This window comes from Streptomyces sp. NPDC091387, assembly GCF_044756945.1.
Lineage (GTDB): Bacteria > Actinomycetota > Actinomycetes > Streptomycetales > Streptomycetaceae > Streptomyces.
This window is the reverse complement of sequence record NZ_JBIVTZ010000002.1, coordinates 422,216-479,886: the sequence shown is the minus strand read 5'-3', so window position 1 is coordinate 479,886 and position 57,671 is coordinate 422,216. Positions and strand designations below refer to the sequence as shown.

At 71.0% G+C, this 57,671-nt stretch carries 46 protein-coding genes and 1 tRNA gene (1 of these 47 cut by a window edge); 2 read left to right on the top strand and 45 right to left on the bottom strand.

Features of this window, described 5'->3' with window-relative positions; all coding sequences use genetic code 11:
- From ACIQM0_RS06420 to ACIQM0_RS06305, 24 genes are all read right to left on the bottom strand, one after another.
- Positions 1-179: the 5' end (the start) of a F0F1 ATP synthase subunit epsilon gene (locus tag ACIQM0_RS06420; protein WP_024490839.1), read on the bottom strand. The gene continues 196 nt to the left of window position 1, outside the view; the window shows 179 of its 375 coding nt (coding positions 1-179); the start codon lies at positions 177-179; the stop codon falls past the left edge of the window.
- A gap of 109 nt (positions 180-288) precedes the next feature.
- Positions 289-1,731 carry a F0F1 ATP synthase subunit beta gene (gene atpD, locus ACIQM0_RS06415; RefSeq protein WP_401284001.1) on the bottom strand — a complete coding sequence of 481 codons (1,443 nt, stop codon included), beginning with the start codon at positions 1,729-1,731 and terminating at the stop codon, positions 289-291.
- Positions 1,731-2,645, bottom strand: coding sequence for a F0F1 ATP synthase subunit gamma (locus ACIQM0_RS06410; RefSeq protein WP_385035223.1), 915 nt, complete (start codon positions 2,643-2,645; stop codon positions 1,731-1,733). The genes atpD and ACIQM0_RS06410 overlap by 1 nt, the downstream gene beginning before the upstream one ends.
- 3 nt (positions 2,646-2,648) lie before the next feature.
- On the bottom strand, positions 2,649-4,220 hold the full coding sequence (atpA, locus tag ACIQM0_RS06405) for a F0F1 ATP synthase subunit alpha (RefSeq protein WP_363028761.1): 1,572 nt from the start codon (positions 4,218-4,220) through the stop codon (positions 2,649-2,651).
- Between the two features lie 140 nt (positions 4,221-4,360).
- Positions 4,361-5,176, bottom strand: a complete 816-nt coding sequence (locus tag ACIQM0_RS06400; protein WP_401283999.1) for a F0F1 ATP synthase subunit delta — start codon at positions 5,174-5,176, stop codon at positions 4,361-4,363.
- A complete protein-coding gene (locus tag ACIQM0_RS06395; protein WP_123523513.1) occupies positions 5,173-5,718 on the bottom strand; it encodes a F0F1 ATP synthase subunit B in 546 nt (181 codons plus the stop codon). Before ACIQM0_RS06395 ends, ACIQM0_RS06400 begins: the two co-directional genes overlap by 4 nt.
- Positions 5,719-5,755: 37 nt before the next feature.
- Positions 5,756-6,007 (bottom strand): ATP synthase subunit C, encoded by a 252-nt coding sequence (locus ACIQM0_RS06390; RefSeq protein ID WP_037689279.1) that lies wholly within the window; start codon positions 6,005-6,007, stop codon positions 5,756-5,758.
- Positions 6,008-6,074: 67 nt separating this feature from the next.
- Entirely contained in the window at positions 6,075-6,902 is an 828-nt protein-coding gene (gene atpB / locus ACIQM0_RS06385) for a F0F1 ATP synthase subunit A (RefSeq protein WP_363028757.1), read from the bottom strand.
- A gap of 225 nt (positions 6,903-7,127) precedes the next feature.
- Entirely contained in the window at positions 7,128-7,571 is a 444-nt protein-coding gene (locus ACIQM0_RS06380) for a hypothetical protein (RefSeq protein ID WP_363028755.1), read from the bottom strand.
- Between the two features lie 259 nt (positions 7,572-7,830).
- Positions 7,831-9,216: an MraY family glycosyltransferase gene (locus ACIQM0_RS06375; protein WP_401283996.1), complete on the bottom strand. Its 1,386-nt coding sequence runs from the start codon at positions 9,214-9,216 to the stop codon at positions 7,831-7,833.
- A 146-nt stretch (positions 9,217-9,362) separates the two neighbouring features.
- Positions 9,363-10,616, bottom strand: coding sequence for a serine hydroxymethyltransferase (gene glyA, locus ACIQM0_RS06370; RefSeq protein WP_401283994.1), 1,254 nt, complete (start codon positions 10,614-10,616; stop codon positions 9,363-9,365).
- 113 nt (positions 10,617-10,729) lie between these two features.
- Positions 10,730-11,371 (bottom strand): protein-tyrosine-phosphatase, encoded by a 642-nt coding sequence (locus ACIQM0_RS06365; protein WP_073736886.1) that lies wholly within the window; start codon positions 11,369-11,371, stop codon positions 10,730-10,732.
- Positions 11,368-12,015 carry an L-threonylcarbamoyladenylate synthase gene (locus ACIQM0_RS06360; RefSeq protein WP_123461670.1) on the bottom strand — a complete coding sequence of 216 codons (648 nt, stop codon included), beginning with the start codon at positions 12,013-12,015 and terminating at the stop codon, positions 11,368-11,370. Before ACIQM0_RS06360 ends, ACIQM0_RS06365 begins: the two co-directional genes overlap by 4 nt.
- 64 nt (positions 12,016-12,079) lie before the next feature.
- The gene (gene prmC / locus ACIQM0_RS06355; protein ID WP_073736887.1) at positions 12,080-12,925 is read right to left on the bottom strand and encodes a peptide chain release factor N(5)-glutamine methyltransferase; all 846 of its coding nucleotides are present in this window, start codon (positions 12,923-12,925) and stop codon (positions 12,080-12,082) included.
- 44 nt (positions 12,926-12,969) lie between these two features.
- Positions 12,970-14,046: a peptide chain release factor 1 gene (gene prfA / locus ACIQM0_RS06350; RefSeq protein WP_363028747.1), complete on the bottom strand. Its 1,077-nt coding sequence runs from the start codon at positions 14,044-14,046 to the stop codon at positions 12,970-12,972.
- A gap of 149 nt (positions 14,047-14,195) precedes the next feature.
- Positions 14,196-14,420, bottom strand: a complete 225-nt coding sequence (rpmE, locus tag ACIQM0_RS06345) for a 50S ribosomal protein L31 (RefSeq protein WP_123461667.1) — start codon at positions 14,418-14,420, stop codon at positions 14,196-14,198.
- Between the two features lie 143 nt (positions 14,421-14,563).
- Positions 14,564-15,664, bottom strand: coding sequence for an LCP family protein (locus tag ACIQM0_RS06340; protein WP_401283991.1), 1,101 nt, complete (start codon positions 15,662-15,664; stop codon positions 14,564-14,566).
- A gap of 373 nt (positions 15,665-16,037) precedes the next feature.
- Positions 16,038-18,119, bottom strand: a complete 2,082-nt coding sequence (gene rho, locus ACIQM0_RS06335; RefSeq protein WP_401283989.1) for a transcription termination factor Rho — start codon at positions 18,117-18,119, stop codon at positions 16,038-16,040.
- 389 nt (positions 18,120-18,508) lie between these two features.
- Entirely contained in the window at positions 18,509-19,426 is a 918-nt protein-coding gene (gene thrB, locus ACIQM0_RS06330) for a homoserine kinase (RefSeq protein WP_363028741.1), read from the bottom strand.
- A 395-nt stretch (positions 19,427-19,821) separates the two neighbouring features.
- Complete coding sequence (gene thrC, locus ACIQM0_RS06325; RefSeq protein WP_363028739.1) at positions 19,822-20,892, bottom strand: threonine synthase; 1,071 nt, start codon at positions 20,890-20,892, stop codon at positions 19,822-19,824.
- Between the two features lie 6 nt (positions 20,893-20,898).
- Positions 20,899-22,254, bottom strand: coding sequence for a homoserine dehydrogenase (locus tag ACIQM0_RS06320; RefSeq protein WP_401283987.1), 1,356 nt, complete (start codon positions 22,252-22,254; stop codon positions 20,899-20,901).
- Between the two features lie 126 nt (positions 22,255-22,380).
- Positions 22,381-23,772, bottom strand: coding sequence for a diaminopimelate decarboxylase (lysA, locus tag ACIQM0_RS06315; RefSeq protein WP_401283985.1), 1,392 nt, complete (start codon positions 23,770-23,772; stop codon positions 22,381-22,383).
- A 26-nt stretch (positions 23,773-23,798) separates the two neighbouring features.
- The gene (gene nrtL / locus ACIQM0_RS06310; RefSeq protein ID WP_401283983.1) at positions 23,799-24,884 is read right to left on the bottom strand and encodes an ArgS-related anticodon-binding protein NrtL; all 1,086 of its coding nucleotides are present in this window, start codon (positions 24,882-24,884) and stop codon (positions 23,799-23,801) included.
- Between the two features lie 55 nt (positions 24,885-24,939).
- Positions 24,940-25,374, bottom strand: a complete 435-nt coding sequence (locus ACIQM0_RS06305) for a response regulator (RefSeq protein ID WP_401283981.1) — start codon at positions 25,372-25,374, stop codon at positions 24,940-24,942.
- 206 nt (positions 25,375-25,580) lie between these two features.
- Here ACIQM0_RS06305 and ACIQM0_RS06300 point away from each other — a divergent pair.
- Positions 25,581-25,652: transfer RNA gene (locus tag ACIQM0_RS06300), tRNA-Arg, on the top strand.
- 146 nt (positions 25,653-25,798) lie between these two features.
- Here the strand turns inward: ACIQM0_RS06300 and ACIQM0_RS06295 are convergent.
- Both ACIQM0_RS06295 and ACIQM0_RS06290 read right to left on the bottom strand, forming a co-directional pair.
- A complete protein-coding gene (locus tag ACIQM0_RS06295; protein WP_401283979.1) occupies positions 25,799-26,704 on the bottom strand; it encodes a LysR family transcriptional regulator in 906 nt (301 codons plus the stop codon).
- 109 nt (positions 26,705-26,813) lie between these two features.
- Complete coding sequence (locus ACIQM0_RS06290; protein WP_401283975.1) at positions 26,814-27,827, bottom strand: LuxR C-terminal-related transcriptional regulator; 1,014 nt, start codon at positions 27,825-27,827, stop codon at positions 26,814-26,816.
- Positions 27,828-28,014: 187 nt separating this feature from the next.
- Here ACIQM0_RS06290 and ACIQM0_RS06285 point away from each other — a divergent pair, with 187 nt between their 5' ends.
- The gene (locus ACIQM0_RS06285) at positions 28,015-28,209 is read left to right on the top strand and encodes a hypothetical protein (RefSeq protein ID WP_401283973.1); all 195 of its coding nucleotides are present in this window, start codon (positions 28,015-28,017) and stop codon (positions 28,207-28,209) included.
- Between the two features lie 136 nt (positions 28,210-28,345).
- Here the strand turns inward: ACIQM0_RS06285 and ACIQM0_RS06280 are convergent, their stop codons facing one another.
- From ACIQM0_RS06280 to ACIQM0_RS06190, 19 genes are all read right to left on the bottom strand, one after another.
- Entirely contained in the window at positions 28,346-29,377 is a 1,032-nt protein-coding gene (locus tag ACIQM0_RS06280; RefSeq protein ID WP_401283971.1) for an oxygenase, read from the bottom strand.
- Positions 29,378-29,381: 4 nt separating this feature from the next.
- Entirely contained in the window at positions 29,382-30,506 is a 1,125-nt protein-coding gene (locus ACIQM0_RS06275) for an aspartate kinase (RefSeq protein ID WP_385033054.1), read from the bottom strand.
- On the bottom strand, positions 30,503-31,561 hold the full coding sequence (locus tag ACIQM0_RS06270; protein ID WP_401283969.1) for an aspartate-semialdehyde dehydrogenase: 1,059 nt from the start codon (positions 31,559-31,561) through the stop codon (positions 30,503-30,505). The genes ACIQM0_RS06275 and ACIQM0_RS06270 overlap by 4 nt, the downstream gene beginning before the upstream one ends.
- A gap of 254 nt (positions 31,562-31,815) precedes the next feature.
- The gene (locus tag ACIQM0_RS06265; protein WP_401283967.1) at positions 31,816-32,748 is read right to left on the bottom strand and encodes a transporter substrate-binding domain-containing protein; all 933 of its coding nucleotides are present in this window, start codon (positions 32,746-32,748) and stop codon (positions 31,816-31,818) included.
- A 284-nt stretch (positions 32,749-33,032) separates the two neighbouring features.
- Positions 33,033-34,022: a hypothetical protein gene (locus tag ACIQM0_RS06260; protein ID WP_401283965.1), complete on the bottom strand. Its 990-nt coding sequence runs from the start codon at positions 34,020-34,022 to the stop codon at positions 33,033-33,035.
- Positions 34,023-34,048: 26 nt separating this feature from the next.
- Positions 34,049-35,413 carry an acetyl-CoA carboxylase biotin carboxylase subunit gene (gene accC / locus ACIQM0_RS06255; RefSeq protein WP_401283963.1) on the bottom strand — a complete coding sequence of 455 codons (1,365 nt, stop codon included), beginning with the start codon at positions 35,411-35,413 and terminating at the stop codon, positions 34,049-34,051.
- 38 nt (positions 35,414-35,451) lie between these two features.
- Positions 35,452-35,955 (bottom strand): acetyl-CoA carboxylase biotin carboxyl carrier protein, encoded by a 504-nt coding sequence (locus ACIQM0_RS06250; protein ID WP_401283961.1) that lies wholly within the window; start codon positions 35,953-35,955, stop codon positions 35,452-35,454.
- A complete protein-coding gene (locus ACIQM0_RS06245; protein ID WP_401283959.1) occupies positions 35,945-37,651 on the bottom strand; it encodes an acetyl-CoA carboxylase carboxyltransferase subunit alpha in 1,707 nt (568 codons plus the stop codon). The genes ACIQM0_RS06250 and ACIQM0_RS06245 overlap by 11 nt, the downstream gene beginning before the upstream one ends.
- A 16-nt stretch (positions 37,652-37,667) precedes the next feature.
- A complete protein-coding gene (locus ACIQM0_RS06240; protein ID WP_401283957.1) occupies positions 37,668-38,132 on the bottom strand; it encodes a DUF4188 domain-containing protein in 465 nt (154 codons plus the stop codon).
- Positions 38,133-38,146: 14 nt separating this feature from the next.
- A complete protein-coding gene (locus tag ACIQM0_RS06235) occupies positions 38,147-39,559 on the bottom strand; it encodes an aldehyde dehydrogenase family protein (RefSeq protein ID WP_401283955.1) in 1,413 nt (470 codons plus the stop codon).
- The gene (locus ACIQM0_RS06230; RefSeq protein WP_401283953.1) at positions 39,556-39,987 is read right to left on the bottom strand and encodes a hypothetical protein; all 432 of its coding nucleotides are present in this window, start codon (positions 39,985-39,987) and stop codon (positions 39,556-39,558) included. The genes ACIQM0_RS06235 and ACIQM0_RS06230 overlap by 4 nt, the downstream gene beginning before the upstream one ends.
- Positions 39,980-40,390 carry a phosphopantetheine-binding protein gene (locus ACIQM0_RS06225; protein WP_385033087.1) on the bottom strand — a complete coding sequence of 137 codons (411 nt, stop codon included), beginning with the start codon at positions 40,388-40,390 and terminating at the stop codon, positions 39,980-39,982. The genes ACIQM0_RS06230 and ACIQM0_RS06225 overlap by 8 nt, the downstream gene beginning before the upstream one ends.
- A gap of 5 nt (positions 40,391-40,395) precedes the next feature.
- Complete coding sequence (locus tag ACIQM0_RS06220; RefSeq protein WP_401283951.1) at positions 40,396-41,076, bottom strand: RNA polymerase sigma factor; 681 nt, start codon at positions 41,074-41,076, stop codon at positions 40,396-40,398.
- A 162-nt stretch (positions 41,077-41,238) separates the two neighbouring features.
- Positions 41,239-42,009 carry a 4'-phosphopantetheinyl transferase family protein gene (locus tag ACIQM0_RS06215; protein ID WP_385033093.1) on the bottom strand — a complete coding sequence of 257 codons (771 nt, stop codon included), beginning with the start codon at positions 42,007-42,009 and terminating at the stop codon, positions 41,239-41,241.
- A gap of 22 nt (positions 42,010-42,031) precedes the next feature.
- Positions 42,032-43,789: an acyl-CoA dehydrogenase gene (locus ACIQM0_RS06210; protein WP_401283949.1), complete on the bottom strand. Its 1,758-nt coding sequence runs from the start codon at positions 43,787-43,789 to the stop codon at positions 42,032-42,034.
- Complete coding sequence (locus tag ACIQM0_RS06205) at positions 43,786-45,687, bottom strand: acyl-CoA dehydrogenase family protein (RefSeq protein WP_401283947.1); 1,902 nt, start codon at positions 45,685-45,687, stop codon at positions 43,786-43,788. The genes ACIQM0_RS06210 and ACIQM0_RS06205 overlap by 4 nt, the downstream gene beginning before the upstream one ends.
- Entirely contained in the window at positions 45,684-47,306 is a 1,623-nt protein-coding gene (locus tag ACIQM0_RS06200) for a PfaD family polyunsaturated fatty acid/polyketide biosynthesis protein (RefSeq protein WP_401283945.1), read from the bottom strand. Before ACIQM0_RS06200 ends, ACIQM0_RS06205 begins: the two co-directional genes overlap by 4 nt.
- 118 nt (positions 47,307-47,424) lie before the next feature.
- Positions 47,425-54,801, bottom strand: coding sequence for a beta-ketoacyl synthase N-terminal-like domain-containing protein (locus ACIQM0_RS06195; RefSeq protein ID WP_401283943.1), 7,377 nt, complete (start codon positions 54,799-54,801; stop codon positions 47,425-47,427).
- A gap of 110 nt (positions 54,802-54,911) precedes the next feature.
- The coding region (locus ACIQM0_RS06190) for an SDR family NAD(P)-dependent oxidoreductase (RefSeq protein ID WP_401283941.1) at positions 54,912-57,671 on the bottom strand (2,760 nt) is incomplete at its 5' end.

Genomic DNA, 57,671 nt, shown 5'->3' with positions numbered 1-57,671 from the left:
GTGGAGCCATCGCTCGTACGGATCGTCACCGGGCCCGATTCCAGCACACCCAGAAGCGGCTGGTGACCGGGCATGACGCCGATGTCGCCGGACGTGGTGCGCGCGACGACCAGGGTGGCCTCGCCGGACCAGACACTACGGTCCGCCGCGACCAGCTCGACGTGCAGCTCAGCAGCCAAGGGTGGCTCCTCGGGTCACCACCCGGCGGTCATGCCGGGTGTTGGGTCAATTCTACGGGGCGTGGTGAGGGGGACGGGACACACCCGCCCCCCTCGGTGAGCCGGAGGCTCAGGAGACGCCGAGCTCCTTGGCGTTGGCCTTGAGGTCCTCAATGCCACCGCACATGAAGAACGCCTGCTCGGGGAAGTGGTCGTACTCACCGTCGGCGATCGAGTTGAACGCGGCGATCGACTCGTCGAGCGGAACGTCCGAACCGTCCACGCCGGTGAACTGCTTGGCGACGTGGGTGTTCTGCGACAGGAAGCGCTCGATGCGACGGGCGCGGAAGACGGTGAGCTTGTCCTCCTCGCCGAGCTCGTCCATTCCGAGAATGGCGATGATGTCCTGGAGGTCCTTGTACTTCTGAAGGATTCCCTTGACCCGCATGGCGGTGTCGTAGTGGTCCTTCGCGATGTAACGCGGGTCCAGGATCCGGGACGTGGAGTCCAGCGGGTCCACGGCCGGGTAGATGCCCTTCTCGGAGATCGGACGGGAAAGAACCGTCGTCGCGTCGAGGTGGGCGAAGGTGGTGGCCGGAGCCGGGTCGGTCAGGTCGTCCGCGGGGACGTAGATCGCCTGCATCGAGGTGATCGAGTGACCACGGGTCGACGTGATGCGCTCCTGGAGGAGACCCATCTCGTCGGCCAGGTTCGGCTGGTAACCCACCGCGGACGGCATACGGCCGAGCAGGGTGGACACCTCGGAGCCGGCCTGGGTGTACCGGAAGATGTTGTCGATGAAGAAGAGCACGTCCTGCTTCATCACATCGCGGAAGTACTCCGCCATGGTCAGACCGGCCAGCGCGACCCGCAGACGGGTGCCCGGGGGCTCGTCCATCTGACCGAAGACAAGCGCCGTCTTGTCGATGACGCCGGACTCGGCCATCTCCTCGATGAGGTCGTTGCCCTCACGGGTACGCTCACCGACGCCCGCGAACACCGACACACCGTCGTGGTTGTTGGCGACGCGGTAGATCATTTCCTGGATCAGAACGGTCTTGCCGACACCGGCACCACCGAACAGACCGATCTTTCCACCCTTGACGTACGGGGTGAGAAGGTCGATGACCTTGACGCCGGTCTCGAACATCTCGGTCTTCGACTCGAGCTGGTCGAAGGCGGGCGCCTTGCGGTGGATCGGCCAGCGCTCGGTGACCTCGGACTCGGCCTCGGGCTTGTTCAGGATCTCACCAAGGGTGTTGAACACCTTTCCCTTGGTCATCTCGCCGACCGGCACCGTGATGCCGGCGCCCGTGTTGGTCACCGGGGCCTGGCGGACCAGACCGTCGGTGGGCTGCATCGAGATCGCGCGGATCACGCCGTCGCCGAGGTGCTGGGCAACCTCGAGCGTCAGCTTCTTGATCTTGCCGTCCTCGGCCGGGTCGGCCACCTCGACGGTCAGCGCGTTGTAGATCTCCGGCATCGCGTCGACGGGGAACTCCACGTCGACGACCGGGCCGATGACCCGGGCGACGCGGCCCGTGGCAACGGCCGTCTCAACTGTGGTCGTCATTACTTGTCACTCCCCGCGGTCGCGTCGGCCAGCGCACTGGCACCACCGACGATCTCGCTGATTTCCTGGGTGATTTCGGCCTGGCGGGCCGCGTTGGCAAGCCGGGAGAGGCTCTTGACGAGCTCCCCGGCGTTGTCGGTGGCCGACTTCATCGCGCGGCGGCGGGCAGCGTGCTCGGAAGCAGCGGCCTGCAGCAGCGCGTTGTAGATCCGGCTCTCGACGTACCGCGGAAGCAGGGCGTCCAGGACGTCCTCCGCCGACGGCTCGAAGTCGAACAGCGGCAGGATCTCTCCCTTGCCGTCCTCGTCCTTCGTGATGTCGAGGCTGAGCGGCAGCATCCGGTTGTCCACCGGGTTCTGCGTCATCATCGAGACGAACTCGGTGAAGACGATGTGCAGCTCGTCCACGCCACCTTCGGCGGTCTCCTGGGTGACCGCCTCGATCATCGGGGCGGCCGCCCGCTTCGCATCCGCGTACGTCGGGCTGTCGGTGAAGCCGGTCCACGACTCCGCGACCTTGCGCTCGCGGAAGTTGTAGTAGGCGACACCCTTGCGGCCGATCACATACGTGACGACCTCCTTGCCCTCACCGCGCAGCCGCTCGGTCAGCTGCTCCGCGGCCTTGATGGCGTTGGAGGAGTAACCGCCGGCCAGACCGCGGTCGCTCGTGACGAGCAGGATCGCGGCCCGTGCCGGAGTCTCGGCCTCGGTGGTCAGCGGGTGCTTGGTGGTCGAACCGGTGGCCACCGCGGTGACCGCACGGTTCAGCTCGGTGGCATACGGCATCGAGGCCGCCACCTTGCGCTGCGCCTTGACGATGCGCGAGGCGGCGATCATCTCCATCGCCTTGGTGATCTTCTTCGTGGCGGTGACGGAGCGGATGCGGCGCTTGTAAACGCGAAGCTGAGCGCCCATCGATCAGCCCTCGCCCAGAAGCTTGCCGTCCGAGGTCTCGAACTGCTGCTTGAAGGCGGCAACCGCGTCGGCGATCGACTGCAGCGTGTCGTCGGACATCTTGCCGCCCTCGACGATGCTGGTCAGGAGGTCCTTGCGCTCGCGGCGCAGGTACTCCAGCAGCTCGCTCTCGAAGCGACGGATGTCCTCGACCGGGACGTCGTCCATCTTGCCCGTGGTGCCGGCCCAGACCGAGACGACCTGCTCCTCGACCGGGAGCGGGGCGTACTGCGGCTGCTTCAGCAGCTCGACCATGCGCTTACCGCGCTCCAGCGAAGCCTTCGAGGCCGCGTCCAGGTCGGAACCGAAGGCGGCGAACGCCTCCAGCTCACGGTACTGGGCGAGGTCCACGCGAAGCCGGCCGGAGACCTGCTTCATGGCCTTGTGCTGGGCGGAGCCACCGACGCGCGAGACCGAGATACCGACGTTCAGAGCCGGACGCTGGCCGGCGTTGAACAGGTCGGACTCCAGGAAGCACTGGCCGTCGGTGATGGAGATGACGTTGGTCGGAATGAACGCCGACACGTCGTTCGCCTTGGTCTCGACGATCGGGAGGCCCGTCATCGAACCGGCACCCATCTCGTCGGAGAGCTTGGCGCAACGCTCCAGCAGACGCGAGTGGAGGTAGAAGACGTCGCCCGGGTAGGCCTCGCGGCCCGGCGGACGGCGCAGCAGAAGCGACACGGCGCGGTACGCGTCGGCCTGCTTCGACAGGTCGTCGAAGATGATCAGGACGTGCTTGCCCTGGTACATCCAGTGCTGACCGATGGCCGAACCGGTGTACGGCGCCAGGTACTTGAAGCCGGCCGGGTCGGACGCCGGGGCGGCGACGATGGTCGTGTACTCGAGCGCGCCGGCCTCTTCGAGGGCACCGCGCACAGAGGCGATGGTGGAGCCCTTCTGACCGATGGCGACGTAGATGCAGCGCACCTGCTTGTTCACGTCGCCCGAGCGCCAGTTGTCGCGCTGGTTGATGATCGTGTCGACAGCCAGCGCGGTCTTACCCGTCTGACGGTCACCAATGATCAGCTGACGCTGGCCGCGGCCGATCGGCACCATGGCGTCGACGGCCTTGTAGCCGGTCTGCATCGGCTCGTGCACCGACTTACGGACCATGACGCCAGGGGCCTGCAGCTCGAGGGCGCGCCGGCCGTCGGTCGCGATCTCGCCGAGACCGTCGATCGGGGTGCCGAGCGGGTCGACGACGCGGCCGAGGTAGCCCTCGCCGACGCCGACGGAGAGCACCTCACCGGTGCGCTGCACCGGCTGGCCCTCCTCGATTCCGCTGAACTCGCCGAGGACGATCGCACCGATCTCGCGCTCCTCGAGGTTGAGGGCGAGACCGAGGGTGCCGTCCTCGAACTTCAGCAGCTCGTTCGCCATGGCGGAGGGCAGGCCCTCCACCTTCGCGATGCCGTCGCCGGCAACGCTGACCGTACCGACCTCCTCGCGCGAGGCCGCGTCCGGCTTGTACGACTGGACAAAGTTCTCCAGCGCATCCCGGATCTCCTCCGGCCGGATCGTGAGCTCCGCCATCTGGGTTCCCTGCTCTCCTTGTTGGGCCCGAAGTTTCTTAAGGGGGTCTGGGGGCCGACCCCCAGGAATCTTCTGCAATTTCTGCACGGCCCAACCGGGCCGCTGGTCTTGCTCTGTCTCTGTTGTTGCGCCGGGCCTGGTCAGCCGGCCATCCGCCGGGTCGCCTCGTCGAGACGCTCCGCGATGGTGCCGTTGACGACCTCGTCACCGACCCGCACCGTGACTCCGCCGAGGACCTCGGGGTCCACGTCGAGATTCAGGTGCATCTGGCGGCCGTAGATCTTCGCCAGGGCGGCGCCGAGGCGCTGCTTCTGCCGATCGCTCAGCGGCACTGCCGAGGTGACGATCGCGACCATGCGGTCACGACGCTCCGCGGCGAGCTTGGACAGGGAGTCGAGTCCCTCTTCCAGGCTACGTCCCCGGGGCTGGGTGACAAGCCGCACGATGAGGCGCTCGGTGACGGGCCGCGCCTTTCCGCCGAGCAGGCTGCGCAGCAGCTCGCCCTTGGCGGCGGGGGTCGCGGTCCGGCTGGTGAGCGCGGCGCGCAGCTCCGGGTCCGAGGCGACGATCCGGCCGAACCGGAACACCTCGTCCTCGACGTCGTCGAGGTCACCGCTGCGCTGGGCGGCGGTGAGGTCCGCGGTGTTCGCCAGTTCCTCGACCGCGTCGACCAGGTCACGCGAACGCGACCAGCGCGAGCGGACCATGCCGGAGACCAGATCGACGGCTTCGCCGCCCACCTGGCCGCGCAGCAGACGCCCGGCCAGCTCGGCCCTGGCCTCGCCGGCCTGGGCCGGGTCGGTCAGGACCCGGCGCAGCGACACCTCGCGGTGCAGCAGCGCCGTGACTCCGGCCAGGTCCTCGGCGAGCTTCGCCACATCGACCGACGTGCTGTCGGTCAGTGCGTCGAGACGCTCGCGTGCGGCAGCCAGTGCCTCGCGGCTCGCGCCGTTCATCGGACGGCCTCGGCCTTCGCCTCGAGCTCGTCGAGGAAGCGGTCGACGGTGCCGCTCTGCCGGGCGTGGTCCTCAAGGGACTCGCCGACGAGCTTGCCGGCCAGGTCGGTGGCGAGCTTGCCCACGTCCTGGCGCAGCGCGGACGCCGCGGCCTTGCGGTCGGCCTCGATCTGGGCGTGGCCCGCAGCGACGATCTCCTCGCGCTGCCGCTGGCCTTCCGCCCGCATTTCCTGCAGGATCACGGCGCCCTGCTCCTGCGCCTCCTGGCGCATACGAGCGGCTTCGTGGCGGGCCTCGGCGAGCTGAGCCTTGTACTGCTCAAGCACGCTCTGGGCCTCGGTCTGGGCCGCATCGGCCTTTTCGATACCGCCTTCGATGGCCTCGCGACGCTCTTCCAGAACCTTGTTGATGTTCGGGAGGAGCTTCTTGGCGAGGAAGCCGAAGACGATGACAAAGGCGATGAAGCCAATGACGAGCTCAGGAATCGGCGGGATGAGCGGGTTTTCCGCTTCCTCCGCCGCGAGCTGAACCAGAGGGTTCACGTCAGTGCCTTCCGTCGAATGGGCTGTTCGCGACCGGTCAGGAGGTCGGGTAGACGAACGGCATGACCAGACCGATCAGGGCGAGCGCCTCACAGAAGGCGAAGCCGAGGATCTGGTTGGCGCGGATGAGACCGGCAGCCTCGGGCTGACGGGCGAGCGCCTGGGTGCCGTTACCGAAGATGATGCCGACGCCGACGCCGGGGCCGATCGCGGCGAGGCCGTAACCGATGGAGCCGAGGTTGCCCTTGATTTCGACGCTGGTGGCGGCGAGGGTCTGGAGAGCAGACATGCCGGTTCTTCCTTCTCTTTCTTGGTCCAGTGGGGGTTGGCCACCGGGTGCTTCAGGAGGTGGGTGCTCAGTGGCCCTTGGCGAGAGCGCCCTGGATGTAGCTGCAGGTCAGCAGGACGAACACATAGGCCTGAACAGCCTGGATAAAGAGCTCGAACGCGGTCATCACGATGACCATGACGAACGAGACACCCGCGTAGGCAATGCCGATGCCGTTGAGCAGGTACCAGCTGGCGATCGTGAAGAGCAGCAGCAGAGTATGGCCCGCGAACATGTTGGCGAAGAGCCGGACGGCGTGCGTGAACGGCCTGACCAGCAGGTTCGAGAAGAGCTCGATGGTCATCGAGAGCGGAAGGACCGCGCCAAGGCTCTTGTCGTAGCCCGTGAAGTTCTTGAGGGCTCCGACAAAACCGTGCTTCTTGAAGGTCAGGCTGACCCATAGGACGTACACGACCGCGGCGAGCGCGGCCGGGTACGCGATGATCGCCGTCACCGGGAACTGGGCGACCGGAATGATGGACCAGAGGTTCATCATCCAGACGAAGAAGAACAGCGAGACGACGAGCGGGACGTACTTGTCGCCCTCGCGCTTGCCGATCGTCTCGTAGACGACGCCGCGGCGTACGAAGTCGTAGCCGGCCTCGGCCACCATCTGCAGCTTGCCCGGAATGAGCTTCGGCCTGGCGAAAGCGGCCCAGAAGAAGCCGACGATGATGACCGAGCCGACCAGCGCCAGCAGCATCGTCTTGTTGAAGTACAAGTTGCTGTCCCCGTCGCCCCAGAGGGGCTCGAACAGGAACGAGTGCAGACCGGGAGCCGGGAAACCACAACCGTTGTTCTGGAAGATGTGGCAATCGGTCTCGAAGGCGAGCACCTGTGTCGGGTCAGCACTCACCGCGGGCTCCTTCAGCGTGGCGCATAGGTACGGCAACCTCGTTGTGTCGGCGCGGCGCGCAGCCGCGGTTCGGCACTGGACTGGTGTTTCGGATGTGTGAGCGGCAGTCAGGCATTGAGCCTCGCGATCGAGCAGGCGTCAGCTCACATGCCCGCGCCCGCGGTGCCGCAGTTGGAACCGGACGATAGCAGGGTCCTGAACTCGCCCTTATCCCGCCCCTACCCTTCACGACCTGGACCCAGTGTTCTTGGGCTTCTCACCCTTGTCGGACTCCGACTCGGGCTCGACGTAAAGGATCTTGGCCTTCATGTGCGCACGCGCCTGTGCGCCGATCCACACGAGAGTCGTCGCGACCAGCGTGATCGCGAAGGCCTTCGGGTTGAACATCGTGGTGTTCTTGAATACGGCGACAAAGATGAACAGCAGAAGCAACTGAGCCGTGTACAGCATCAGCCCCATCGCCTGGAACAGGTGGGGCAGGGACTTGGCGGTCCGTTGCAGGACCACGAGCCCGATCCCCATGAAGAGGATGACCACGATCGTCGCAACGATCGCGCCCAGGGCTCCCTTGCCACCGGCGACGCCAGCGCTGATCGCGGCGGCAACAGCGCCGGCGACAGCGGTGGGTACGGCGGTCTGGAGGAGAGTCCGGACGTCGTTGGACGGCATGGCGGCAGCTCCGCTTGCTGGGGGTTGGCAGTGTGTCGTCATGGACGAGCGTAGGCCCGGTCCGAGTCGAAGCCTCGGGGCCAAGAGACCGTGCTACTCAGGTCCTTCGGCTCTGTCACCGGGTTCGTGAACGGTATCACAAACTATTTGATGAGGTCTTTACCAAGAAAGTGTGCTCGCTGTCACACTTGAGTGGGAACAAGCGCGCGTGAGCAAGACAACCCAACGGCTTGTCTGGTATTGCCCATTGATGCCCGAATCATCGACGTGTGGAATCAGTCTCACGCCGGTCCGAAAATCGCGAACGGGGGCCAATGGCGGTCGCCCCGTTGACGCCCGAGACCCCTGCGGCGACCGGGGCCCGTGGAGGCGCCTCAGCCCCCTCCTGCCCCATCTGCGCGTCCAGCGGCTCCCGTTGGTCTTCCGGCCCCTCCTCGGACGCGGCCGCGGGCTCCTCGACCCGGCGCCGCCGCCGGTAGCGGGGCGGCACGATGCGCTGCGCCCACAGCGGGGCGCGCGGGGTGAAGCGGGGCATCAGGAGCAGGATCAGGCCGAGCGCGCTCAGGCCCACGATCACCAGGACGATCCACATCGACGCCGAGTGCACGGAGTAGCCGACCGCGCCGAAGGCGATCAGGGCCGACCAGAAGTACATGATCAGCACCGACCGGCTGTGCGAGTGGCCGATCTCCAGCAACCGGTGGTGCAGGTGGCCGCGGTCCGCCGCGAACGGCGACTGGCCGTTCCAGGTTCGCCGCACGATCGCCAGCACCAGGTCGGCCGCCGGGATCGCGATGATGGTGAGCGGCAGCAGCAGCGGGATGAAGACCGGCAGCATCGCGTGGGTCGCCTGGCGCTCGCTGCCCTCGAAGATCTTCATGGTGTCCGGGTCGACCTGGCCGGTCACGGAGATCGCGCCGGCGGCCAGGACGAGGCCGATCAGCATCGAGCCGGAGTCGCCCATGAAGATCCGGGCCGGATGCATGTTGTGCGGCAGGAAGCCGAGGCACATGCCCATAAGGATCACCGTGAAGAGCGTCGCGGGGGCGGCCGCCTCGATCGTGTGTCCGTACCAGAGCCGGTAGGTGTAGAGGAAGAACGCGGCGGACGCGATGAGGACCATGCCGGCCGCCAGGCCGTCCAGGCCGTCGACGAAGTTCACCGCGTTGATCGTGATGACGACCAGGGCGACCGTGAGCAGCGTGCCCTGCCACTGGGTGAGGGCGACGGTGCCGACGCCGGGGATCGGCAGCCACAGGATCGTCAGGCCCTGGAGGACCATGACCGCCGCGGCGATCATCTGCCCGCCCAGCTTGATCAGGGCGTCGATCTCGAACTTGTCGTCCAGCACGCCGATCAGCCAGATCAGCGCGGCTCCGGAGAGCAGCGCCCGCGGCTCGCTGGAGAGGTCGAAGACGCCGTCGAGGTTGGCCAGGTGATCGGCGACGATCAGACCGGCGCACAGCCCGCCGAACATGGCGATGCCGCCGAGCCTCGGGGTCGGTTCCCGGTGGACGTCACGCGCACGGATCGCGGGCATCGCCCCGACCGCGATGGCGAACTTCCGCACCGGGCCGGTGAGCAGATACGTCACCGCCGCCGTGACACAGAGCGTCAGCAAGTAATCACGCACGGGCTGCCCCACAAATGTCGCCGGCCATCTCAGCCCACACCTTAGCCCGACCGGCACACGCGCCCGGTCGGGCCGACTACGCCGGCCTCACGGTTGAGGACACCGAGGTACCCGTAATGGTTGCACCGGCCACCCTCATTCGGGACAAAGGGCCTATGTCACGCCGGGTACGGCGGAAATTTCGCCGCCAGTTCCCGTACCTCCGTAAGGACGTCGCCCTCCTCGCGCACCGCCGTACCGAACAGCGCCGCGAGCCGTGCCATGGCGGCGTCCCCCATGCCCTGGGTGGTGACGGCCGCGGTGCCCAGCCTGATGCCCCGGGCGTCACCGTAGGGAAGCGCGCAGGTGTCCAGCACCAGGCCCGCCGCCGCCAGCCGGGCGCGGGCGGTGTGGCCGTCCACGCCGAGCGGGGCCGGGTCCGCGACGATCAGGTGGGTGTCCGTGCCGCCGGTGGTGACCTCGAAGCCCTCGGCCTCCAGACCGGCGGCGAGCACCCGGGCGTGGGACACCACACGGTGGGCGTACGCGGCGAAGGCCGGGGTCGCCGCCTCGTGGAACGCGACGGCCTTCGCGGCCACCGTGTGCATCTGGGCGCCGCCCTGGGTGAACGGGAAGACCGCCCGGTCGATCCGCTCCGCCAGCTCCGCGCCGCACAGGATCATGCCGCCGCGCGGCCCGCGCAGCACCTTGTGCGTGGTGGCGCAGACGACGTCCGCGTACGGAACGGGGTTCGGCGCCGCTCCCCCGGCGATCAGCCCCATCGGGTGCGCGGCGTCGGCGATGAGGTACGCGCCCACCTCGTCGGCGATCTCACGGAACCTCTCGTGGTCCGGGTGGCGCGGATAGGAGATGGAGCCGCTGACGATCGCCTTGGGGCGGTGGGTGCGGGCCAGGGTGCGGACCTGGTCGTAGTCGATCAGTCCGCTCTCGGAGTCCACTCCGTAGCCGATGAACTCGAACCAGCGCCCGGAGAAGTTGGCGGGTGAGCCGTGGGTGAGGTGTCCGCCGTACGGGAGTCCCATCGCGAGGACCGTGTCGCCGGGCCGCAGCAGGGCCGCGTACGCCGCGAGGACGGCAGAGGAGCCGGAGTGCGGCTGGACGTTGGCGTGCTCGGCGCCGAAGAGCGCGGTGGCCCGGCGGACGGCGATGCGTTCGGCGGCGTCCGCCTGTTCGCAGCCGCCGTGGTGCCGCTTGCCGGGGTAACCCTCGGCGTACTTGTTGGCGAGCGGCGAGCCAAGCGCGGCCAGGACCGCGGGCGAGGTGAAGTTCTCGGCGGCGGTCAGCTGCAGTGTGCCGGACTGCCGGCGCAGCTCCGCCAGCAGCACGTCGGCGATCTCCGGGTCCTCCCGGAGCAGCGCGTCGAAGTCCTGCGGCAGGGCGACCGTGGGTGCGGCGGGGGCGGTGACCGGCATCGGGGGCTCCGGGCCTGGGAGGAGTGCGCTGACGTCAGCTCCAATGTAGGCCCGCGACGGGCCCGCTGCCCGCTGTCACACCCCGCGGTGCACCCGTCCGGCCCCCGCGCCGGTCAGCGCGGAGTCGATACGCCCGTCAGCGCGGTGACGACCGGTTCCAGGGCCTGGTTGATCTCGTCGCCGATGGACCGGAAGAACGTGATCGGGGCGCCGTACGGGTCGTACACCTCGTCGGCCTCCGCGGTCGGGGCCAGCAGCCAGCCGCGCAGCGCGGCGGCGGCGCGCACCAGCGCGCGGGCGCGCTCGACGACGCCCTCGTCCTTCGCGTCCGGCAGCGTCGCGTGGTCTATCGCCCGGACCAGCCGGGTGAACTCCTTGAGCGTGAAGGTCCGCAGACCGGCCGAGTGACCCATCGAGATCACCTGGGCCCGGTGGTCGCGGGTGGCGGTGAGCACCAGGTCGGCGCGGATCACGTGCTCGTCCAGCAGCTCACGGCCGACGAACCCGGTGGCGTCGGCGCCGAAGTCGGCGAGGACCACCTCGGCGTTGGCCTCCATCGGGGCGCCCTCGTGCCCCCAGGTGCCGGCACTCTCCACGATCAGGCCGCCCTGGAGCGGGTCGCCGAGGCGGTCCACGAGGGCATGGCGGGTCAGCCGCTCGGTGATCGGTGAGCGGCAGACATTGCCGGTGCTGACGTGGAGGATGCGGAAAGTGTCGGTCTGCCCCGCTATGCCACGCCCCTCAGGGGCGGTCAATTGGCCACCTCGAGGTCGGGTACCACCTTGCGCAGCTCCTCCGCGGAGAGCGCGCCGGCGCGCAGCAGGACCGGCACCTTGCCGGTGACGTCGACGATCGAGGACGGGACGATGCCCGGCGTCGGACCGCCGTCGAGGTAGACGGAGACGGAGTCGCCCAGCATCTCCTGGGCGGCGTCGCAGTCCTCGGGCGAGGGGTGTCCGGTGAGGTTGGCACTGGAGACGGCCATCGGGCCGACCTCGGTGAGCAGCTCGATGGCGACCGGGTGCAGCGGCATCCGGATGGCGACGGTGCCGCGGGTGTCACCGAGGTCCCACTGCAGGGACGGCTGGTGCTTGGCGACGAGCGTGAGGGCGCCGGGCCAGAAGGCGTCGACCAGCTCCCACGCCTGCTCGGAGAAGTCGGTGACCAGGCCGTGCAGGGTGTTCGGCGAACCGATCAGGACGGGCGTCGGCATGTTGCGGCCGCGGCCCTTGGCGTCCAGCAGGTCGGCGACGCCCTCGGAACTGAAGGCGTCCGCACCGATCCCGTACACCGTGTCGGTGGGCAGCACGACCAGTTCGCCGCGGCGGACGGCGGACGCGGCCTCGCGCAGACCCGTCGTACGGTCCGTCGCGTCGTTGCAGTCGTATCGCCGTGCCATCAGCCGGCCTCCTCAAGCATGTTCGGGTAGGGCTGGTACGGGTCGTGCGGGTGGTGGCCGCCGGTCACGGCATCGCCTTGCGGGCCGTGGCGAACCGGGGACGGTTGTTCAGGTCGGGGTGGTCGGCCGCGTCGGCCCAGCCCCGCTCCTCGGTGAAGATCCACGGCACCTGGCCGCCCTGGGTGTCGGCGTGCTCGATGACGACGAGGCCGCCGGGGCGCAGCAGGCGGTGCGCGGTGCGCTCGATGCCGCGGATGGTGTCGAGGCCGTCCTCACCGGAGAAGAGAGCCATCTGGGGGTCGTGGTCGCGGGCCTCGGGGGCCACGTACTCCCATTCGGTGAGCGGGATGTACGGCGGGTTGGAGATGACCAGGTCGACCTGTCCGTCGAGCTCGGGAAGGGCCGTCAGTGCGTCTCCGCGGTGCACGGTGACCCTGGAGTCCTCTGCGTTCTTCCTGGTCCATTTGAGGGCGTCCTCGGACAGCTCCACGGCGTGCACGCGCGAGCGCGGCACCTCCTGGGCCATGGCGAGGGCGATGGCACCAGAGCCCGTGCACAGGTCGACGATCAGCGGCTCGACCACGTCCATCGCGCGCACGGCGTCTATCGCCCAGCCGACGACCGACTCGGTCTCCGGGCGGGGCACGAAGACACCGGGCCCCACCTGGAGCTCCAGATAGCGGAAGAAGGCGCGTCCGGTGATGTGCTGGAGCGGTTCGCGGGCCTCGCGCCGGGCGATGGTCTCCCAGTAGCGGGCGTCGAAGTCGGTGTCCGGCACGTTGTGCAGCTCGCCCCGCTTGACGCCGTGCACGAACGCGGCGAGTTCCTCCGCGTCGAATCTCGGCGAAGGCACACCGGCGTCGGCCAGCCGCTGGGTGGCCTGGGCCACCTCGGCGAGCAGCAGGTTCATCGCGGTTCTCCGTACAGGTTCACGAGCGGTGCGGGTGGTGGAGCTTACGCGGCGGCGAGCTTGGCGGCGGAGTCGGCGTCGACACAGGCCTGGATCACGGCGCCCAGGTCACCGTCGAGCACCTGGTCCAAGTTGTACGCCTTGAAGCCGACGCGGTGGTCCGAGATGCGGTTTTCCGGGAAGTTGTAGGTACGGATCTTCTCGGAGCGGTCGACCGTGCGCACCTGGCTGCGCCGTACGTCGGAGGCTTCCTGCTCGGCGGCCTCCTGGGCGGCGGCGAGGAGCCGCGAGCGCAGGATGCGCATGGCCTGCTCCTTGTTCTGGAGCTGGCTCTTCTCGTTCTGGCAGGACGCCACGACGCCGGTGGGCAGGTGCGTGATGCGGACGGCGGAGTCCGTGGTGTTGACGGACTGGCCGCCGGGGCCGGACGAGCGGTAGACGTCGATCCGCAGGTCGTTGGCGTGGATCTCGACGTCGACCTCCTCCGCCTCGGGCGTGACCAGCACACCGGCGGCGGAGGTGTGGATGCGGCCCTGGGACTCGGTGGAGGGCACGCGCTGCACACGGTGCACGCCGCCCTCGTACTTCATCCGGGCCCAGACGCCCTGGCCGGGTTCGGTGGCCCCGTTGCCGCCCTTGGTCTTCACGGCGACCTGGACGTCCTTGTAGCCGCCGAGCTCGGACTCGGTGGAGTCGATGATCTCGGTCTTCCAGCCGACCCGCTCGGCGTAGCGCAGGTACATGCGCAGCAGGTCCCCGGCGAACAGGGCGGACTCGTCGCCGCCCGCGCCCGCCTTGATCTCCAGGAGCACGTCCTTGTCGTCACTGGGGTCACGGGGTACGAGCAGGAGGCGGAGCTTCTCGGTGAGCTCCTCGCGCTCCTTCTCCAGGTCCTTGACCTCTGCGGCGAAGTCGGGGTCGTCGGCGGCGAACTCGCGGGCCGTCTCGATGTCCTCGCCGGTCTGCTTCCAGGAGCGGTACGTGGCGACGATCGGGGTCAGCTCGGCGTAGCGCTTGTTGAGCTTGCGCGCGTTGGCCTGGTCGGCGTGGACCGACGGGTCCGCGAGCTTCTTCTCGAGATCGGACTGTTCGCCGATCAGTTCCTCGACCGCCTCGAACATCTTCGGGCTCCTGGTTTCTTCGCTCGACGTACGGCCGGCCGGCGGGGGCGCCTGCCGGGCGGGATGCGGGGATGCCGTGTCCCGGCCGGAAAAAACGCCGGTCTCGGCGCCCCCGGGAAGAGGGCGCCGAGAACCGGCGCAGTGGCTCGCTACTTGCTGGCGGAGCCGGCGGCCTTGCCGAAGCGGGCCTCGAAGCGGGCCACACGGCCACCGGTGTCGAGGATCTTCTGCTTGCCCGTGTAGAACGGGTGGCACTCGGAGCAGACGTCCGCACGGATGGCGCCGCTGTCCAGGGTGGACCGGGTGGTGAACGACGCGCCACAGGTGCAGCTGACCTGGGTCTCGACGTACTGGGGGTGGATCTCGCGCTTCAAGGGTGTCTCCTAGTTTCGGGAGGGCGCCGGGTCGTACGCGCGGATTGCGTGTCCGTGAACCGGGGCCGACGTACCAGTCTGCCAGGACCGGCCGTATCTCCCAAAACCGGGGTCGGCCCGGAACTATTCCCGGGCGCTCCCGGTCACTGCACGATGTCGCCCGCGTCACCCTTGTCGCCCGCCGACTTCTCGGTGGCCGAGGCGGGGATCGGCTTGTCGTGCCGGAGCGCCGTCCACACCTGCTGTCCGGCCTTCTCCTGCGGTATGACGCGGTTCGGGTCGGCCGGGTCGTACTCGACCGGCAGGGTCACCATGTGGACGTCGTCGGCGCCGAGGCCCTTGAGTCCGTTGGCGAAGCCCGCGAGCTTCTTGACCGAGCCGAGGTCGGAGTCGGTCGTGATGGCCTTGGTCGCGGTGTCCGCGAGGCCGTACAGCTTGGTTCCGTCGAGGACGCCGACGCTCTTCGCCTGCACCATGAGCGCCTTGATGAAGGCCTGCTGGAGCTGGATGCGGCCCAGGTCGCTGCCGTCGCCGACGCTCTTGCGGGTGCGGACCAGGCCGAGCGACTGCTCACCGTCGAGGGTGTGGGTGCCCGGCTCCAGGTTCAGATGGCTCTTGGAGTCGTTGATCGCCTGCTTGGTGGTGATCTTGACCCCGCCGAGCTTGTCGATCAGCTTCTTGAAGCCGGTGAAGTCGACTTCGAGGTAGTGGTCCATCCGGATCCCGGACATCGACTCGACGGTCTTGACCGCGCAGGCCGGTCCGCCGACCTCGTACGCGGTGTTGAACATCGCGCGCTGTTGGCCCGCGACGTCCGCGCCGCTCTCGTCGCTCTCGCACTCGGGCCGGGTCACGAGGGTGTCGCGGGGGATGGAGACGACGCTCGCCGTCTTGTGGCCCTTGTTGACGTGGACGATCATCGCGGTGTCCGAACGGGCGCCGCCCTCGTCGGCGCCGTACTGCTGGTTCGCACCGGAGCGGGAGTCGGAGCCCAGGACGAGGATGTCCTCGGAGCCGTTGTCGACGTTGTGGGGGCGGTTCTTGCCGAGGGCGTTGTTGATGTCGACGGCCTTGAGATTGCCGTCGAGCTGGAAGTAGGCGTAACCGAGTCCCCCTCCGCCCACGACGACCAGGCCGGCCAGACTCCACGCGGCTATCACGGTCGCTCTGCGGCGGCGGGACGGCTTCCTCCGGCGCTTGCCGGTGGCCCGTATTCGGCTGTCGCTCCCGCTCTGCCCGGTCATCCGTCTCCTCGTTCCCTCGGCTGCTCTCCCGGCTACCCCCTGCTTGGTGTGCGGGTGTCCGTGCGCCGCTTTGTCGCTCTTCAGGTACGACGTCACGGCGACAAGAAGGGTTGCACAGGACGCCGTGGGCCCCGGGTGAGCGAGGAGCGGCCCCGGGGAGTGCGGGAACAGCCGGTGATCCGGCACTCACCTGCGGTTTCTTGCCCGGTACAGGCAACGTGGGGCGGGTGCGACGCCAGGTGACCGTGTGGCGAAGGTCTCGGACCGGCAACGGCCCGGGGGCGGCCTCCCGTACCGGCGTACGACACAGGGCCGCCCCCGCGGCACCGAAGTGGCGGGGGCGGCCCTGTGGACGGCTGCCAGGGGGTTACGACTAGTCGTTGTTGCCCGGGGCCGGCGTCGTCTTCTGGATCTGGAGCAGGAACTCCGCGTTGGACTGGGTCTTCTTCATCCGGTCCAGGAGGAGCTCGATCGCCTGCTGCTGGTCCAGTGCGTGGAGCACCCGGCGCAGCTTCCAGACAATCGCCAACTCGTCGCTGCCGAGCAGGATTTCTTCCTTACGGGTGCTGGACGCGTCGACGTCCACCGCCGGGAAGATGCGCTTGTCGGAGAGCTTGCGGTCGAGCTTGAGCTCCATGTTGCCGGTGCCCTTGAACTCCTCGAAGATCACCTCGTCCATGCGCGAGCCGGTCTCGACGAGCGCGGTGGCCAGGATGGTCAGCGAGCCGCCGTCCTCGATGTTCCGCGCGGCACCGAAGAAGCGCTTCGGCGGGTACAGCGCGGTCGAGTCGACACCACCGGACAGGATGCGGCCGGAGGCGGGGGCCGCGAGGTTGTACGCGCGGCCCAGGCGGGTGATCGAGTCCAGCAGGACGACCACGTCGTGACCCAGCTCGACGAGACGCTTGGCACGCTCGATGGCCAGCTCGGCGACCGTGGTGTGGTCCTCGGCGGGACGGTCGAAGGTCGAGGAGATGACCTCGCCCTTCACCGACCGCTGCATGTCGGTGACCTCTTCCGGACGCTCGTCGACCAGGACGACCATCAGGTGGCACTCGGGGCTGTTGACCGTGATCGCGTTGGCGATCGCCTGAAGGATCATGGTCTTACCGGTCTTCGGCGGGGCCACGATCAGGCCTCGCTGGCCCTTGCCGATGGGGGCGACCATGTCGATGATCCGGGTGGTCAGGATGTTGGAGTCGGTCTCCAGACGGAGCCGGTCCTGCGGGTACAGCGGGGTCAGCTTCTGGAACTCGGGCCGGCCGCGGCCGGACTCCATGCCGTTGACCGTGTCGAGGCGGACCAGCGCGTTGAACTTCTCGCGGCGCTCGCCGTCCTTGGGCTGGCGCACCGCACCGGTGACGTGGTCACCCTTGCGCAGGCCGCTCTTGCGGACCTGGGCGAGCGACACGTACACGTCGTTCGGGCCCGGCAGGTAGCCGGAGGTCCGGATGAACGCGTAGTTGTCGAGGATGTCCAGGATGCCCGCGACGGGGATCAGGACGTCGTCGTCGGTGACCGGCGGTGCGTCGCTCGCGAAGTCGTCGCGGCCACGGCGGCCACGGCGGTCGCGGTAGCGGCCACGACGGCCACGGCGGCCACCCTCGTCGTCGAAGTCGTCCTGCGGTCCGCCGCCGCCCTGCTGACCCTGACCCTGGCCCTGGTTCTGGCCCTGGTTCTGTCCCTGCCCCTGGCTCTGGCCCTGGCGCTGCTGGCGCTGGCCGCCCTGGCCACCGCCCTGCTCGTCGCCGCCCTTGCCGCGGCGGTCGCGCTGGCGCTCACGACGGTCACCGCGGTCGCCGCGGTCACCACGCTCGCCGCGCTGGCCACGCTCCTGGCGCTCGCCCCGGCGGCCCTCCGCGTTGTCCGCGGCGGCCTCGGCCTTGGCCTCGGAGCGGTCCTCAGCGGGCGCCTCGCGCTTCGGCTCGTCCTGCGTGCGGTCCTTGGCCTGGGCCTTGGGCTCCGCCTTGGTCTCCGGGCTGCCCGCCTGAGCGGTCGCGCGGCGACGACGGCGCTCGCCCGCGGGCGGCTCGTCGCTGGCCGGCTGTCCGGGGATGTCGATCTGCTGCTGGGCCGCGGCCTTGTCGGCGGGAGCGGCGGCGGCCGGGGTCTCGTCCCCGGCGCCGGTGCGCGCCTTGGAGGTGGCCCGGCGCTTCGGCTTGGTCTCGGCCTCGTCGGCGGGGGCCGCGGCGGTGGCCTTGGCCTTGGGCGCGGAGGAGCCGCCGGCCTGGGCCTCCTTGATGACCTCGATCAGCTGGCTCTTGCGCATCCGCGCAGTGCCCTTGATGCCGAGGCCGGACGCGACCTGCTGCAGCTCGGCCAGGACCATGCCGTCAAGGCCGGTGCCGGAGCGGCGGCGCCGTGCGGTGGTGCCAGTGGCAGCACCTTCGGCGGGCGCGGCGCTGTCGACGCTCTTGTCGGCAGTCACGCCCATCAGATCGGTGGTGTCGCTCACGAAGGGTCCTTCCCTGGAGCGGACGTCGGCCTTCTGGCTCGGCGACCGGTTGTGCTGTCCGACAGCGGTCTTCGGTGGTGCGGACCGTGCCGGGGCGGTGGTCCGCCGGGTAGGTACGGCGGAGAGATGAACGTGTGCATGGGCCCGGCGCGAGCATCCCCCTGCTCGGCCCACTCCTGGACGAGCGAGAGGGTGTCGTGCCGGTTCCGGAGCGTGCTCGAAACTGCTCAGGCAGGCTGCTCAGGCAGTTGGGGAGGCTCCCGGAAGAAATGGTGGTCCCGGAAAGGGACACGAAGCAACGCGCCTCATAGACGTCGATTGCAGACTTGAGGTTAACACTACCGGCTCCAACAACATTCCCCCTCTCACGCACCGGCAATCACTTCTCGCTACGGGGCGAGCGGCAGCACACTCGCACCCTGGGCGTCGAGAGTCAGCCGGTTGGCCGCCCAGCCCTCGCCCGCCAGCCGTGCGACCTTGTCGGCCGCACCGTCCTCGGCCAGTGCCAGCACGGTCGGCCCGGCACCGGAGATGACCGCGGGGACGCCGTCCGCGCGCAGTCGGTTCACGAGTTCCACGCTCTGCGGCATCGCCGGGGAGCGGTATTCCTGGTGCAGCCGGTCCTCGGTGGCGGTGAGCAGCAGCTCGGGACGCCTGGTCAGGGCCTCGACGAGGAGGGCGGCACGGCCCGCGTTGAAGGCGGCGTCGACATGCGGGACCGAACGCGGCAGCAGTCCGCGGGCGGTCTCGGTGAGCACCGGGTTGCCGGGCACGAAAACCACCGGAACGATGGAATCCGCGGGGTCCATCCTGATGGCGCGGGCCGATCCGCCGTCCATCCAGGCGAGCGTGAACCCGCCGAGGAGACACGCCGCGACGTTGTCCGGGTGACCCTCGATCTCGGTGGCGAGTTCCAGCAGGGCCGCGTCGTCGAGCCGGGCGTCACCGCCGGTCGTCACGGCGCGGGCGGCGACGATGCCGGCGCAGATGGCGGCGGAGGAGGAGCCGAGGCCGCGTCCGTGCGGGATGCGGTTGGCGCAGACGATCTCCAGGCCGCGGGGCTGTCCGCCGAGCAGGTCGAAGGCGGTGCGCAGGGACCGTACGAGCAGGTGGTTCTCGTCGCGGGGCAGCGTGTCCGCGCCCTCACCGGCAATGTCGATGTGCAGTCCGGCGTCGGCGACGCGGACGACGACGTCGTCGTACAGCCCCAGCGACAGGCCGAGGGCGTCGAAGCCCGGACCGAGGTTGGCGCTGGTTGCGGGGACGCGCACCCGTACGGCGGCGGCTCGGAAGGCGGGACCGGCCATCGCTCTGACGACTCTCCTTGTGAGGCGGCGGGGAAATTCGAAGTGCCGCGGGATATTGGGGTCTCCGTGCGGCTCTTCGGGTTCTTCTGGGCTTCTTCCGGGCTTTTCGGGGTCTGCGGGGGCTTTCGTGGATTCTTCGGGGCGATTGCGGCGGCGGGTATTGCGTGAGTCCGGGATGGGACCGGCGGCCGCAACGGCCTGCGCACCCCGGTCATATGCGGCGGGGTGGGTTGGGTACAGCTTATCGAAGGAAGGTTCTGTGGCGACATAGGGCGCACAGGAGGCGCACGATGCGTGTCGCACGCTGCCGGTGCGCTCTCCGTCCCGAAAAGGGCCGTTGAGCCGCCTTCCTGACGAATCCGCCGCCGCGCCGCCGTGCGGCGCGGCGGCGGGTACTACGCGAGGCCCAGCTTCTCGGCGGCGGCGACCGCGTCGACCGGGACCGTGACCGGCTGGGGGGCACCGGCGACGGCCCAGTCCGGGTCCTTCAGGCCGTTCCCGGTGACCGTGCAGACGATCCGCTGCCCCCGGTCGACCTTGCCCTCTTCGGCGGCCTTGAGCAGGCCGGCGACTGACGCGGCCGAGGCGGGCTCCACGAAGACGCCCTCCTGGGAGGCCAACAGCCGGTACGCGGCAAGGATCTGCCGGTCCGTCACCTCGTCGATGAAGCCACCCGACTCGTCCCGCGCGTTGAGCGCGAACTGCCAGGAGGCCGGGTTGCCGATCCGGATGGCGGTGGCGATGGTCGACGGGTCCTTGACGATCTCGCCGCGCACGATGGGCGCGGAGCCGGAGGCCTGGAAGCCCCACATCCGCGGCTTGTGCGTGGACATGCCGTCCGCGGCGTACTCTGTGTAGCCCTTCCAGTACGCGGTGATGTTGCCCGCGTTGCCGACCGGGAGGACGTGGATGTCCGGGGCGTCGCCGAGCGCGTCGACGATCTCGAAGGCCGCGGTCTTCTGACCCTCGATGCGGACCGGGTTCACCGAATTGACCAGCGCCACGGGGTAGTTGTCCGAGAGCGAGCGGGCCAGCGTCAGGCAGTCGTCGAAGTTGCCGTCGACCTGGAGGATCTTGGCGCCGTGCACGAGCGCCTGGCCCATCTTGCCGAGCGCGATCTTGCCCTGCGGCACGAGGACGGCGCAGACCATTCCGGCGCGGACCGCGTAGGCGGCGGCGGAGGCGGAGGTATTGCCGGTGGAGGCGCAGATGACGGCCTGCGCGCCCTCCTCCTTGGCCCGGGTGATCGCCATCGTCATGCCGCGGTCCTTGAAGGACCCGGTGGGGTTGGCGCCCTCGACCTTGAGGTGCACCTCGCAGCCCGTGCGCTCGGAGAGGACCTGAGCGGGGACGAGCGGCGTGCCGCCCTCACGGAGCGTGACGACCGGTGTCGTGCTCGTGACCGGGAGACGGTCCCGGTACTCCTCGATGATGCCGCGCCACTGGTGGGTGCCCTTGGTGGTCATGGGTCCTTACTCCCCTTCAACACGCATGATGCTGGCGACACCACGTACGGTGTCGAGCTTGCGCAGCGCCTCGACGGTCCCGGAGAGGGCGGCGTCGGACGCGCGGTGGGTGACGACGACGAGCGAAGCCTCGCCGCTCTTGCCCACCCGTCGCCCGCCGCCACCCTGCTCGATACCGACTTCGTCGCCGCTGCCTGAATTTCGGCCTTTCTGGCGGACCGTATCGATGGATACGCCCTGTTCGGCGAAGACCGTCGCGACCTGGGCGAGTACGCCAGGCTTGTCGGCCACGTCGAGACTGATGTGGTACCGCGTGACGACGTCGCCCATGGGGCTGACCGGCAGACGCGTGTACGCGGACTCACCGGGGCCGGGGGCCTCGTTGAGCTTGTTGCGGCAGACCGCGACGAGGTCGCCGAGGACCGCGGACGCGGTCGGCGCGCCACCGGCGCCGGGGCCGTAGAACATCAGCTGCCCGGCGGCCTCGGCCTCGACGAACACCGCGTTGTACGCCTCGCGGACCGAGGCCAGCGGGTGGCTGAGCGGGATCATCGCGGGGTGCACGCGGGCCGTGACCGAGCGCCCGTCGGCGGCGCGCTCGCAGATGGCGAGGAGCTTGACGGTGCAGCCCATGCGGCGGGCGGAGGCGATGTCGGCGGCGGTGACCTCGGTGATGCCCTCGCGGTGCACGTCACCGATCCTCACCCGGGTGTGGAAGGCGATTCCGGCGAGGATCGCGGCCTTGGCGGCGGCGTCGAACCCCTCGACGTCGGCGGTCGGGTCGGCCTCGGCGTATCCGAGGGCGGTGGCCTCGTCGAGCGCCTCGGAGTACCCGGCGCCGCTCGTGTCCATCTTGTCGAGGATGAAGTTCGTGGTGCCGTTGACGATGCCCAGCACCCGGTTGACCTTGTCGCCGGCGAGGGACTCGCGCAGCGGGCGGACGAGCGGGATGGCGCCGGCCACGGCGGCCTCGTAGTAGAGGTCCCGGCCGTGCTGCTCGGCGGCGGCGTGCAGGGCCGCGCCGTCCTCTGCGAGCAGCGCCTTGTTGGCGGAGACGACGCTCGCACCGTGCTCGAAGGCGGTGGTGATGAGCGTGCGGGCGGGCTCGATGCCACCGATGACCTCGATGACGACGTCGATGTCACCCCGTTTGACCAGGGCGGTGGCGTCGGTGGTGATCAGCGCGGGGTCGATGCCCTCGCGCACCTTGGAGGGCCGGCGCACGGCGACACCGGCGAGCTCCACCGGCGCGCCGATGCGCGCGGCGAGGTCGTCGGCGTGCGTCGTCATGATGCGGGCCACCTCTGAGCCGACCACTCCACAGCCCAGCAGCGCCACCTTCAGCGGACGCGTACGCATCATCCGACCTCGTTTCCTTTACATCTGATGTATGGACCAGTCTCACTCACCGGACGGGCGTTCCCCGCCACCCGTCCGGATCCTGAGATGTTTACGGGGAACCCGGGGGGTGTCCCGGGAAATACGGCATCAGCCGACATCGAGACGCAGGAGATCTTCCTCCGTCTCGCGCCGGACGATGACCCGCGCCCGCCCGTCGCGCACGGCGACGACGGGCGGGCGCAGGGCGTGGTTGTAGTTGCTCGCCATGGAACGGCAGTACGCGCCGGTGGCGGGGACCGCGATCAGGTCGCCGGGGGCCAGGTCGGAGGGGAGGAAGGCGTCCTTGACCACGATGTCGCCGCTCTCGCAGTGCTTTCCGACGACCCGGACGAGCATCGGCTCGGCGTCGGAGGTGCGCGAGACGAGCGCGACGCTGTACTCGGCGTCGTACAGCGCGGTGCGGATGTTGTCCGACATGCCGCCGTCGACGCTGACGTAGGTGCGCAGCCCCTCCAGGGGCTTGATGGTGCCGACCTCGTAGAGCGTGAAGGCGGTCGGGCCGACGATGGCGCGGCCCGGCTCCACGGAGATCCGCGGGGTGGCGAGCCCGGCGGACTCGCACTCACGGGTCACGATGTCGCCGAGCGCCTTGGCGATCTCGTACGGCTCGCGCGGGTCGTCTTCCGAGGTGTACGCGATGCCGAGGCCGCCGCCGAGGTCGATCTCGGGCAGCTCGACGCCGTGCTCGTCGCGCACCTCGGCCAGGAGCTGCACCACGCGCCGCGCGGAGACCTCGAAGCCGGCCATGTCGAAGATCTGCGAGCCGATGTGCGAGTGGATGCCGATCAGTTCGAGCCCGTCGAGGGTCAGCGCCCGCCGGACGGCCTCCGCGGCCTGTCCCCCGGCCAGCGCGATGCCGAACTTCTGGTCCTCGTGCGCGGTGGCGATGAACTCGTGGGTGTGTGCCTCGACGCCCACGGTGACCCGGATCTGCACGGGCTGGCGCCGGCCGAGCCGCTGTGCGATGTGCGCGACCCGGGCGATCTCCTGGAAGGAGTCGAGGACGATCCGCCCGACGCCCGCCGTGACGGCCCGCTCGATCTCGTCGACCGTCTTGTTGTTGCCGTGGAAGGCGATGCGCTCGGCGGGCATCCCGGCGTCCAGGGCGGTGGTCAGCTCGCCGCCGGAGCAGACGTCCAGGTTGAGCCCCTCCTCCTGGAGCCAGCGCACGATCGCACGGGAGAGGAAGGCCTTGCCGGCGTAGAAGACGTCGGCGCCGGGGCCGAAGGCGTCGGACCAGGCGCGGCAGCGGGCCCGGAAGTCGGCTTCGTCGAGGAAGTAGGCCGGGGTGCCGAATTCCTCGGCCAGCCGGGCGACTTCGATCCCGCCGACGGTGAGGGCGCCGTGTTCGTCCCGGGTGACGGTGCGGGACCAGACCTTCTCGTCGAGGACGTTGAGGTCCTCGGCCGGGGCGGAGTAGTGGCCCTCGGTCATGACGTCGGCGTGGCGGGGACCGGCGGGGTGTGCGGATCGGCTCATCGTGTTGCTCTGCTCTCTCGGGTCTCTCAGAGGTAAGGGGGCGCGCTGATGCCGAGCAGGGTCAGGCCGCCTGCCAGCACCGTCCCGGCGGCCTCGGCAAGGGCGAGCCGGGTGCGGTGGGCGGCCGAGGGTTTCTCGTCCCCGACGGGGAGCGGCGACGCGGTGTCGTGGAAGTCGAAGAACGCCTGCGCGACCGTTTCGAGGTGGCGGGCGAGCCGGTCGGGTGCGCGGTGGTGCGCGGCGGCGGCGAGGACGGCGGGGTGGTCGGCGATGACGGCGAGCAGCGCGGACGCCGCGGGCTCCTCGAAGGCCTCCGCGGAAACCTCGTCCCGGGCGGCGGTGAACCCGAGCCGCTCCGCGCCGCGGGTGAGCGCGTGGGTGCGGGAGTGGGCGTAGCGGACCAGGAAGAGGGGGTTGCCCGCGCCCTGGACGAGGAGCTCGTCGCCGAGCGGGGCGCGGTCGTGACCGGCCGGCCGGAGCAGTCCCCAGCGGGTGGCGTCGGGCCCGAGCCGTTCGAGCAGCTCGCCGGCGCGGGCGCCGGCCGGGACCGGCCGTATCTCCGTGAGGGGTACGGGGGGCCGTCCGTGGGCGTCGACGGTGATCCCCAGCCGTGCCCAGTCCGGGTCGGAGGCCTCGTCGCAGCTGATGCGCACGGGCGCGCCCTGCGCGCGCACGAGCCGGCGCACCGCGTCGGCGGTGACCGCGGCCCGGACCTCGCGGGCGTGGCTGAATTGCAGGGGCGCCCCGGCGAGCGCGTCGCCGTGTCCGTAGCGCAGCCCCTGCTCCCGCACCCGGTGCAGGAGGGCGCGGTGCGCGGCGGCGTCGGCGCAGGCGTCGAGCGTGAAGTTCAGGAAGCCGGGTCCGGTGACCTCGACCCGCCCGATGCCGGGCGCACCGGCCAGCCGCTCCCGCAGGATCTCGGCCACCTCCCGCGCGGGCCGCGCGGCGGGTCCGGCGAGCTGGAGGGCGACGGCGCTGGCGTAGTCGCCGCGTCCGCCGGGCCGGGTCCTCTCCACTCGCACGCGCGCGGGCACGGGCGCGCGCAAGGCGTCCTCGTCGACCGCGCGGCGCACGGCGCGCAGCACGGTCGTGGAGAGATCGGCGGGGGTCACGGGACAAGCGTATGGGAGGGAGGGGGGCCTTCCGCGAACCGGTTTCGCCATCCGGTCAACCGGCGGCGCTCTCCGCCCGCCCGGCGCCCTGCCTGCCGTCGAGCACCGGCGGCCGGCCGCGCTCCATCAACTGCCGTACGACCCTCACCAGCTCGCTCGGCTCGAAGGGCTTGGCGAGGAAGGCGTCAACTCCCGCCGCGACCCCGTTGTCCACCTCGTACGGCGTGCAGGCGCTGATGATCGCCACGGGCAGATGCCGGGTCCGCGGATCGGAACGCAGTCTGGTGGCCGTCTGCAGACCGTCCAGCCGGGGCATGACGACATCGAGCGTGATCACATCGGGGCAGACCCGATGCACCAGATCCAGACACTCGACACCATCGGCCGCGGTCACGACCTCGAAGCCCTCCAGCTCGAGATTGACCCTGATCAACTGCCGGATGACCTTGTTGTCGTCGACAACAAGCACGCGGCCGCAAGCCACTGACACCCTTCGAGAGTAGGCGGGGCGGAGGGGCTGCGTCCGGGTTTTGCCCACTTCCGTCCCCGGACTGATGGCGGCGAAGGTTGGCCGGATGTGTGTGCGACCTGCCCGGCGGCGCCAGGGGCGCCCGGCGGGGGCGCGGAAATACCTGTTCACGGGCACCGGGCGGAAGCTGGTAGTGTTTCACCCGTCGCAGAGCAACACAGCGATACGCCCCCGTAGCTCAGGGGATAGAGCATCGGCCTCCGGAGCCGGGAGCGCAGGTTCGAATCCTGCCGGGGGCACCTTGCAAAAGGTGCCGAATAGACCCTCTGATCAGCGGAAACGTTGAGCGGGGGGTCTTTTTCACGTCCCTGCTGATGACCGCGGGACAAGCGGTTGCGCAGCTGGTGCGACCTGGCCGGCATCGCCAACGCCGCACCACCCGCCCTCAGGCGGCCGCCCCCGCGTACTCCTCCGCGAGGAAGCGGATCGTCTGGTCGACGAAGACCCGCATCTCGCGGGACAGGTTCTTGCCGCGCCGCCACGCGATCTGGGTGTGCACCTCGAACGGGATGCTCCAGGGGAGGCTGACCAGCGTGCCCGCCTCCAGGGCGTCCGCCACGGTGGCTGTCGGGAGCAGGCTGACGCCGAGGCCCGCGGTGACGCCGCGCTTGATGGACTCGGTCGTGCCGAACTCCAGGAAGGGCAGCGGCTCCCCCGTGCCGTCGTTGAGCTCGGCCTCGAAGAGTTCCCGGTAGGCGCAGCCCGCCTCCGCGGAGATGACCTGGGTCTGGCGCAGGGCGTCGGTGGTGATCTTCTCGGCCCGGGTCAGGGGGTGGTCCGGGGCGGCGACCACCGTGAGGGGTTCCGAGCCGAGTACCTCCGTCTGGACGCCGGGGTGCTGGGTCTCGGCCTCCATCAGGAAGCCCATGTCGAACATGCCCTGGCGCAGCGCGTGGCAGGTCTCGGCGCACAGGCTGGGTCGCAGCACGATCTGGAGGGAGGGGTAGCGGTGGTGGAAGAACTCCAGGAGCGGGGGCATCCGGTAGGAGGTGATGCTCTCCATCGAGCCGACCGTGAGGACGCCGGAGGGCTCCTCCGACGCCCGCGTCGCGCCGCGCGCCTCTCCGGCGAGGGTGACCATCTGCTCGGCGTACGGCAGGAGGCGCTGGCCGGCCTCGGTGAGCTGTATACGGCCGCCGAGGCGGTCGAAGAGATCCACTCCGAGCGACAGCTCCAGGGACTTGATCTGAGCGGTGACGCTGGACTGCGCGTACTTCAATTCGGATGCGGCCCTAGTGAAGCTGAGCAGCGTCGCCACCTTGTGGAACGTGACCAACTGTCGGATGTCCATAGCCCCTCCTGGGTTCGGCTGACGCCGTACTCAATACTGCTTTCCCAGGAAATCAAGCCGGGCGGGGAGAGGCCAGGACATGGGACTGTCTGATCCAGGACAGCGGTCGTCATGATTCGGACACGTCGATGCCGACGAATGCGGGAAGATCCAGCTGATCGTCGGGGATCAATCCCTGACGGCCGATCAGAAGACCGGCCTGGAAACGACTGGTCGCGCCAATTTCTTCCATGATTGCGGAAATATGACGGCGGCAGGTCCGTGTGGCCATACCCAGACGACGGGCGATCACTTCGTCCTTCACCCCCATGGCCATGAGGCGGAGAATTGACATCCGAAGATCCTCGGCGACCTGTTGGTATTCAATGGTCCGCCCCACGTCGAAGGGCTGGCTTCCCTGCCATACGGACTCGAATGAGCGGCACAGGTAGGCGACGAGCGTGGGATCGGAGACAATGGCCGCACCGGGGGGTTCTTTTCCCGTCCGCTCCTTGGGTATGAACGCCAGTTTGCGATCGTAGATGATGAGTCGCTCGGCGAGTTCCTCCGCCGTGCGGACCTCCGCGCCCTCCTGGCAGATCTGCCGCACATAGGTGCGCGTAGCCAGGCTGGAGCGGGCAGTGTGCTGGTAGAGCGTGCGGATGCGGATGCCGCGCCGGCGCATCTCCAGCGTCTGCATCAGGTCCTGTTCCAGCATTTCGGCGCTGCGGCCACCGCCCGGCTGGAGGCTGATCCGCTCTTCGGTGCAGCGCCGGCGCGCGAGGTCGATCTCGCGGCGCACCTCTTCGAAGTCGTCCAGTACCCGGATCGGCGGCAGATCGTCGGTGGCCGCCCGGTCGTGGGAGCGGTAGACCTCCGCCAGGACCCTCAACTGCCGGTGAATACCGGCGATCTGCTGTCTTCGCTGGGCGATCGAGACCTCCAGCGGCGTCACGAGTTCGGCCTCTGCCACGTCGGGATTGAGCGGCACCATCGTGGTCCCGGACCCCGTCGGGCCGAGGAGTCGCAGCTCCTGCAGGGTTTCCCGGGCCTGCGCGACCAGTTCGGCGTCCACCTCCAGACCGGCCGCGATCTCCTTGTCGTCGAAGACCCCCACGCGCAGCGCCCACGCATAGGCGTCCACGGCCACACCGTCCAGCAGCAAACGCTCCCCCACTGACCCTCCCCCGCCGCATTCGGCCCGTCCGCCTGTCCACTAGCTGCCGGTCCATCCTAGGACAGTTCGTGGCACTCGAAGTGGATCTCCATAAATGGCACGGTTCTCTTGCGGCCAGAAAATACATCAGCCAAGCAGCGCAGGGGGATACGCAATGATGAACACCCGTCATTCACTTGTCCGGAACATCGCGGCAACCACTCTGGCCTTCGGAGTTCTCTACTCCGCCGTGGCCTCGGCAGCGGTGACTTCCAGCCACGAAACCGTGCAGATAAACACGGTGGCCGATGACAAATGGGACACCGTACCGGCCCATCCCGGTTCATCGTTCAACAGAGAAATCTCTTGATCTCATTCGCGTATACCCCAGAAGGGCACATCATGACATCAAATCGTCCCTCGGTCCCGACCGGTGCTCCGAACGCGGTTTCCGACACTCTGCACTGGCCGTGAAAAGAGCGGAATCAATGTCTCCGCTCTCCCCGTCAGTAGTGGACACGGCGGTCTCCGGGGGTCACCCGGTAGCGTATGTTCCACAGGCTCCGGCGCACGTAGGCGCGTTGCAGCCAGCGGTCCCGGCCGTCGTGCCGGGCCACGAACTCCGAGCGTGCGTGCACGCCTTTGCGGTTGTTGACCAGGAGCGCCTGGCCGGGTTCGAGGCACACGGTGTGCGCCGTCGCCCGGCACGCGTCCTGTAGCTCCCCGAACGCCGTCGCGGCCCCCCGTGTGAGCGGGTGTACGCCGTTGGCCGAAATCGCGATCTCCGGGTAGTCCACCGCACCACTGATGACCGGCACGGGATCGGACAGTACCTGTCCTCCGCCCGCGGCACTACGGGTATAGCTCCCCGGCGCGTTGAGCCGGAAGAGCGGACTGCGCAGCGTCTCCACCGCGCCGTCCGTGAGCTGCCCGCAGATGTCGCGGGCGTCCGCGTAGTGCGTGGCGGCCGCTCCCGAGCGGTCGCCCCGCAGGCAGTTGAGCACCAGGAAGTCCGGGTTGGCGATGTCGTAGCGGCCGGTGGAGTCATAGGTGATGTCGCTGTGGAAGTTGAGGAAGACCGCTGATCCCTGATTGGTCTGGGTCCGCTCGCCCCCGGGCACCGGGACGACGTCGTGGACGAGCCGGCCGTTCTTCTCGGTGAGGACTCCGATGGGCTCACCGAGCAGCCCGGCCAGACCCAGCAGGACGCCCTCGGCGACGAAGCCCCGCTTGTCACGTGCGGGCCCGCCGTCCACCGGGGTGAGCGGCAGGGTGTCCTCGACCGGGAGATTGCTCACGAGGGTGGCCCCCGGAGTGTCGATGTGCCGGCCGAAGTCCATTATCCGCTGGAGCTGTTCGAGGGGCAGCCCCGCGAAGATCCGGTGGTACCGGGTCATGGACCGGTCGATGTCGGCGGCCGGGTCCGGCAGTACCGACAGCGCGGTGCCGATCGCGTCGCGCACCGCGTCCGGCAGCACCAGCCGCGCGAAGGTCGGCGCCGCGTCCCGGTCCACGGACCGCAGGGTTTCGGTGGTCACTCGGTCACACTCCTACGAGACGGGATTCGGGTCCGCGGGCGGCAGTCGGGAAGTCCATCCAGTCATGGAGCCGTTGCGCGAGGTGCAGCGCGTCCTCCCCGCTCTCCGCGAGGTGCGCGGTGACCTTGCTGCCCCGCACCTCGGCGACCGGCACCCCCAGGTAGCGGCCCGGCTCGACGCCGTACGCGCGCTGGACGGCCTCCAGGTCCACATAGCCGCCGACCACCGCGACCCGCGGCCCGCCGTTCTGGCGCACCGTGGCGATCCCCGCCAGGTGAAAGGCGTGGTGCGCGGCGTCGGCCAGGGCGTCATCGGCGTAACCCAGCACCACGGAGCGCTGGTTGAAGACGACCGCGGACATCTGGTCGCCGCCGGTCCCGATCCTGGTGCCCACGGTGTACGGGGCCCTGTTGTAGCGCAGCACGATCTCGATGCGGTGGCGCAGGGCGAGTTGCACGGCCCGGCGGTGCAGCACCCGCGCACCGTGCAGGGACATCAGGGCCGCCATGTTGTACGAGACGTGCGGCAGCAGCCGCGCCCCGGTGACCAGGTGCGGGTCGGAGGTGTAGATGCCGTCGACGTCCGAGTGGATCTCGCAGGTGTCGCTGCGGACCGCGGCGGCGACCGCGAGCGCGGACAGGTCAGAGCTGTTCTTGCCCAGCCAGGTCGGCCGCCCCTGGGCGTCCGCCGCCTGGCCGCCGGGCACCACGACGATCTCGTGGCTCTCCAGCGCCTTGAGCAGCGGGGCGGGATCCGTGCCGGTCACCCGGGCCCAGAGGAAGGAGGAGTTGGTGGTCAGTCCGATCTGGTGGCCCGCCAGCACCGTCGCGCTGCGGCCCGTCCGGTGCAGGGCGGTGGCCAGCAGATGGGCGCTGAGCAGGTCCGCGGTGGTGAGCAGGCCGGCCGTGGTGGGGTCCTCGGGGTGCGGGTTGACCGTGTGCAGGCGCTCGCGCAACCCCTCCGTCTCCCCCTGCATCGCGCTGACCACCACGACCAGCGAGCGGCCCTCGGCCCTGATCCGGGCGTCGAGGCCGGCCGCGAGGTCCCCGTACGCGGCGGGGGAACGGAACGTGGAGCCGCCGAACTTCAGCACGGAGACCGGGGCGTTCGCTCTCGTCCGGATGTTCATCGGGTGCCTCCTGACATGAAGCCGTGCCGCAGGACGTACTCGGCGATCTGGACGGCGTTCAGGGCGGCGCCCACCCGCAGGTTGTCCGAGACCACCCACATCCAGAAGCCGCGTGGATTGTGCGGGGCCACCCGGACCCGGCCGACGTGCACATGGTCGGGGTTGCCCGCGGTGAGCGGGGTGGGGAAGGCCGCCCGGTCCTCCGCGTCGTGCACGGTGACCTCGGGCAGTGCGCTCAGCAGCGTGATCAGTTCCTCGCGGGCCACCGGCGAACCCGCCTCGACCCAGACGGACTCGGCGTGGCAGTTGACGACCGGGACGCGCACACAGGTGGCGGTCAGGTCCAGGTGCGGGATCCCGAGGATCTTGCGGGACTCCTGGAGCATCTTCTGCTCCTCCAGGGTGAACCCGCTGTCCAGGAGTTCGTCGATGAAGGGGACGACGTTGAAGGCGAGGGCGGGCCGGAAGCTCTCCGCCGGGAGTTCGGCGTCCGGGTCGCGCAGCGCGACCTCGCTGCCTTCGAGGAGTTCCTCGATGCCGCGGTGGCCCTTGCCGGAGGCGGACTGGTAGGTGCTGGTGACCACCTGCCGGATGCCCCACCGGCGCTCGACCGTCTGGAGCAGCCGCGCCAGCGGGATGGTCGAGCAGTTGGGGTTGGCGATCAGGCCGTTGACCGGACGGGTCTCCAGAACCTCCCCGTTGACCTGCGGTACGACGAGCGGGGTCTTGGGGTCCATCCGGAAGGCGTTGGTGTTGTCGATCACCAGGGCGCCCTGGGCGGCCGCGGTTCCCGCCCACTCCTGGCTGACCGGGGTGCCGGCCGAGAAGAAGGCGATGTCGGCCCGGCCGAAGTCGAACTCCTCCAGGGCCTGGACCGCGTAGGAGAGGCCGTCGACCGCGAGCCGCCGGCCCGCGCTGCGGGTCGAGGCGACGAGGTGGATCTCGCGGTAGGCCAGCGCCCGCTCCTCGATCAGTTCGATGAGGGTGCTGCCCACCGCTCCTGTCGCACCGACGACTGCGATGCGTGGGGCGGTGGGGTCGGTGACGAGCGTCATCAGGGTTCTCCGATCCGGAGGGGCACGGTTGCGGGTGCGTGAACCGGTCCTGCCGGGTGGTCCCTCGGCAGGATGCGACGGGGGTGTCCGTCGCCGGGTACGCGGGGCGGTCTCCACCGACGGGCCGGCGGGTGCCGGGCGGGGCGCGGCGGCGTCATCGGCGCACGTCCTCGTGGCCCGGGGCCGGGGCCGCGGTGGTGGATACGGCATCGGTGGTCATGTGCCTCGCGGCTCCTTCCTCTGTCGGGTGTCGGTCAGTTCAGGGGGACGGCGTAGTGGAGACCGCCACGGGTCCAGAGTTCGTTCGCACCGCGCGGCACATCGAGGCCGGAGGCGGCGCCGAGGTTGCGTGCGTAGACGTCCGCGTAGGTGCCGACGGCTGCCAGCACCCTGGCCGCCCAGCCCTCGTCCACCCCGGCGGACGGGCCGTGCCGCCCCGCCAGTTCCGCCGCGGTCCGCCGGTCCGATCCCGACGCCTCCAGGTGTTCCGCGGAGATCAGCAGGTGGAGCACCCAGCGCACCAGCCGGAACCAGTGCGGATCGGCGTCCCGGACGGCGGCCGCCATGGGCTCGCGGGAGATCGAGGCCGGCAGGATGCGGTGCGCCCGCGGGTCCGGCAGTCCGGCCCGGATCCCGGCGAGCGCGGTGCGGTCCAGCACGTACGCGGCGCACTCGCCGGCGGTGTACGCGGCCACGGCCTCGGCCGGGTCCGCGAAGCCGGCCGGTTCGACGCTCAGGCCCCGGGCGCCGTACCAGGCCGCCAGGTTGGCCGGGGTGGTGCTGCCGGTGTGGACGGCCAGGCGCCGCCCCGCCAGATCCGCCGGGTCCTCGACGCGGTCGGCGGTGCGGACGAGGAAGCCCTCACCGTCGTAACAGGTGATCCCGGCGAAGAGCACGGGGTGGGCGGCCTCCCGTCCCATGGTCCAGGTCAGGTTGCTCACCGTCAGGTCGGCCCGGTCCGCGGCCAGTACGGCGAGGCGCTCTGCGGCGGGCACCGGGCACCAGTCGACCGCCTCCGGATCGTGGAGCGCCGCGGCGGCCACCGCGCGGGCGATGTCGGCGTCCAGTCCGGTCCAGCGGCCGTCGGCGGTGCGCAGGGAGAGCCCCCGGATGCCCTGGGAGACGGCGGCGCGTACGGCCCCACGGGACCGTACGGCTGTCAGGGTGGGGTGTGCCGCGGTGGTCATGAGACTCCGGCCGGCAGGGAACGTGTCCGCTGCTCACGGTCGGAGTGCCGCTCGGCGCGGCGGGAATCGATGATCACCGTGCTGGGCGCCGGACCGCCCGGGTTCCACGGGTGCGCGTCGGAGGATACGCCGGAGACGCTGACGTGCCTCCCGGCGGCGGCGATTCCATTCATGGATTTCCTCGGTAGAAATGTGGTGTGGGGCAGGAGAAATCATCCGTGGCGCATCACCGAGTGGTCCAGGGTGAACGGTTGGAGATAGCCGAACGCGGCAATCGGGATTGTCTATCCCGTACTGTCCGGATCGTCGCCGTCCCCGAACAGATCCAGCCGGGCGGCCGCCATGCCGAGCTGGAAACGGGTGTCGACGTCGAGCTTCTCGCAGATACCGGCGAGGTAGCGGCGGAGCGTACGGGTGGAGATGCCCAGCCGCCTGGACATGAATTCGTCGGACCGGCCGCGCTCCAGATGGCGCAGGATGGTCAGTTCGATGTCCTCGAAGACATCGGCGGCGTAGCCCGCCCCGTCGACCGGCTTGGCGTGGTCCCAGATGTGCTCGAATATCAATTCCAGGAAGCCCACCACGGCCGGGTCGCGGAACAGCGCGCCGCCGCCGTCCTTTCCGGCGGGAACGAGCGCGTAGGCGCTGTCGAGCAGAATCATCCGTCCCGGAATGACCACGGCGGTACGCACCTGGGCACCCAGATCGCCCAGGTGCCGCACGTGCGCGAGTGCCTCCCGCTGGCGGCGGGCGGTGTGCGGCAGCACGGTCCGGTAGACGACGCCGCGGTCGAGCAGATCGCGGTCCAGGTCGAGCGCGGCCCGCAGCGTCGGCCCGCTGCCCAGGGTCGGATGGGCGGTGAGCACGCTGTGCTGGACGCGCAGCGACAGGTCGGCGAGCCGCTCGCGTACGGCTTCGCCGTCGGCGAGCAGCTCCGTGGTGGTGTCGGCCTGCCGGCGCCGCTGGTGCTCCTCGTACAGCGGGCCGAGCGGGCGCAGGTCGCGCCGGGCCGTGTCGATGCGCCGCATCAGCCGGTGCACCTGCACCTGGAGGGAGGCGGTGAGCTCGGCCGCGGCCAGGCTCGGCGAGACCGCCTCGTACCGGTGGGGACCGTCCTCCTGGAGCAGGCGGTGCGCCAGCAGCCGGTTGACGGACTCGGCGGACAGCTCTGTTCCCGGCCCGGGCCCGCCGGTCGCCGCGTCAGCGGCGGACGGCGCCTCCAGCAGCCGGCGGTACACATCGATGTCCTCTGGTCTGAGTTCGTCTTCCGACACGTCGGGTCCTCGTGGTCGTGCGCGGCTCACAGGGCGAAGCAGCGCTCCAGGAAGTCGGTCGACACGTCCCCTTTGATGAATTCGGGGTGCCCGAGGATCTCCTGGTGCATCGGGATCGTGGTGTGCATGCCGGGTCCGGAGACCTCGAACTCGGCCAGGGCCCGCTGGGTGCGTTCGATGCAGCTGCCGCGGTCCGGCCCCCAGACGATGAGCTTGCCGATCATCGAGTCGTAGTAGGGGCTGACCCGGGCGCCGGGCACGTAGTCGGTGTCGACGCGGACCCAGGGGCCGCCGGGGACGCGGTAGGTCTCCAGCGTTCCGGGGGTGGGGGCGAAGCCGCGGGCCGGGTCCTCGGCGTTGATGCGGCACTCGATGGCGTGCCCGCGGATGTCGATGTCCTCCTGCTTGACGGAGAGCGGGCTGCCGGAGGCGACCCGCAGCTGCTCGCTCACCAGGTCGACGCCGGTGACGAGCTCGGTGACCGGGTGCTCCACCTGGATGCGGGCGTTCATCTCCATGAACCAGAACGTGTCCTCGGCCGCGTCCGGGCCGGTCTCCAGGAGGAACTCCACGGTTCCCGCGCCCCGGTAGCCGACCGCGCGCGCTCCGGCCAGTGCCGCTTCGCCGAGCCGGGCGCGCAGTTCGGGCGAGACGGCGGCGGAGGGCGACTCCTCGATGAGCTTCTGGTGGCGCCTCTGTACGGAGCAGTCGCGCTCGCCCAGGTGGACGGCGCCGCCGAAGTCGTCGCAGACCACCTGGATCTCGATGTGCCGGGTCTTCTCCAGGTAGCGCTCCATGTAGACGGCGCTGTTGCGGAAGACGGCCTGGGCGCTCGCCCGGGTGGCGACGTAGGCGTCGCGCAGGTCCTGGGGCCGTCGCACGACGGTGATGCCGCGGCCTCCCCCGCCCGCCGCGGCCTTGATGATCACCGGGTAGCCGATCTCGGCGGCGACGGCCTCGGCCGCCTCCACGGAGTCGACCGGTTCCACGGTGCCGGGCAGCAGCGGCAGGCCGGCCTCCGTCATCAGCCGGCGGGCGGTGGCCTTGTCGCCGACGTTCTCCATCACGTCCGGCGGCGGGCCGATGAAGGTGATGCCGTCGTCGGCGCAGATCTCGGCGAAGTACGGGTCCTCCGAGAGGAATCCGTAGCCCGGGTGGATGGCCTGGGCCCCGGTCCTGACGGCGGCGCCGATGATGTTGGGGATGTGCAGATAGCTCCGGGCGGGTGCGCCGGGGCCGATGTGCACGGCCTCGTCCGCCGCCTTGACGAACTGGGCGTCCGCGTCGGGGGTGGAGTACACCGCGACCGTACGCACTCCCAGGTCGCGGCAGGTCCGGATGATCCGCAGCGCGATCTCGCCGCGGTTGGCGATGAGTACCTTGTCGAACACGTCTCGGTCCTCCTGTGTGGGTCCGGTGTCCCGGACTCTCAGTCGACGGGAACGAGATCGAAGAGCGGCTGGGCGTACTCGACGACCTCACCGTCCTGGGGGTGGACCGCGTGGACCCGTCCCCTGACCTCGGCGGTGATGGAGTTGAGCAGCTTCATGGCCTCGATGATGGCCAGCTGGGCTCCGGATTCGACGATGTCCCCGACCTTCACGAACGGCTCGGAGCCGGGCGAGGACGCCTGGTAGAAGGTGCCGACCAGGGGTGCGGTGACCGTCACCAGACCGGCGGGCGGCGCGTCTGGCGCCGGGGCGTCGGGCGTGGCCGGGGCCGCCGCGGCGGGTGCCGGGGCCGCGGGCGCGGCAGGGACGGCGGCGGGCGCGTACGCCGGGGCGTTCTCCCACTCGACGTCCACACTGATCCCGCCGGCCCGCAGCGTGATCCGCCGCAGGGTGCCGGGCAGTTCGTCCGCGAGCAGCCGGGTCTGCGCCCGCAGTTCCTCCACGGACATGGGCTCCGTGGCGGGCTTGGTCTCAGTACTCATCACTCTTCTCCCAGTCGACTGTCGGCTGCCGTTCGGGGTCCCCGAACCGGTCGAACCTGTCCCGGCGGATCTCGACGAGCCGGTCGCCCGCCAGTTCGAGCAGCGGGGCCATGGTCTGTACGAGGGCTGTCCTCACATTGAGTGCCGTGGGGTACGGGGCGGTGTGCGCGCCGTCCACGGGCTCCGGCACGATCGCGTCGACCACACCGAGGCGCAGCAGGTCGGACGCGGTGAGCCGGAGGGCGTCGGCGGCCCGGCCGGCCTGCTCGGCGGTGCCGAAGAGGATGGTCGAGCAGCCCTCCGGGCTGATCACCGAGTAGTAGGCGTTCTGGAGCATCAGCACCGAGTTGGCGACGCCGAGCGCGAGCGCTCCGCCGCTGCCGCCCTCGCCGGTGACGATGGAGACCACCGGCACCCGCACCCGGGAGAGTTCGAGGATGCACTCGGCGATGGCCAGGCTCTGGCCGCGTTCCTCCGCGCCGATGCCGGGGAAGGCGCCGGGGGTGTCGATGAACGCGACGATCGGCAGGCCGAACCGGTCCGCAAGCCGCATCAGGCGCAGCGCCTTGCGGTAGCCCTCGGGGTTGGGCATACCGAAGTTGCTGCGGACGAGTTCGGAGGTGTCGTGGCCCTTCTGGTGGCCGAGGACCACCACGCTCTGGCCGCCGATCCTGGCGATGCCGCCGGTCAGCGCGCGGTCGTCGGCGAAGGCCCGGTCGCCGTGCAGGCTGACGAAGTCGTCGAAGACGAAGCCGATGTACTCCTGGACGGTGGGCCGTTGGATGTTACGGGCCAGCGCCACGGTCTCGCGGGTGGTGCGGACCGCCGGGAACGGCTCGGTGAGCGGGGCGGACCCGGTGCCCTCGGGCAGTTCGGGTACGGAGGGGCCGAGCAGGGTCAGCAGCCTGGCCAGGTACTCGCGCTGGTTCTCGCGGGGCACGACGGCGTCGATCATGCCGTGCTCCAGCAGGAACTCGGCGCTCTGGAAGCCGGCCGGCAGCTCCTCCCGGATGGTGTTGCGGATGACCTGGGGCCCGGCGAAGCCGATCAGGCTGCCCGGCTCGGCCAGGATGACGTCGCCCAGCATCGCGAAGGACGCGCTGGCACCGCCGAAGGTGGGGTCGGTGTTGAGGTTGATCACCGGCAGCGCCGCCTCGCGCAGGGCGGCGATCCACTGCGAGGTCTTCGCCATCTGCATCAGGGACAGGGCGCCCTCCTGCATACGGGCGCCACCGGAGGCGGCGATCAGCAGCAGCGGGAGCCGCTCCGCGAGCGCGTGGCGGGCCGAGGCGGCGATGCCCTCGCCGACGACCGAGCCCATGGAGCCGCCCATGAAGCCGAAGTCGAGGACGGCGACCACCAGGGGACAGCCCTCGATCGTCATCCGGCCGCAGAGGAGCGCGTCGTTGCGCCCGGTCCTGGCCTGGGCGTCGCGGAGCCGGTCCGGGTAGGGCTTGCTGTCGGTGAAGGAGAGCAGGTCGCGCGGCCGGTACGCGTCGGGCAGCGGCTCGAAGCTGCCGGGATCCGCGAGCTGGTCGATGCGCACCTGCGCGGGTATCCGGAAGTGGAACTGGCATTCCGGGCAGACTTTTCGGTTGCGGTCGAGCCGTTTGCCGTAGACGAACGCTCCGCACGCCCCGCACTTGCGCCACTGGACGTCCTGTCCGGCCCGCACCGGTCCTTGTTGTTGCGCCATGGGTCCCTCTCCCCTCTTATTCGTGGTCCGCCACGGGCGTGGCCGTCCGCTGCGGCCGGCCGGCGGTGGCCTTGGCCATGCCGAACGGCGGCATGTTGCGGTAGACGGTGTGCATCCGGTCGGGATCGACGACGTACGCCTCGTGGTATATGCCGACGGCGCCGTTGTTGCCGATGCTGCGGTTGAAGCGGGCCCAGGCGGGGCGGTGGGACGCGTCCATGGTGCGGGAGTACGTCATCAGCTCGTCCATGCTGCGCCAGTACTGGAGCACGATCACGGTGCGGTTGATCCAGGTGCGGGAGCCCAGGAATCCGTGCTCCTTGTTCTTGTTGAGCTCCATGAGCATCGGGAACATCGCGATGAAGGAGGGCAGCCAGCGGTGCACCTTCCAGAAGCTGTTGATCCTCATGCCTATGAGGAACACGACCGCTCCCTCCGGCGGATCCGCCACCTGCGGTACGGTCTCGACCTTGTTGGCCACGGGGCTCTCCTCTCTCAGAACGGGTAGCTGCGGGCGGGACTGCTGACGGTGAGGGTGTGCCAGCGGGTGAAGGCGTCCAGTGCGGCACGGCCGCCGAATCCGGAACCGTTGCCGGAGGCGCCGACGCCGCCGAAGGGCAGCCGGGGGTCGTGGTTGACGGGCTGGTCGCCGACGTGGACGACCCCGCAGCGCAGTTGCCCGGCGACGTGCCGGCCGCGGTCGGCGTCGCAGGTGTAGACGGCGGCGGTCAGTCCGTGGTCGGACGCGTTGGCGAGCGCGACGGCCTCGGCGTCGTCGGCGAACTCGGTGACGGTCGCGACGGGGCCGAAGACCTCGCGGCGGAAGATGTCCATCCGCGGTGTGACGCCCGCCAGTACGGTCGGCGGGAAGTACGCGCCGTCGGCCCGTCCGCCGGTGACCAGCCGGGCGCCCTGGGCGACGGCGCCCTCCACCGCGGCGGCGATCCTGACGAGCTGCGAGCGGTTGATGACCGGCCCGATCTGGGCGTCCTCGCGGAACGGGTCGCCGATCCGCAGCGCGGCGGCGTGCCGGGCGAGGGTCTCGGTGTACTCCTCGGCCCGGTCCCGGTGGACGAGGTGGCGGCGGGCCGCCATGCAGATCTGGCCCTGGTGGAGGAAGGAGCCCCAGGAGCCGGCGGACGCGGCCTGCTCGATGTCGGCGTCGGGCAGCACCACGAAGGCGTTCTGGCCGCCGAGTTCGAGGACCACGCGCTTGAGCAGCCGCCCGGCGAGGGCGCCGATCTCCCGGCCGACCTCGGTGGAGCCGGTGAACGACACCATCGCCACGTCGGGCGCCTCGACGAGCGCCCGGCCGGTCTCCGCGTCCCCGTACACCACCTCCAGTACGCCCGGCGGGAGGCCGGCGGCGGCCAGCACCTCGGCGATGACCCGGCCGCCGGAGAGCGGGGTGTGCGGATCGGGCTTGAGCAGCACCGCGTTGCCGAGGCCCAGCGCCGGGGCGACCGAACGCATGGCGAGCAGCAGCGGGAAGTTCCAGGGGACGATGACGCCGACGACGCCGAGGGGCACCCGCCGCACCTCGTCCTGGCGGCCGGGGTCGGAGCCGGGGCCGTGCGGGGTCTCCGGGGCCGTGGCGAGCTCGGCGCCGTGCCGGAGCTCGGCGACGCCGGCGCCCACTTCGAAGAAGGCCTTGCCGGGGATGGAGCCGCCCTCGCGGACCAGCAGCTCCTGGATCTCCGGCGCGCGTTCCTGCATCAGGTCGGCGGCCCGGGTGAGGACCGCCGCCCGGTCGGCCGCGGGCAGCAGGGCCCAGCCGGCCGCGGCGGCGGCCGTGCGGCGGGCGGCGGCCGCGACCGCGCCCGCGCCGGAGAGCGGGACCGTGCCCAGCACCTCGCCCGTGGTGATCTCGCGGCTGGTCAGCAGCGCGGTTTCGGTGGCTGTGCTCACCTGCGTACCTCTGTTTCGTCGTCGGCGCCGTCGGCGGCGGATTCGGTGCGGTCGGCCGGGGCGGCGGGGCCCGCCTCCCGGGTCAGTACGGCGTAGGCGGTGACCCGGCCCCGGCCGGTGGTGACGGAGACCTGGACGTCGCCGTGGAGCACCGAACCGGCGAAGCGGGCCACCTCGCCCCTGAAGAGCAGCGTGTAGGGCCCGTCGTCCGGCCCCCGTACGTCGATGTCGCCCCAGTGGCAGCCGACCCTGGGCGGTGCGGCCAGGGCCCGCAGCGCCGCCTGGCGCAGCGTCCAGCCGACGGCCGAGGTGCGTCCGGCGGGCAGCCGCAGCGCCTCGGTGCCGTGCCAGGCCACCAGCCGCTCGAAGGATTCGACGCGCATCTCGTAGCTGCCCACCCGCACCACGGTCCGCTCCCCGTCAGGCATGGACCGGCCGCCCCTTGCCGAGCATGTGCTCGACCATCGCGACCAGGTTCCCGACGGTCAGCCGGTCGAGCATCCGGTCGAGGGTGAGCCGGCCCGCCCAGATCTCCGGGTCGAGCTGCGGCATGACGACGTGCAGCCTTTCCAGTCCGCGCCGGCTGATGACGCCGTTCTCGTCGCAGAATTCCGCGTCGGGCACCTCCCCCTGCAGATAGCGGCCGCACCGCTCGACCGTGATGATGAGTGGTACACAGCATTCGATACGGAAGAAGACATCCAGCAGATCAAGTGAATCCAGGCCGAGATCGGCGGAGAACGAGAGATCCTCGGTGTATTTCTCCGGGGCGAGTCCCATCGCCTCCACGATGACGGACCGCACCACTCCTTCGACGTCGTATGCAGACATGTGCGTCACTCCTGTCCGGCTGCGGCTTCGTGGCCTTCGCCAACCAGATCCGCGGGCCGTCCCGGAACGGACACCTCCGCACCCGTGCGCTCCGCCGGGCAACGGACACAGGCGGCCGGCGGCAGCCACTCGCCGTCCTCGGCCGCGGCCAGCGCGCGGCGCAGCCTGCGCAGGCAGCGGGTCCGGATCGGGCCGACCGAGCCGACGGTCATGGACAGCGAGGCGGAGATCTCCTCGTAGGAGGCCGGCGGGTCCTCCAGGGCCAGCAGCAGGACGCCTCGGCACTGTTCGGACAGCGTGGAGACGGCCCGCAGCACCTCCTCCTCGCGGTGCGCCCGCAAGGTGATCTGCTCGGGGCTCTCGTGGTGTCCGGACAGCCCTTCGAGGGTCTCGCTGTCCCCTACCATCACCAGTCGCCTTCCCCGCGTCACCACCTTGATCGACTCGCGTCGCGCGACCGTCGCGAGCCAGTCGCCGACCCGTTCCGGATCACGAATTCGGCTGACGTTCTGGACGAGCCGGAACCAGGTGAGCTGCCGCACGTCCTCGGCATCCACTTCGTTCATCCGGTAGCCACGAATAACGGACCAGATGAGCCTGCCGAACCGGTCGATCATCTCGTCCCACGCGGCCTGTTCGCCGCGTTCACACCCCGCCAGAATCTCCGCATTCCCTTTAAGGGCCATTTGGGAGTCCTCCGTGTGGAATTGATCTGTCTTTCGACGGATGTGCATTCCATGCAACCCTTCCCCGACTGCCGGGGGCAAGTTCTCCGGGTGTCAGATAGCGGACTGGCCGGAGGTGGACACCACCGCCCGCGCACCCGGCTCCGGTCCGGGCGCGCGGGGTCATGCCGGTGTCCCGGGCGGCAGGAGCTCGGCCATGGCCGAGCGCAGCCGTACCGGCAGTGGCCCGGCGTCGTCCGCGCTGCCGCGGATGGCCACGCCGAGGGCGAACCGGTCCCACACCTGGAGCACATGGACCTGCCAGAGCGGGCGTTCGGGTTCGGGGATCTCGTCGTCGACGACGGCGAGCCCGCCGTCGCGCAGCCGGTGCACGGAGAAGGCGTCGAAGCCGCGGCACATACCCATGCCGGTGGCCTTGGTGTACGCCTCCTTCGCCACCCAGGAGTCGGCGAAGGCGTGGCCGCGCTGGTCCTCCCGGTTGCGGCGCAGCACCTCGTTCTCCAGCGGGGTGAAGACCTTGGGGGCGAACTGCATCGCCTCCGGCCTGGCCGGGGTGGCCTCCGCGTCCACTCCGGCGATCCGGCCGCGCACGACGATGGCGGCGATCAGCCCGTTGGTGTGGGTGATGTTGAAGTCGAGTCCCCAGCTGGCGCCCTCGACCTGGGGCCGGCCGTACTTGCCGGTGCGGAACCGCCAGGAGTCGGGCGGGGCGTCGGTGTACAGCGACAGGACCTGGCGGGACAGCAGCCTGGCGCCCAGGAAGCGGAGCCGGGCGGCCGGGAACAGCAGCCGGTCGTGCCGGGCGCGTTCTTCGTCGGTGAGGAGCTCGGCGCCGCCCGTCGCGGCGGCGAACCGCTCCACGTCCTCCTCCGCGAGCAGCCACACCTCCGCGCTGTCCGCGAGCGGGTCGGGGTGCTGCCCCCCGGGGGCCATGGGTGCTGTCTCCATAGGGGGTTCACCCGTTCACGGGGAAGGCGCGGAAGGAGAAGAGCCGGCCCTCGCGGTGCGCGTGCAGCATCGCGTCCGCGACCTCGGAGATCTCGGCGGGGCCCGCGGCCCGCTCGGTGGGCCGGAACTGCTTGAGCAGCCGCTCCAGGCAGACGAGCAGTACGGCCGGGGAGCGCAGCTCCGGGGCGATGCTGTCCCGCCCGTTGAGGTAGAGGTGGACGACGGCCGCCGCGGCGGACACCGTCGTGTACTGCTTGGCCAGGTCGAAGAGCTCGGCCGACTGGGCGACGGCCTTGCCGAGTTCGGCGCTGAGCTTGCGGTGCTCCTCGGCGAGCCGGTCCAGTTCGCCGACGATCAGCCCCGCCGTGTCGGCCGCTCCGGCCAGCCGGGCCGCGTCGGGTCCCCAGGCGGCGGCCGCCGCCAGGCGCAGTTCGGCGACCGCCGGGCGCAGCGCGACCACCGGGTCGTCCACGCCCCGGCTGAACAGCTGCTGCTCGGAGGGCCGGTAGGGCTCCATGGGGTGGGCCGGGTCGAAGAGGGGCGCGGTCCGTGCGGTGGCACCGGCCACCACCTCGGGGACCTGCTCGACGGCGTTGGCGAGCAGCCGCTCCAGTTGCAGGGCGATGTTCTTCAGGTTCACCACGGTGTTGCCGTCGGCGAAGTCGGAGATCACGAAGTCCCGCATGACCTTCTGGAAGATCCCGTGCCGGGGGTGGGACCGCAGGTAGTGGCGGGCCCCCAGGACGACGGCGAGCCGGTCGATCGACTGGGCGAGGAAGGTGGGGATGAAGTACTTCACCACGGACGACCAGACGCTGGCCTGGTCCGGGCTCAGCTGGAGGCTCCGTACGGCGCCGAGGGTCAGCGCGTCGGCGATCAGCAGGTCCGCGTAGCTCTCCACGAGCTGGCGCTGCGAGTACGGGATCTCGGAGACCGGGCCGCCGAAGATCTTCCGCTCCACAGCGAAGTCCAGGGTGGTGCGCAGGGCGGTGTCGACACAGCTCATCGCGATGCCGGATATCGCGATCCGCACCAACTGGCCGCTCTTCAGCGACACTTCGAGGCCCTTGCCCCGGCCGCCGATGAGGGCGGAGTCCGGTACGAAGCAGTCGCGCAGCCTGACACCGCTCATGTCCAGGCCCCGCAGGCCGTGCAGCGGCTCGTCCGGCAGGTGCTCCAGTTGGCCGGCCGCCAGGCCCGCCTTCTCCACCGCGAAGATGGAGTATCCGCCGGGCCCGCCCTTCTCCGAGGTACGGGCGAAGACCATCACGGCGTCCGCGACGGTGGCGTTGCCGATGGTCCACTTCTCACCGTTGAGCAGCCAGCCGCCCTCGGTGCGCCGGGCGGTGGTCTCGTTGGCGAGGATGTCGCTGCCGTGGTTCCGCTCGGAGAGGCCCCAGGCGAGCTTCCCGCCGCCCCTGATCACGTCGGCGAAGTGCTGACGCTGGCGCGGGGTGCCGCCGACCCACACCGGCATGTAGCTGATGCTGGCCAGGACCATCGCGGTGGCCGAGGTCGGATCGCGCCGGGCGACGAGCCGGTAGAGGTTGAAGCCGTCCTCGACGTTGACCGCCTTCCCGCCGTGGGCGGCGGGCACCATCCAGTCGTACAGGCCCCAGCAGGCGACCGTGTTGACGAACTCGTGGGGATACTCCTGGCGTTCGTCCAGTTCGAGGACGCGGGAGAACGGCATCGGTCCGGACGGGTCGTGGGGATCGCCGAGGTGGCGTTCCAGATCGGCCATCAGCGCGTGGAGATCAGTCATGTCCTGTCATCCTCCGGAAGCCGTGGTTCCCCGTTCGGGGAGCTGTCGCACAGCCGGACCGGCAGTGCGGTGAAGAGCCGCCGCTCGGTGTCGAGCGCGGTGACCAGCCGGCCGAGGGGGGCGATGTCCGGGCCCGCCCGGCGGGGGTCGCGCCCCTCGGCCAGCGAACGGGCCAGGGTGAGTACGGGGTTGAGCCAGGCGGTGCCGCCCCGGTCCGGATCGCCGTAGAGTCCGGGCCGGTCGCGGTGGAACCACCAGGTCAGGGCCGCCGTGCCGGCCGCGTACAGCAGGCAGAGGCGGTCGGCGAGATCGAGGGTGTCGGGGGCCGCCTTCGGCGAGCGCGCCCGGTCCCGCTGTGCCTCCACCGCGGTCCCGAGGGTGGCCGCCAGGTCGGCCCGCAGCCCGGTCACCGAGGCGGCGGCTGCCGTGTCGCCCCGCCGGCCGAGCTCGGCGGCGATCTCCCCGGCGTACTCCGCGAAACCCAGCAGGATGTCGTCCTTGGCCCGTACGCCGAGGTCGAGCGCGGCCGGATCGAGCGGGGGCAGACAGGAGCCGTCCCCCAGGGCGAGGACGGCGTCGAGCCGGAGCCGGCGTTCCGCGGACTCGCGGCCGCCCGGCTCCGGGGGCGTCCCGTCGCCGTACGCGGCCGCGTAGGACGGCAGGTGCATCGCGATGGCCCGGAGGTTCCCGAGCAGGCTGGTGTCGATCACCTCGACCATCCCGTTGTCCCGGACCGCCTTGTCCAGCACCCCTCCCGGGCCCTCCCGCAGGACGGCCCGCGCCCCCGCCATGGCGCGACAGCGGGCGGCGGAGGCGGCGGTGAGCCGGGTGGCGACATGCTTGACGACGGAGGAGGCCAGCGCGAACGCGCCGGGCGCCACATGGATGGCGCGGGCCGCGACGAGAGCCGTGAGGTCGGCGGCGAACAACTCGGCTGCGGCCAGCGCGAGTTCACGGGAGCCGTACGGGGTCTCCGCGACCGGAACCCCGCCGGTGCGGTGCGTGCGGGCGAAGCGCAGGGCGGTGCGCAGCGCCGTGTCGGCGGTGGCCAGGCAGCCCGCGGTGCTCATCAGCCGGACCACCTGCTGGGCCCGCATCGCCCCGGCGAGGCCGCTGCCGACCGTGCCGACGACGGCGCTCGGGGGCACCGGGACGCCGGTGAACTCCAGGTCCGCGAAGTCCATGCCGCGCATGCCGGTCGTCCGCCTCGGCGGCAGCCGCCGCACACCGCTGTGCGCCAGCTCCTCGGGGCCGAGCAGCAGGGCGGTGAAGGCCGCGGGCCCGCGCTCCGCCGTGCGGGCCACGACGACCGCCGCCTCCGCGGTGGAGCCGCGGCCCACCAGCCACTTGGTGCCGGTGAGCCCGCGGTCGTCGTCCAGGCGGCAGGTGTTGGCCAGTACGTCGCTGCCGGCCTGCTCCTCGGAGAGCGCGAACGCGACGGTGCGTCCGTCGCGCACCCAGCCGGCGATGGTCCGGTGCTGTTCGGGGGTGCCCGCGGCCAGCACCGTCATGACGGCGGAGATGCTGAACATGGTGGCCGGCATGACGTTGACGTCGCGGCGGGCGGCGACCCGGACCAGGATCTGGGTGTCCTCCAGCGAGTGGAGCGTCCCGCCCAGCGCTTTCGGCAGGTAGCCGAGGTGGAGACCGGCCGTGCGCAGCCGGGCCTCGGCGTCGGCCGGGTACGCCCCGGCGGCGTCCCGTGCGACGCCGGCGGCGAACCCGTACGGGTTGTCCGCCTGCCACGGGTCGCCCAGCGCGGCGTCCAGCCGTTCGGCCCGCGGGTAGGGGCCCGCGCCCTCGCCGCCGCCGGGCAGCGCCCTCAGCCGGTGCGTGGGGGCGGTGGCGTCGGGCGAGGGGGCCGGCTTCTCTCCGGCGGCCGGTGGTGAGGTGGTCATGGGCGTGCCCCGGCCACCGGGCCGACAGCGGCCGCGTCCTCGGGGGACGGGCGGGTGCCGAGGCCCGTCGGGAAGGTGACGCCCGCACCGCGCAGCACGGAGAGCCGCTGGTGGAAGGCGGCGCCCGTCATGATCTGCCGGGCCACGTCCGCGACCCTGCGGTGCTCGGGCGCCGCCAGGTAGGTGCCGCGGACCCAGGCGTTGAAGCTGCCCATCGCCGGGCCGCACCAGATCTGGTAGTCGACGGCCCGGTCCGCCTCGCCGGTCTTCGCCCAGCGCGACGCCATCCCGAGGTACCAGCGGAAGATCAGCGCGGCCCGCCGCTTGGGGTGGTCGGCGGCGCGGGCGAGCTGGTCGGGGTCGCGGCGGGTGAAGTACTCGACGGTCTCCGCCCAGACGCTGTCCAGGGGGCGGCGGAAGATCTGCTTCTCGACGCGTTCGCGCACCGCCGCCGGGATCTCCTCGATGCCGTCGTGGGCGCGGTAGAGCTCGTACAGCTGCTTGGCCCGCATCGGGAAGAACGTGCCGCGCTTGAGCACCTGGAGCTCGACGCCCATCTCGAACATGTCGGCGGCGGGTGCCATCTCGAAGTCGGCGATGCCCGCCTGCGCGAGCATCTCCTTGACCCGCGGCGAGGTACCCGCCTCCAGGCAGGACTGGTTGACCGATCCGGTGACGATGTAGTCCGCGCCCATCGCGAAGGCGCCGGCCGCCGCCTCGGGCGAGCCGATGCCGCCGGCCGCGCCGACCCGGACGCGCTCCGGGTAACCGTGCTCCTGCATGATCGCGTCGCGCTGGCGCATGATGACGGGCAGCAGCGCGGGCAGCGGACGGCGGTCGGTGTGCCCGCCCGAGTCGGCCTCGACGGTGATGTCGCCGGCGACGGGGACGAGCTTCGAGAGCCGGGCCTGCTCCTCGGTGACGGCGCCCTCCTCGACCAGGGCGCGCACCATCGCCTCCGGCGCGGGCCGCATGAAGAGCTCGGCCAGCTCGGGCCGGGACACCTTGGCGATGACCTTGTTCTCCGCGATGACACCGTGCGGGCCGCCGGCGCGGAGACCGGCGAGCCGGTAGCGCACGATGTGCGGGGTGAGCGTGAGGAAGGCGGACGCCTCCACACAGGGCACCCGGTACTTCAGGAAGAGGTCGACGGCCGTGCGCTCCAGCCGTTCCTCGCTGGGGCTGTGGATGAGGTTGCAGGCGTACGGAAGTCCGGGGATCTCGTCCCGGAAGCGGATCAGCGCCTTCTCGATGGCCTCCGGGAGGAGCCCGGCCGCGCCGTACGAGCCGAGCAGTCCGGCCCGCGCCATGGCGATGACCATGTCGGCGGAGGCGATGCCGTTGGCCATGGCCCCGCTCATGTAGGCCTGGCGCAGGCCGTGCGCGGCCAGGAACGCGGCGCTGCCGAGCCGTTCGGGCCCGAGCGGGGGCGCGGTGGCGACGATCTCGTGCTCGCCGCCGGCCACGACCGCGCCGCCGGTCACCGCGCCCAGCCCGTAGGGCCCGCGCACGATGTAGACGGGTTCCCCGAGACGCATCAGGGCTTCGTGCACCCCGGTGTCACCGACCGCGGGCGCCGCGGTCCCGGTCCACCTGGGCCGTTGGTGGTCGCTGGTCATGCTGGGTCTCCTGTCGGGTCGGACGAGGCCTCGGGCCCGGTCGTGGTGGATCTCGATTCCTCGGGCGGGGGTTCAGGGCCTGCCGGGTGGCCGCCCGGTCTGCGGCCACCCGGCGGGCTCAGGCCCCGTCGTGGTGGATCTCGATGCCGATGCCGCCCAGCTGGTAGATCCGCAGGGTGGACTTCCAGACGCTCGCGTCGCCGAGCAGCACGATCCGGCCCGGGGTGCGGCGCACTTCCTTGACGTGCACGTCGAACTCCATGTCGGGGTCGTCGCGCAGGATCTGGCCCCGGTAGGACCAGGTCGTCTCGGTGCCGGAGAGCATCGCGAAGCGGGGGTTGACGAGCCCGTCGGTGAGCCCCGTCTCGACCGCGTACACCTGGAGTCCCTGGAGCAGGGCCTCGACGCCGAGGGAGCCGGGCATCACCGGGTCGCGGTGGAAGTGGCAGGAGAAGTACCACTCGTCGGGCTCGATGGAGCGGTGGCCCCGCAGATAGCCCTGGCCGTGCTTGCCGCCGCCGGGCAGGATGTCGACCCACTCGGCGAGGTCGAGGTGGCCGCCGGCCAGCCGGGGTCCGCCGCGGGTGTCCTCCGCGGCCCGGTGGGCGGCGAGTTCGACCCGGCGGATTCCGGCGGGCCTGGCCGGCTGCTGGTCGAGCCACGGCAGGACGTGCTTGCCCTTGTCCAGGCCGACCTGGTTCTCCAGGGCCTTGGCGTTGAAGTAGCCGAAGAGCGACTCCCCGGTGTAGAACACCTCGCCGTCGGCGGAGAGTTCGTAGCGGTAGTTCTGCAGGATCGACCCGGGCATCTGGTCGCTGGACAGCAGCGTCGAGCGGTGCTGGATGGTCTTGCCCCGCAGGTCGATGTCCTTGACGAGGGTGGCGCGGCCGTCGAGGTTGCGGATGCTGAACTGCTCCTCGGGGAAGGGCAGCGTGGCGCCCAGGTAGTAGCCGAGCAGGATGGCCGCCTGGAGGCTGGACTCCATGTAGACGCAGTTGGGCATGGAGGGCGAGCCGTTGTCGCCGTAGTACCAGGCGTCCTGCGGGGAGTCGTACTCGGTGACCATGACCGCGCCGCGCTTGAGCACCCCGCGGGTGCCTTCGAGCTCCATCACCCGGTCGACGAAGAGGAAGTCGCCGTTGGGGATGTACGGGGCCCGGCTGTCGGCGTAGACCTCGAACTCCGGTCCCATCGCGGTGGCCAGGTCGCCCCTGGCCGCGTGCGCCATGTGGAACTCGCTGAGCAGGGCCCGCTCACCGGTGGCGGGGCTCAGCCGGCCCAGGAAGTGCGGCACCTTGCCGCCGGCCTCCGGGCGGTAGGGCGTGCCCGCCTTCTCGACCAGCCGGATGCCGAGACCGGTGACGCTGATCGACGGCTTGCCGTCGCGCAGCACGATGACGTCCGCGGTGATCGCGGGGCGGGGCAGCAGGGTCAGGTCGGTGATGTCGATCCGGTACTCGATGCGCTCGGTGTCCGGAGTGATCTGGCCGCGCACCTTCACCTCGGTCTTCAGCCCGGGGACGGGCTGGAACCGGGCGTCGGGCAGGGACAGGTGCAGGCCCAGGGAGAACGCGTACGTCTCCAGCAGCTGTACGGCGCCCTCCGCGACCAGCGAGCCGGCCAGGACCGGGTCGTCCGGGAAGTGGGAGGTGAAGTACCAGCCGTCCGGCACGAGGTGCTTGACCGCCTCGATCCGTCCGAGGCCGTGCGCACCGCCCTTGCGGTCGAGCAGGGTCACCTCGTCGGCCATGCGCAGTTGCTCGGTGGGCAGTCTGAGCGAGCTGTTGGTCCCCTCGGGCTTGCGGTGGCCGGGCCCGAAGACCTCGTCGAGCCGTCCCTCCGCGAGCAGCGCCAGGTCCTGGGAGGTGAGTGAGGTACGGGCGGTGGCCGCCAGCGGCTTGAAGGAGCTGGCCCCGGAGAAGGCGGCGTTCTTGGCGGGCGGTACGGCCTTGCCCTGGATGATGCCGAGGGAGCTCTCCAGCTCCTCGTCGGTGAAGAACCCGGCGCAGGCGTTGTTCAGCTTGAGGATCAGCTCGCCGTCGGCGTAGCAGTCGTAGTGGAAGAAGAACAGCATCGTGTCGCCCTGCCGCACGAACTGGTCGATCCAGATGTCGTAGCGCAGGGTCTGCCCGACCTGGGGAAGGTCGCCGACGAAGCTGAGGCTGCTGTCGAGGAGGCGGTACACACGGTCGCCGCGGTTGGTGAAGTCCGCTCCGAGGTAGCTGATCAGGAGCAGGTCGCACTGTCCGGCCTCGATGGTGACCGCGGGCGGGACCTGTCCGTCCACGGCGTACCAGGCGTCGGCCGGCACGTCGTACTCGGTACGGATGAACGAGGGCCTGAACTCCCCGGGTTCGGCCTCCAGCGCGGTGACCCGCGTCGCGAAGTGGTACGGGGGCGCGGGGAGCCGGATCCGGCGGCGGAAGGCGTCGATCTCGGCGTAGCGCTCCCCGAAGACGTTGCCGATCCTGCCGGTGGCGAACTCCAGCAGGTCGTGCTCGTCCCAGATGACTCCTTCGGGCTTGGGCGGCCGGGGCGCGGCGACGGGGGCGGTGGCCGGGGCCGATGCGGCGAGCAGCGCCGTGAGCTGTTCGCGCAGGGCCTGCTGGGCGTCCAGCACCTCCTGGTGCGCCTCCAGCATCTCGCTGCGGAGTCCGCGTACCAGGGTGAGGGTGGTCTCCTCCGCGGTCCGGGCGGGGCGGGCGGGCAGTGGCGTTCCGAAGATGGCCGGCCGCGGTGGCTCCTGCGCCGGGGCGGCCGGCGGCACGGTCGCGGCGGTGGCCGGGATCATCGTGATGGGCTCCCGCTCCAGCTCGATTGCTGATGCGGACGGTGGGGCGGCGGGGCGGATCGACATCGCGGAGTCCCATTCCGTGGCGGTTTCGGCGCCCCCTGCAGTTGCGGGGGCGGGAGTGGCGGGAGCCAGGGGCAGCCCGGATCCGGCGGGAGCGGCTGTGGCCGGCGCGCCCGCGGCGAAGGAGGCGCCGAGTGCGGCGACGGGCACCTCGGTGGTGGTGACGGTGGCCGTCGCGGTGGCGGTGGGCGTCGCGGTCGTGGTCGCGGGGGGCGTCGCGCTGACGGTCGCGGCGACGGGCTTCGCGATGACGGCGTCGGCCGTGACGAGTTCGGCCGTGACGGGGTCGGCCGGTTCGGTGTGCAGTCCGGCGATCGTGGCCGCCGCGCCCTCGGCGACCAGCGGCGGGACGGGGGCCCCGCCCACGGTGAAGGTGCGCAGCCCCAGGGTGCCCCGGGTGCCCGAGGGCGCGGCGGGCGGTGCGAACGGGGCGAGGTCGACCGGGACGCCGTGGGAGGCGAGCCGGGCCACCAGCCGGGCGATGTCGGTCGCGCCGCGGGCGCCCCGCCGGTCGACGGAGACCGCGAGATGGGGCTCGTCCCCGAGCGTCTCGTGGATCCAGCGCGCACACGTACTGCTGGGACCGACCTCGATGAAGCAGCGGAAGCCGTCCTCGTAGGCGCGTCGCACCAGCTTCGGGAAGTCCACCGTCTCGCGCAGCGTCACGGCGATGTTCCCGGCGACGGCGTCCGCGTCGAAGTCGGTCACCGGTGCGTAGTGCCGGCTGCTGTAGAGCACCAGGTCCCCGACGTCGCCCGTCGGATAGCGGTTGAGGTCGGCGAGATCGGTCAGCACCCCGTCGACCACGGAGCAGTGCATGACGTGGTTGGCCGGGGAGCGGGCGCTGCGGCAGGCCAGTTCGGCGATGACCTCCTTGCACTGGCCCGGGTCACCGGCGACGACCACCTCCAGCGGGGTGTTGACGTGCGTGATGAAGACCCGCTCGAAGCGCTGGACGACAGCCTGTACGTCCGCCGCCGGGGCGAGGAGCACATGGGTGGACCAGACCTCGTTGTCGGGCACCTCGTCGCCGAGTCCCCACAGTTCGCGCACGGTCCGCTTGGGGCCGCGCAGCATGTCGTCGAAGAGCGGTGAGGCGCTGATCTTCTCGTCGCCGCGCGCGCTCTTGATCCAGCCGCCGGTGGCGAAGAGCATGCTGCTCTCACCGAGGCTGTAGCCGAACGCGCCGTCCACCGGAATGCCCAGCACCTCGCGCACCAGGTCCGTCGAGAGCAGCGCGTAACTCGTGCCGGCCGCCAGCATCAGCGGGATGTCCTCGACGAGTTCGGCCTCCCGCCGCATCAGGTCGCGGCGCCCCATCGGGGTGAGCGAGCGCGGGTAGAGGGAGGCGCTGCGCAGCAGTTCGGCGGGGAGTTCGGCCTGGGCCTCGAAGCGCGGCAGCAGGCCGGGGAACGAGCGGAAGAGCGAATGCCCCAGCCCCAGGTACGAGTTGAACGCGCCCGGGAAGACCAGGGCTACCTTCCCCTCCGCGCCCAGCGGGCGGGCGGTGAAGTAGCTGCCGGACGGGGAGAGCCACTCGCCGCCGGACTCCCACACGCCGGGGAGGTCCTTGAGCGCCTGGTCGATCTGCCGGGCAAGCCCCTCGGTGCTGTCCGCGACGAGCACCGCCTTGAGGGGGGCGGGCCGGTCCTCCGCGAGGGCCGCCCAGTCGCCGTCCAGGGCCGTGCGCAGCTCACCGAGCCGGCGCAGCAGCCCGGCGATGTCGTCCGCGCCGACGGGGACGACGAGTGCGCCGCCGGACCTGGTCCAGTCGGTCTCGGTGACCTCGCCGCGCACCTGGCCGCCGGTGAGGACGACGTGCGCGTGGCTGCCGGACGTACCGGTGACGCTGACGGAAGCCGCCCGCCGTCCGTCGCGGCGGGTCCGCAGCCAGGGCCGGGAGTCGGCGGCGAGGAAGAACGCGGAGCCGCCGAGCCGTTCGGCGTCGACGCCCGCCGGTGCCACCGGGAAGTAGCCGTGGTGCAGGCAGAGGGCGGCCCGGATGACGGAGGCGAGCGCGGAGGCGCAGCCGCTGTCACCGATGGAGCCGTGGACACCGGACACGGCGGTCCGCAGTTCCCCGCCGGACCGGTCGGCGGTCCAGGTGCGGGCGAGTCCTTCGAGGGTGGCGGGGTCCGCCGCCCCCGTCTCGACGAGCTCGACCTCGCCGGGGGTGAGCCCGGCGGCGGCGAGCGCGTCCTCCGCGGCTGCGGTGACCAGCTCCGCGTCCACGCCCGGGGCGACGCCCGCCGAGTGGCGGACGGCGAGGGCCGACACCGTGGCGTACACGGTCCGTTGGGCCGGCACCGATGCGGGCCGGGTCACGACGACCGCTCCGGCGCCCTCCCCGAGGACGCGGAGTCCGCCGGTGACGGTGCCGGGTTCCAGCAGTTCGCGGGCGAGGGTGCTCTCCGGTCCGGCGGCCAGGTCGACGGCTCCGACGAGGACCGCCTCGACCGTGGGGTCCATCAGGAGGAGCCGGGCGACGTCGAGGGCGTCGACCCCGACCGCGCTGTCGGAGGAGAGGGTGAAGGAGGGGCCGTTGAGGTTCCACAGCGAGGAGACCCGGCTGGCCATGATGTTGCCGATGTAGCTGAGGACTTCGTTGGGTTCGATGGAGTCGTGGATGCCGTTGCGGGCGGCGCGGGTGAGCGCGGCCAGTTGCTCGGGCGAGGGCCGCACACCGGCGCTCGCGCACCACTCGGTGAGCTTGCGGCCCAGTTCGTACCGGGAGCCGTGGCCGTGCGCGCTGGGCTCCATCTCCATGCCGAGGACCACGCCGACCCGGCGCGGGCTCCCGCCGGCTCCGCGACCGGGGCGGGGCCGTGCGTACCCGGCGTCGAGCAGTGCCTCCTCCGCGACCCGCATCATCAGCAGGTGCTGCTGGTTGAAGTGGTCCAGTTCCTTGGGCGGAATGCGGTACGAGGTCGCGTCGACCTCGAACTCCTCGATGTACGCGGCCCGGGGCACGCCGTCCTTGGCGAGCCCGGCCCGGTCGAGCGGCCCGCCGTCGACGGTCTCGAAGCCGCGCCACCGCTGCTCGGGCAGCTCGCGTACGGCGTCGAGCCCTTCGTATCCGGCGCGTTCGAAGGCGTCCAGGGTGGTGAAGGAGCCGAAGTGGGCCCCCATGCCGATGACGGAGAGGGCGGGCGGGTCGGTGGGGGGCGGGGTGTCGGCCGGGGGCCGCGGCGCGGCGCCGGCGTCCGGGCCGTCCGGTGCCGAGAGCACCACGTGTGCGTTCGTACCGCCGAAGCCGAACGCCGATACGCCCGCGCGGCGCGGGTCTCCGGCTGCCGGTTCGGGCCAGGGCCGCAGTTCCCGTACGACACGGTCGGCGACCGTGCCGGGCAGCGGTTCCTCGACGCCGATGGTCGGGGGGATGGTGCCGTGCGCGAGCGACAGGACCACCTTGATGAGGCTGCTCATGCCGGCCACCGTCAGCAGGTGCCCGAGGTTGGCCTTCACCGAGCCGAGCAGCGGACCGCGCCCGAAGAACTCCTCCACGCTGCCGAGTTCGGTGCTGTCGCCGAGCGGGGTGCCGGTGGCGTGGCACTCCAGGTACTGGATCGCGGACGGGTCGACGCCCGCCTCGCGGTAGGCCAGCTCGTACGCGGCCCGCTGCCCGGCGGCGTTCGGCGCCAGCATGTGCTTGCCGGGGCCGTCGTTGGTCAGGGCGACCGCGTCGATGACCGCGTACACCCGGTCGCCGTCGCGCTCGGCGTCGGCCAGCCGCTTCACCGCGATCATCGCGGCGCCCTGGCCGGTGACGATGCCCCGGGAGCGGGCGTCGAAGGGCTGGCTGAATCCGTCCTGCGGGTAGGCCCGCAGGTCGGAGAAGGACAGGTGGACGACGGTGGGGTCGGGGGCGCAGACGCCGCCGGCGAGCATCACGTCCGCGCGGCCGGTCTCCAGGTGGAGGCAGGCCAGCTTGAGCGCGTACAGCGCGGACGAGCAGGCCGCGTCCAGGGTGAGCCGCGGCCCTTCCAGGCCGAGTGCCGCGGCCACCACCTGGGCGGGCATGCCGCCCGCCCACAGGTTGTGGGCGGCGGCCACGCCGTCGGGTGAGCCGCCCCCCGGACCGGCGGCGTCGTCGCCGCCGGCCGGGGCGGTGATGCCGGCGGCGGCCGGGAAGCCCGCTTCCACGAGCCCCTCGGCGACCGCCGTGTCCCACAGTTCTCCCACGAGCCGGCCGGAGGCCGGGGTGGGGAACGGGTAGTTCCCGAACACCACCCCGGTCCGCCGCCCGCTCCGGCCGTCCGCGGACGCGGGGGATTGGCCCGCGTCGGCCAGAGCGTCCCTGGCCACTGAGAGCGCCCAGTGGAACGAGCGGTCGAGACCGGCCAGGTAGTCGGGCGGGAGAAGGTATCCATTCGGTTCACGGAGGGCCCCGGGGCCGCCGCTTCCGGCGGTCCCCGCGGACGGGGAGCTCGCGTCGTGCTCGTCGAGGAATCCGCCCCGGAGGCAGTAGATGCGGTGCCTGTCCTCGGGGTCGGTCTCCCTGTCCTGCGGGGAGTGCCCGAAGATCCGGCTGCCTCCGTCGGTGCGTGAGTCCACGCCGCCGATCAGGTTCCGCCAGTAGTCGTCGGGGGTCCCGGCGCCGGGGAAGAGGCAGGCCAGGCCGACGATCGCGTACTTGCCCATGAGGGGTCAGCCTCCGATTGTCCGAATGGGGCCGGTCGGGGGCCCGGTGAGGGGCCTCCCGGCCGGGCGCCCGGTGAGGGGCGGGGGGAGAGGGAGCACCGGCCGGGGTGTCAGACCGAGACGGTGCCGGCGGCGACCTGTACGGGCTGCCCGAACTTGCCCTCCAGCTGCGGGTCCTCCACCACCGACACCCCGTCCATGACCTGGAGCACACGGCCCTCCCGGTCGAGTGCGGTGACCGAGCAGGTGATGCCGGTACTGACCTCCTCGATGTTCTCCACGGCGATCAGGAACTCCTGGTCGCTGGGGATCTCGGCGAAGAAGCGGGTCCGGGCGATCTCCATCGGCAGGCACGCCCGGCTCCGGTGCTGCCGGACCCAGACCAGCGCCGACTGCAGCAGCAGATCGGCCAGCACCGGGCTGTGCAGCGTTCCGTGGTACGCACCGCGTGCGGGGCGCCCGTCGGTGAGCCGGGCGCTCAGCAGCAGGCCCCGCGCGTCCGAGGACAGGACGCGGCGGAGGCCGCGCAGGCTCGGTCCGTGGAAGAGCGTGCCGTTGCGGTACAGCGGTCCCGCGTCCGTGCCGCTCGCCCCGCGGGCGGTACCGGCCAGGTCCGTACGGTCCGCGAGGCCGGCTCCGGCGTCGCTCGTGACCAGGTTGGCGCCGTACGCGGGCCGGCTCTGCCCGGCACCGTCCACCGCGGACGCCAGGACGTCCACCGTGTCGGGCCGGGAGTCGCGGCCCGGCTCCAGGAACAGCCGCAGCCGCGAGGGGGCTTCACCCTCTCCGTCCAGGACGACTCCCTTGAAGACCCGGAAGCCGCTCACCTCGGTGACCGTCTTCCCGCTCGCCGTCTCGGCCGCGCCGATCAGGGCGCCGAGCGCCGCGGTGGCGGGCAGCACCTTCCTGCCGTCGATCGTGTGGTCGCCCAGCAGGGCGTCTGCCGCCAGTTCCGCCAGATCGCGGTCCGCCAGCAGCGAGACCGGGGTGCCCGGTCCGGCGGCGGGCGGGGCGGACAGCGGCTTCAGCGGACCGGCGACGATGACCGTGTCGTGGCCGCGCGCCGCGGTGAACTGCTCGGCGAAGATACCGGCCCCGGTCCGTACCGGGACCAGCTCCACACCGCGCGAGGCGAACATCCTGCGCAGGTCGTCGGTGACCATCCCGCCGTCCCAGGCACCCCAGTTGACCGAGGTGACCCGGGCCGAGGGCAGTTCGTGCTTCAGCCGGACGGCGAGCCGGTTGAGCGCCTCGTTGGCGACCGCGTAGTCCGACTGGCCCCGGTTGCCGAAGAAGCCGGCGACGGAGGAGAAGAACACCAGGTGCCGCAGGTTCGCGGTGCCGCGCAGCGCGTCCAGCACATGGCCGAGGCCGAGGACCTTCGTCCCCAGGACGCGGTGGACCTCCTCCGCGGTCTTCTCCACGATCAGCCGGTCGGCCAGCACACCGGCGCCGTGCACCACTCCGGTGACCCGGCCCGCGTACGGTGCCAGCGCGGCCCGTACGGCGGCGGCGTCGGTGATGTCGACGACGACGTACTCGACGGTGGCGCCGCTCGCCCGCAGCCGCCGGAGGTTCTCGGTGATCTCCCGGCTGCCGGTCACCTCCCGGTAGACCGCCTCGACCCCGCGCGGGGTGGGCTTCTCGCCGGTGGCGGCGATCCGCTTGGCGATGGCGCCCTTCAGCCCGGCGCCTTCCAGTCCGGCCGCCCAGCCGGGCTCCGGCGTCACCTCGCTGCGGCCCAGGAGCAGCAGCCCCGCCGGCCGTGCGTCGACCAGCGCCTGGAGGCAGTCCGCCGTGATGCCGCGGGCTCCGCCGGTGACCACGAGCAGGTCACCGGCATCGATCTCGGGCACGACGGCCAGGTGCCCGGCGGGGGCCTCGGCCGAGGGGACGACCGTGCGGCGCCCGTGGGCGTCGTGGGCGACGTCCGCGAGGTCCGTGGCCAGGTCGCCGATCTCGCCCAGGAAGCGGTCGGCGACCGTCCGGTCGTCCAGACCCGGTGCGAAGTCGACGGTACGGGTGAAGAGTTCCGGGACCTCGATCCCCAGCGTCTTCACCAGTCCGGAGACCCCGCCCAGCAGCGGCGACCCGGACGCGCTCCCCCGGTAGCCGTTGGCCCCGTCGAGCTGGGTCAGGGCCACGAAGCCGGCTCTGTTGCCGGCGGCGGCGGCCGCCTTCAGCGCGGGCTGTGTCTGCTTCGCCACGAGTACGGTGTGCGCCAGCCGCTGTGCCGCGTCGGCCCACTCCTGTCCGGTGGCGGCCACCAGCTGCACGACGAGGTCGATGCGCGTGGCGGTCACGGCACGGGCCAGCTCGGCCGCGTCCCATGTCCGCAGCTGCTGCACCGAGTCGGCGGCCTCCGTGGTCGCCACCTCGCCGGGCAGCCCCACGACCTCGACCCGCCAGCCGTCGGCACGCAGCGCGCCGATCACCGGACCGGCCAGCGCGGACCCGTCGTCCACGACGAGCGCGGTCCGGTGGTCCGCGTAGGCCTCCACGACCCGGTAGGGCGCGGGCAGTTCCTGCACCGAGGCGAAGGTCCGCCCGACCCCCGGAGCACTCGGGTAATCGACCACCAGGGGCACCTGGGAAGCGGCGGGGGCGGGGGCGCTCGCGGCGGCGGGAGCGGGAGCGGCGGCAGCGCTCAGGAAGCCGGCGACGTCGTCGAGGGTGCGCAGCTCACCGAGGCGTTCCGGATCGACATCACCCGAGACGGGGAACCGCTCCTGCAACGCACCGAGGATCTGGACCCGCTTGATCGAATCGATCCCGAGATCCGCCTCAAGATCCATACCCGGCTCCAGCATCTCCGCCGGATAACCCGTCTTCTCCGCCACCACACCCAGCAGAGCTTCCAGCACCGCACC

What these genes read in the sequence shown, in the direction of transcription:
- atpD (WP_401284001.1), bottom strand. Translation starts at nt 1,731, where the DNA reads ATGACGACCACAGTTGAGACGGCCGTTGCCACGGGCCGCGTCGCCCGG.
- ACIQM0_RS06410 (WP_385035223.1), bottom strand. Translation starts at nt 2,645, where the DNA reads ATGGGCGCTCAGCTTCGCGTTTACAAGCGCCGCATCCGCTCCGTCACC.
- atpA (WP_363028761.1), bottom strand. Translation starts at nt 4,220, where the DNA reads ATGGCGGAGCTCACGATCCGGCCGGAGGAGATCCGGGATGCGCTGGAG.
- ACIQM0_RS06400 (WP_401283999.1), bottom strand. Translation starts at nt 5,176, where the DNA reads ATGAACGGCGCGAGCCGCGAGGCACTGGCTGCCGCACGCGAGCGTCTC.
- ACIQM0_RS06390 (WP_037689279.1), bottom strand. Translation starts at nt 6,007, where the DNA reads ATGTCTGCTCTCCAGACCCTCGCCGCCACCAGCGTCGAAATCAAGGGC.
- ACIQM0_RS06380 (WP_363028755.1), bottom strand. Translation starts at nt 7,571, where the DNA reads ATGCCGTCCAACGACGTCCGGACTCTCCTCCAGACCGCCGTACCCACC.
- glyA (WP_401283994.1), bottom strand. Translation starts at nt 10,616, where the DNA reads ATGCCGGTCACCGCCCCCGCCGCACCCACGGTCGCCCTGCCGCAGGAC.
- ACIQM0_RS06360 (WP_123461670.1), bottom strand. Translation starts at nt 12,015, where the DNA reads ATGGCACGGCGATACGACTGCAACGACGCGACGGACCGTACGACGGGT.
- prmC (WP_073736887.1), bottom strand. Translation starts at nt 12,925, where the DNA reads ATGAACCTGCTGCTCGCCGAGGTGGCCCAGGCCACCCAGCGGCTGGCC.
- prfA (WP_363028747.1), bottom strand. Translation starts at nt 14,046, where the DNA reads ATGTTCGAGGCGGTCGAGGAACTGATCGGCGAACAGTCCGATCTCGAG.
- ACIQM0_RS06340 (WP_401283991.1), bottom strand. Translation starts at nt 15,664, where the DNA reads ATGACCGGGCAGAGCGGGAGCGACAGCCGAATACGGGCCACCGGCAAG.
- thrB (WP_363028741.1), bottom strand. Translation starts at nt 19,426, where the DNA reads ATGGCCGGTCCCGCCTTCCGAGCCGCCGCCGTACGGGTGCGCGTCCCC.
- thrC (WP_363028739.1), bottom strand. Translation starts at nt 20,892, where the DNA reads ATGACCACCAAGGGCACCCACCAGTGGCGCGGCATCATCGAGGAGTAC.
- ACIQM0_RS06320 (WP_401283987.1), bottom strand. Translation starts at nt 22,254, where the DNA reads ATGATGCGTACGCGTCCGCTGAAGGTGGCGCTGCTGGGCTGTGGAGTG.
- lysA (WP_401283985.1), bottom strand. Translation starts at nt 23,772, where the DNA reads ATGAGCCGATCCGCACACCCCGCCGGTCCCCGCCACGCCGACGTCATG.
- ACIQM0_RS06295 (WP_401283979.1), bottom strand. Translation starts at nt 26,704, where the DNA reads ATGGACATCCGACAGTTGGTCACGTTCCACAAGGTGGCGACGCTGCTC.
- ACIQM0_RS06285 (WP_401283973.1), top strand. Translation starts at nt 28,015, where the DNA reads ATGATGAACACCCGTCATTCACTTGTCCGGAACATCGCGGCAACCACT.
- ACIQM0_RS06275 (WP_385033054.1), bottom strand. Translation starts at nt 30,506, where the DNA reads ATGAACATCCGGACGAGAGCGAACGCCCCGGTCTCCGTGCTGAAGTTC.
- ACIQM0_RS06270 (WP_401283969.1), bottom strand. Translation starts at nt 31,561, where the DNA reads ATGACGCTCGTCACCGACCCCACCGCCCCACGCATCGCAGTCGTCGGT.
- ACIQM0_RS06265 (WP_401283967.1), bottom strand. Translation starts at nt 32,748, where the DNA reads ATGACCACCGCGGCACACCCCACCCTGACAGCCGTACGGTCCCGTGGG.
- ACIQM0_RS06250 (WP_401283961.1), bottom strand. Translation starts at nt 35,955, where the DNA reads ATGAGTACTGAGACCAAGCCCGCCACGGAGCCCATGTCCGTGGAGGAA.
- ACIQM0_RS06245 (WP_401283959.1), bottom strand. Translation starts at nt 37,651, where the DNA reads ATGGCGCAACAACAAGGACCGGTGCGGGCCGGACAGGACGTCCAGTGG.
- ACIQM0_RS06230 (WP_401283953.1), bottom strand. Translation starts at nt 39,987, where the DNA reads ATGCCTGACGGGGAGCGGACCGTGGTGCGGGTGGGCAGCTACGAGATG.
- ACIQM0_RS06225 (WP_385033087.1), bottom strand. Translation starts at nt 40,390, where the DNA reads ATGTCTGCATACGACGTCGAAGGAGTGGTGCGGTCCGTCATCGTGGAG.
- ACIQM0_RS06220 (WP_401283951.1), bottom strand. Translation starts at nt 41,076, where the DNA reads ATGGCCCTTAAAGGGAATGCGGAGATTCTGGCGGGGTGTGAACGCGGC.
- ACIQM0_RS06215 (WP_385033093.1), bottom strand. Translation starts at nt 42,009, where the DNA reads ATGGCCCCCGGGGGGCAGCACCCCGACCCGCTCGCGGACAGCGCGGAG.
- ACIQM0_RS06210 (WP_401283949.1), bottom strand. Translation starts at nt 43,789, where the DNA reads ATGACTGATCTCCACGCGCTGATGGCCGATCTGGAACGCCACCTCGGC.
- ACIQM0_RS06205 (WP_401283947.1), bottom strand. Translation starts at nt 45,687, where the DNA reads ATGACCACCTCACCACCGGCCGCCGGAGAGAAGCCGGCCCCCTCGCCC.
- ACIQM0_RS06200 (WP_401283945.1), bottom strand. Translation starts at nt 47,306, where the DNA reads ATGACCAGCGACCACCAACGGCCCAGGTGGACCGGGACCGCGGCGCCC.
- ACIQM0_RS06195 (WP_401283943.1), bottom strand. Translation starts at nt 54,801, where the DNA reads ATGGGCAAGTACGCGATCGTCGGCCTGGCCTGCCTCTTCCCCGGCGCC.